Annotated in this window: 56 protein-coding genes and 2 pseudogenes (2 of these 58 running past the window's edge); 35 read left to right on the top strand and 23 right to left on the bottom strand. The window is 61.8% G+C overall.

What is annotated here, in order from left to right; genetic code table 11:
* Positions 1-701 carry the 3' portion of a TIGR03862 family flavoprotein gene (locus AC0QUY_RS17200; RefSeq protein ID WP_475387681.1) on the top strand. 529 nt of this gene lie to the left of the window's left edge, so only the last 701 of its 1230 coding nucleotides appear in the window; its start codon lies beyond the left edge, outside the window; its stop codon occupies positions 699-701.
* A gap of 90 nt (positions 702-791) precedes the next feature.
* Here the strand turns inward: AC0QUY_RS17200 and AC0QUY_RS17195 are convergent, their stop codons facing one another.
* The 3 genes from AC0QUY_RS17195 to AC0QUY_RS17185 form a co-directional block, all read right to left on the bottom strand.
* Positions 792-1874 carry a D-TA family PLP-dependent enzyme gene (locus AC0QUY_RS17195; protein WP_475387673.1) on the bottom strand — a complete coding sequence of 361 codons (1083 nt, stop codon included), beginning with the start codon at positions 1872-1874 and terminating at the stop codon, positions 792-794.
* 118 nt (positions 1875-1992) lie between these two features.
* Complete coding sequence (locus AC0QUY_RS17190) at positions 1993-3807, bottom strand: ABC-F family ATP-binding cassette domain-containing protein (RefSeq protein ID WP_475387672.1); 1815 nt, start codon at positions 3805-3807, stop codon at positions 1993-1995.
* 3 nt (positions 3808-3810) lie between these two features.
* Positions 3811-4305: a YaiI/YqxD family protein gene (locus tag AC0QUY_RS17185; protein ID WP_161854047.1), complete on the bottom strand. Its 495-nt coding sequence runs from the start codon at positions 4303-4305 to the stop codon at positions 3811-3813.
* A 148-nt stretch (positions 4306-4453) separates the two neighbouring features.
* On the opposite strand from AC0QUY_RS17185, the gene AC0QUY_RS17180 reads away from it, so the two are divergent.
* The 3 genes from AC0QUY_RS17180 (at position 4454) to AC0QUY_RS17170 (ending at position 6346) form a co-directional block, all read left to right on the top strand.
* Positions 4454-5248, top strand: coding sequence for a hypothetical protein (locus AC0QUY_RS17180; RefSeq protein WP_475387671.1), 795 nt, complete (start codon positions 4454-4456; stop codon positions 5246-5248).
* Positions 5249-5250: 2 nt separating this feature from the next.
* Positions 5251-5859, top strand: a complete 609-nt coding sequence (locus tag AC0QUY_RS17175; RefSeq protein ID WP_475387670.1) for a DsbA family protein — start codon at positions 5251-5253, stop codon at positions 5857-5859.
* Between the two features lie 106 nt (positions 5860-5965).
* Entirely contained in the window at positions 5966-6346 is a 381-nt protein-coding gene (locus AC0QUY_RS17170) for a rhodanese-like domain-containing protein (protein WP_161854050.1), read from the top strand.
* A gap of 121 nt (positions 6347-6467) precedes the next feature.
* Here AC0QUY_RS17170 and AC0QUY_RS17165 read toward each other — a convergent pair whose 3' ends face one another.
* Complete coding sequence (locus AC0QUY_RS17165; RefSeq protein WP_475387669.1) at positions 6468-8840, bottom strand: xanthine dehydrogenase family protein molybdopterin-binding subunit; 2373 nt, start codon at positions 8838-8840, stop codon at positions 6468-6470.
* A gap of 208 nt (positions 8841-9048) precedes the next feature.
* On the opposite strand from AC0QUY_RS17165, the gene AC0QUY_RS17160 reads away from it, so the two are divergent.
* Positions 9049-10092, top strand: a complete 1044-nt coding sequence (locus AC0QUY_RS17160) for a Ppx/GppA phosphatase family protein (protein ID WP_475387668.1) — start codon at positions 9049-9051, stop codon at positions 10090-10092.
* Positions 10093-10108: 16 nt separating this feature from the next.
* Here AC0QUY_RS17160 and AC0QUY_RS17155 read toward each other — a convergent pair whose 3' ends face one another.
* Positions 10109-10750 carry a phasin family protein gene (locus AC0QUY_RS17155; RefSeq protein WP_475387667.1) on the bottom strand — a complete coding sequence of 214 codons (642 nt, stop codon included), beginning with the start codon at positions 10748-10750 and terminating at the stop codon, positions 10109-10111.
* 206 nt (positions 10751-10956) lie between these two features.
* On the opposite strand from AC0QUY_RS17155, the gene AC0QUY_RS17150 reads away from it, so the two are divergent.
* The 3 genes from AC0QUY_RS17150 (at position 10957) to AC0QUY_RS17140 (ending at position 13803) form a co-directional block, all read left to right on the top strand.
* Positions 10957-11907: an alpha/beta fold hydrolase gene (locus AC0QUY_RS17150; RefSeq protein WP_475387666.1), complete on the top strand. Its 951-nt coding sequence runs from the start codon at positions 10957-10959 to the stop codon at positions 11905-11907.
* Between the two features lie 160 nt (positions 11908-12067).
* Positions 12068-12757, top strand: coding sequence for an RlmE family RNA methyltransferase (locus AC0QUY_RS17145; RefSeq protein ID WP_475387665.1), 690 nt, complete (start codon positions 12068-12070; stop codon positions 12755-12757).
* A gap of 299 nt (positions 12758-13056) precedes the next feature.
* Positions 13057-13803, top strand: a complete 747-nt coding sequence (locus tag AC0QUY_RS17140; RefSeq protein WP_475387664.1) for a Crp/Fnr family transcriptional regulator — start codon at positions 13057-13059, stop codon at positions 13801-13803.
* Between the two features lie 18 nt (positions 13804-13821).
* On the opposite strand, the gene AC0QUY_RS17135 is transcribed toward AC0QUY_RS17140, so the two are convergent.
* From AC0QUY_RS17135 to AC0QUY_RS17125, 3 genes are all read right to left on the bottom strand, one after another.
* A complete protein-coding gene (locus AC0QUY_RS17135; RefSeq protein WP_161854056.1) occupies positions 13822-14040 on the bottom strand; it encodes a hypothetical protein in 219 nt (72 codons plus the stop codon).
* 125 nt (positions 14041-14165) lie between these two features.
* The gene (locus tag AC0QUY_RS17130) at positions 14166-14636 is read right to left on the bottom strand and encodes a phasin family protein (RefSeq protein WP_475387663.1); all 471 of its coding nucleotides are present in this window, start codon (positions 14634-14636) and stop codon (positions 14166-14168) included.
* Positions 14637-14845: 209 nt separating this feature from the next.
* On the bottom strand, positions 14846-16321 hold the full coding sequence (locus AC0QUY_RS17125) for a DHA2 family efflux MFS transporter permease subunit (RefSeq protein WP_475387662.1): 1476 nt from the start codon (positions 16319-16321) through the stop codon (positions 14846-14848).
* A 137-nt stretch (positions 16322-16458) separates the two neighbouring features.
* Here AC0QUY_RS17125 and AC0QUY_RS17120 point away from each other — a divergent pair, with 137 nt between their 5' ends.
* From AC0QUY_RS17120 to AC0QUY_RS17105, 4 genes are all read left to right on the top strand, one after another.
* The gene (locus AC0QUY_RS17120; RefSeq protein ID WP_057855275.1) at positions 16459-16707 is read left to right on the top strand and encodes a hypothetical protein; all 249 of its coding nucleotides are present in this window, start codon (positions 16459-16461) and stop codon (positions 16705-16707) included.
* A gap of 220 nt (positions 16708-16927) precedes the next feature.
* Positions 16928-18418, top strand: a complete 1491-nt coding sequence (gene guaB, locus AC0QUY_RS17115; RefSeq protein WP_161854059.1) for an IMP dehydrogenase — start codon at positions 16928-16930, stop codon at positions 18416-18418.
* Between the two features lie 223 nt (positions 18419-18641).
* Positions 18642-19664 (top strand): NADP-dependent oxidoreductase, encoded by a 1023-nt coding sequence (locus AC0QUY_RS17110; RefSeq protein WP_161854060.1) that lies wholly within the window; start codon positions 18642-18644, stop codon positions 19662-19664.
* A gap of 117 nt (positions 19665-19781) precedes the next feature.
* Positions 19782-20060, top strand: coding sequence for a hypothetical protein (locus AC0QUY_RS17105; RefSeq protein WP_475387661.1), 279 nt, complete (start codon positions 19782-19784; stop codon positions 20058-20060).
* 6 nt (positions 20061-20066) lie between these two features.
* Here the strand turns inward: AC0QUY_RS17105 and AC0QUY_RS17100 are convergent, their stop codons facing one another.
* On the bottom strand, positions 20067-20906 hold the full coding sequence (locus tag AC0QUY_RS17100; RefSeq protein ID WP_475387660.1) for a metallophosphoesterase family protein: 840 nt from the start codon (positions 20904-20906) through the stop codon (positions 20067-20069).
* Positions 20907-21103: 197 nt separating this feature from the next.
* On the bottom strand, positions 21104-22072 hold the full coding sequence (locus tag AC0QUY_RS17095) for a dienelactone hydrolase family protein (protein ID WP_475387659.1): 969 nt from the start codon (positions 22070-22072) through the stop codon (positions 21104-21106).
* A 403-nt stretch (positions 22073-22475) separates the two neighbouring features.
* Here AC0QUY_RS17095 and AC0QUY_RS17090 point away from each other — a divergent pair, with 403 nt between their 5' ends.
* The 4 genes from AC0QUY_RS17090 (at position 22476) to AC0QUY_RS17075 (ending at position 24888) form a co-directional block, all read left to right on the top strand.
* Positions 22476-22904, top strand: a complete 429-nt coding sequence (locus AC0QUY_RS17090; protein WP_475387658.1) for a hypothetical protein — start codon at positions 22476-22478, stop codon at positions 22902-22904.
* A gap of 128 nt (positions 22905-23032) precedes the next feature.
* Positions 23033-23758 carry a hypothetical protein gene (locus tag AC0QUY_RS17085; RefSeq protein ID WP_475387657.1) on the top strand — a complete coding sequence of 242 codons (726 nt, stop codon included), beginning with the start codon at positions 23033-23035 and terminating at the stop codon, positions 23756-23758.
* A gap of 16 nt (positions 23759-23774) precedes the next feature.
* Entirely contained in the window at positions 23775-24065 is a 291-nt protein-coding gene (locus AC0QUY_RS17080; protein ID WP_475387656.1) for a hypothetical protein, read from the top strand.
* 22 nt (positions 24066-24087) lie between these two features.
* Complete coding sequence (locus tag AC0QUY_RS17075; protein WP_475387655.1) at positions 24088-24888, top strand: calcium-binding protein; 801 nt, start codon at positions 24088-24090, stop codon at positions 24886-24888.
* Between the two features lie 237 nt (positions 24889-25125).
* On the opposite strand, the gene AC0QUY_RS17070 is transcribed toward AC0QUY_RS17075, so the two are convergent.
* Positions 25126-25812: an acriflavin resistance protein gene (locus tag AC0QUY_RS17070; RefSeq protein WP_475387654.1), complete on the bottom strand. Its 687-nt coding sequence runs from the start codon at positions 25810-25812 to the stop codon at positions 25126-25128.
* Positions 25813-25989: 177 nt separating this feature from the next.
* Here AC0QUY_RS17070 and AC0QUY_RS17065 point away from each other — a divergent pair, with 177 nt between their 5' ends.
* A complete protein-coding gene (locus AC0QUY_RS17065; protein ID WP_161854067.1) occupies positions 25990-26412 on the top strand; it encodes an MAPEG family protein in 423 nt (140 codons plus the stop codon).
* Between the two features lie 10 nt (positions 26413-26422).
* Positions 26423-27721, top strand: coding sequence for an RsmB/NOP family class I SAM-dependent RNA methyltransferase (locus tag AC0QUY_RS17060; protein ID WP_475387653.1), 1299 nt, complete (start codon positions 26423-26425; stop codon positions 27719-27721).
* 96 nt (positions 27722-27817) lie between these two features.
* On the opposite strand, the gene AC0QUY_RS17055 is transcribed toward AC0QUY_RS17060, so the two are convergent.
* Positions 27818-28150, bottom strand: a complete 333-nt coding sequence (locus tag AC0QUY_RS17055) for a DHCW motif cupin fold protein (RefSeq protein WP_161854069.1) — start codon at positions 28148-28150, stop codon at positions 27818-27820.
* A 192-nt stretch (positions 28151-28342) separates the two neighbouring features.
* Between AC0QUY_RS17055 and guaA the strand changes: the two genes are divergently transcribed.
* Positions 28343-29938: a glutamine-hydrolyzing GMP synthase gene (guaA, locus tag AC0QUY_RS17050; RefSeq protein WP_475387652.1), complete on the top strand. Its 1596-nt coding sequence runs from the start codon at positions 28343-28345 to the stop codon at positions 29936-29938.
* A gap of 264 nt (positions 29939-30202) precedes the next feature.
* Here the strand turns inward: guaA and AC0QUY_RS17045 are convergent, their stop codons facing one another.
* Positions 30203-30802 (bottom strand): NADPH-dependent F420 reductase, encoded by a 600-nt coding sequence (locus tag AC0QUY_RS17045; RefSeq protein ID WP_475387651.1) that lies wholly within the window; start codon positions 30800-30802, stop codon positions 30203-30205.
* A gap of 215 nt (positions 30803-31017) precedes the next feature.
* Complete coding sequence (locus tag AC0QUY_RS17040; RefSeq protein ID WP_161854072.1) at positions 31018-31752, bottom strand: SDR family NAD(P)-dependent oxidoreductase; 735 nt, start codon at positions 31750-31752, stop codon at positions 31018-31020.
* A 293-nt stretch (positions 31753-32045) separates the two neighbouring features.
* On the opposite strand from AC0QUY_RS17040, the gene AC0QUY_RS17035 reads away from it, so the two are divergent.
* On the top strand, positions 32046-32942 hold the full coding sequence (locus AC0QUY_RS17035) for a LysR family transcriptional regulator (protein ID WP_475387680.1): 897 nt from the start codon (positions 32046-32048) through the stop codon (positions 32940-32942).
* Positions 32943-33437: 495 nt separating this feature from the next.
* On the opposite strand, the gene AC0QUY_RS17030 is transcribed toward AC0QUY_RS17035, so the two are convergent.
* Positions 33438-33836, bottom strand: a complete 399-nt coding sequence (locus AC0QUY_RS17030) for a RidA family protein (RefSeq protein WP_475387650.1) — start codon at positions 33834-33836, stop codon at positions 33438-33440.
* Positions 33837-33993: 157 nt separating this feature from the next.
* Between AC0QUY_RS17030 and AC0QUY_RS17025 the strand changes: the two genes are divergently transcribed.
* Positions 33994-34587, top strand: a complete 594-nt coding sequence (locus tag AC0QUY_RS17025; protein ID WP_475387679.1) for a TetR/AcrR family transcriptional regulator — start codon at positions 33994-33996, stop codon at positions 34585-34587.
* A 96-nt stretch (positions 34588-34683) separates the two neighbouring features.
* Positions 34684-34961 (top strand): annotated as a pseudogene (locus AC0QUY_RS17020) (GMP synthase (glutamine-hydrolyzing)); the annotation flags it as partial.
* A gap of 185 nt (positions 34962-35146) precedes the next feature.
* On the opposite strand, the gene AC0QUY_RS17015 reads toward AC0QUY_RS17020, so the two are convergent.
* Together AC0QUY_RS17015 and AC0QUY_RS17010 are read right to left on the bottom strand one after the other, a co-directional pair.
* Entirely contained in the window at positions 35147-35620 is a 474-nt protein-coding gene (locus tag AC0QUY_RS17015; RefSeq protein WP_475387649.1) for a hypothetical protein, read from the bottom strand.
* Between the two features lie 11 nt (positions 35621-35631).
* Entirely contained in the window at positions 35632-38001 is a 2370-nt protein-coding gene (locus AC0QUY_RS17010) for a CHAT domain-containing protein (RefSeq protein WP_475387648.1), read from the bottom strand.
* A gap of 32 nt (positions 38002-38033) precedes the next feature.
* Here AC0QUY_RS17010 and AC0QUY_RS17005 point away from each other — a divergent pair, with 32 nt between their 5' ends.
* From AC0QUY_RS17005 to AC0QUY_RS16990, 4 genes are all read left to right on the top strand, one after another.
* Positions 38034-38222, top strand: a complete 189-nt coding sequence (locus AC0QUY_RS17005; protein ID WP_475387647.1) for a hypothetical protein — start codon at positions 38034-38036, stop codon at positions 38220-38222.
* Positions 38223-39236: 1014 nt separating this feature from the next.
* On the top strand, positions 39237-40499 hold the full coding sequence (locus AC0QUY_RS17000; RefSeq protein WP_475387646.1) for a serine hydrolase domain-containing protein: 1263 nt from the start codon (positions 39237-39239) through the stop codon (positions 40497-40499).
* A gap of 114 nt (positions 40500-40613) precedes the next feature.
* Positions 40614-41276 (top strand): SRPBCC family protein, encoded by a 663-nt coding sequence (locus tag AC0QUY_RS16995; RefSeq protein WP_475387645.1) that lies wholly within the window; start codon positions 40614-40616, stop codon positions 41274-41276.
* Positions 41276-41638 carry an ArsR/SmtB family transcription factor gene (locus tag AC0QUY_RS16990; RefSeq protein WP_475387644.1) on the top strand — a complete coding sequence of 121 codons (363 nt, stop codon included), beginning with the start codon at positions 41276-41278 and terminating at the stop codon, positions 41636-41638. The genes AC0QUY_RS16995 and AC0QUY_RS16990 overlap by 1 nt, the downstream gene beginning before the upstream one ends.
* Before the next feature lie 821 nt (positions 41639-42459).
* Here the strand turns inward: AC0QUY_RS16990 and AC0QUY_RS16985 are convergent.
* Positions 42460-43350: a LysR family transcriptional regulator gene (locus tag AC0QUY_RS16985; RefSeq protein ID WP_475387643.1), complete on the bottom strand. Its 891-nt coding sequence runs from the start codon at positions 43348-43350 to the stop codon at positions 42460-42462.
* Positions 43351-43453: 103 nt separating this feature from the next.
* On the opposite strand from AC0QUY_RS16985, the gene AC0QUY_RS16980 reads away from it, so the two are divergent.
* From AC0QUY_RS16980 to AC0QUY_RS16965, 4 genes and pseudogenes are all read left to right on the top strand, one after another.
* Positions 43454-44323, top strand: coding sequence for an SDR family oxidoreductase (locus tag AC0QUY_RS16980; RefSeq protein WP_475387642.1), 870 nt, complete (start codon positions 43454-43456; stop codon positions 44321-44323).
* A 210-nt stretch (positions 44324-44533) separates the two neighbouring features.
* Positions 44534-44959, top strand: coding sequence for a YciI family protein (locus AC0QUY_RS16975; RefSeq protein ID WP_475387641.1), 426 nt, complete (start codon positions 44534-44536; stop codon positions 44957-44959).
* Positions 44960-45138: 179 nt separating this feature from the next.
* Complete coding sequence (locus AC0QUY_RS16970; protein ID WP_475387640.1) at positions 45139-45669, top strand: dihydrofolate reductase family protein; 531 nt, start codon at positions 45139-45141, stop codon at positions 45667-45669.
* A gap of 65 nt (positions 45670-45734) precedes the next feature.
* A pseudogene (locus AC0QUY_RS16965) lies at positions 45735-46374 on the top strand (glutathione S-transferase family protein).
* A gap of 87 nt (positions 46375-46461) precedes the next feature.
* On the opposite strand, the gene AC0QUY_RS16960 reads toward AC0QUY_RS16965, so the two are convergent.
* Positions 46462-46920, bottom strand: a complete 459-nt coding sequence (locus AC0QUY_RS16960; protein ID WP_475387639.1) for a DUF3237 domain-containing protein — start codon at positions 46918-46920, stop codon at positions 46462-46464.
* 941 nt (positions 46921-47861) lie between these two features.
* Here AC0QUY_RS16960 and AC0QUY_RS16955 point away from each other — a divergent pair.
* Both AC0QUY_RS16955 and AC0QUY_RS16950 read left to right on the top strand, forming a co-directional pair.
* Positions 47862-48713 carry an alpha/beta fold hydrolase gene (locus tag AC0QUY_RS16955; protein ID WP_475387638.1) on the top strand — a complete coding sequence of 284 codons (852 nt, stop codon included), beginning with the start codon at positions 47862-47864 and terminating at the stop codon, positions 48711-48713.
* A 145-nt stretch (positions 48714-48858) separates the two neighbouring features.
* Entirely contained in the window at positions 48859-49494 is a 636-nt protein-coding gene (locus AC0QUY_RS16950) for a class I SAM-dependent methyltransferase (RefSeq protein WP_475387637.1), read from the top strand.
* Positions 49495-50239: 745 nt separating this feature from the next.
* Here AC0QUY_RS16950 and AC0QUY_RS16945 read toward each other — a convergent pair.
* Positions 50240-50590 (bottom strand): hypothetical protein, encoded by a 351-nt coding sequence (locus tag AC0QUY_RS16945; RefSeq protein ID WP_475387636.1) that lies wholly within the window; start codon positions 50588-50590, stop codon positions 50240-50242.
* A 163-nt stretch (positions 50591-50753) separates the two neighbouring features.
* Here AC0QUY_RS16945 and AC0QUY_RS16940 point away from each other — a divergent pair, with 163 nt between their 5' ends.
* Together AC0QUY_RS16940 and AC0QUY_RS16935 are read left to right on the top strand one after the other, a co-directional pair.
* Positions 50754-51293 (top strand): DUF1993 family protein, encoded by a 540-nt coding sequence (locus AC0QUY_RS16940; RefSeq protein WP_475387635.1) that lies wholly within the window; start codon positions 50754-50756, stop codon positions 51291-51293.
* A 101-nt stretch (positions 51294-51394) separates the two neighbouring features.
* The gene (locus AC0QUY_RS16935) at positions 51395-51838 is read left to right on the top strand and encodes a GNAT family N-acetyltransferase (RefSeq protein ID WP_475387634.1); all 444 of its coding nucleotides are present in this window, start codon (positions 51395-51397) and stop codon (positions 51836-51838) included.
* 52 nt (positions 51839-51890) lie between these two features.
* Here AC0QUY_RS16935 and AC0QUY_RS16930 read toward each other — a convergent pair whose 3' ends face one another.
* Entirely contained in the window at positions 51891-52283 is a 393-nt protein-coding gene (locus AC0QUY_RS16930) for a VOC family protein (RefSeq protein ID WP_161854132.1), read from the bottom strand.
* 273 nt (positions 52284-52556) lie between these two features.
* On the opposite strand from AC0QUY_RS16930, the gene AC0QUY_RS16925 reads away from it, so the two are divergent.
* A complete protein-coding gene (locus AC0QUY_RS16925) occupies positions 52557-53768 on the top strand; it encodes an MFS transporter (RefSeq protein WP_475387633.1) in 1212 nt (403 codons plus the stop codon).
* An 86-nt stretch (positions 53769-53854) separates the two neighbouring features.
* Here AC0QUY_RS16925 and AC0QUY_RS16920 read toward each other — a convergent pair whose 3' ends face one another.
* Both AC0QUY_RS16920 and AC0QUY_RS16915 read right to left on the bottom strand, forming a co-directional pair.
* The gene (locus AC0QUY_RS16920; RefSeq protein WP_475387632.1) at positions 53855-54835 is read right to left on the bottom strand and encodes a thioredoxin family protein; all 981 of its coding nucleotides are present in this window, start codon (positions 54833-54835) and stop codon (positions 53855-53857) included.
* A 2-nt stretch (positions 54836-54837) separates the two neighbouring features.
* A protein-coding gene (locus tag AC0QUY_RS16915; protein ID WP_475387631.1) for a cytochrome c biogenesis CcdA family protein crosses the window boundary here: on the bottom strand, positions 54838-55197 show its 3' portion. It continues 342 nt past the right edge of the window; the window shows 360 of its 702 coding nt (coding positions 343-702); the start codon falls outside the window, past its right edge; the stop codon is at positions 54838-54840.

Genomic DNA, 55197 nt, shown 5'->3' with positions numbered 1-55197 from the left:
GCGCATGGGCGGAGATCTTCGCCGCAAGGGGCGTGAGTGTATCGCCGCTCAGGCCGGCCAATTGCGGCTTTACGGTAAGCTGGTCGGATATATTTCGAGACCGGTTCGAAGGCCAACCGCTCAAGGGCATCGAGTTGAACTTTGGTTCGCATAGCGTTCGTGGCGAAGCCATCGTGACACGCTCGGGCATCGAGGGCGGAGCGATCTATGCGCTATCCGCCGAATTGCGCGAAGCCATCCTGCGCGACGGACGGTCTACGCTGAACATCGCCTTGCGTCCCGATGTGGAGACCAGCGAACTGATCGCGAAATTGTCGGCCGCGAAGGGCAAGCAGTCTTTTTCGAACTTTCTCCGTAAGGCAGCCAACCTCTCGCCCGTCGCCATCGGCCTGTTACAGGAGGCTGCCAAACCATCCGGGATGTCGCTGGCCGCACTCTCTCCCGGCGATCTGGCCCGTTTGATCCAGGCGGTGCCCGTGCAGCTCAACGGCATCGCGCCGATCGCGCGCGCGATCTCGACCGCAGGCGGCATCGCGCTCGACGAGCTAGAGGACCATTTCATGCTCAAGCGCTTGCCGGGCGTGTTCGCCGCCGGCGAGATGCTCGATTGGGAAGCGCCGACCGGCGGTTATCTCTTGCAGGCGTCGTTTGCGACGGGTGCGGCCGCTGGGAAGGGCGCGCTGAAGTGGCTCAATTCGTAGGATGGGTAGAGCGAAGCGAAACCCATCATCGTGCAGCCCGGCAAGTCCTGATGGGTTTCGCTTCGCTCTACCCATCCTACGGACTACGGATCACCGCAACTTCCCCCGCGCCGCCACCGGCAGCACGCCGACGATCTCCTCGCCGCGCACCATCACCACCTCGTCCATCATGTTGACGACGACGCAGACATGGTTCGGCACGATGCGCACGACGTCGCCGACGACAGGCCGCGTGTTGCTGCGGGCGAGGTCGAGAAAGCCGTGCTCTTCCGCAAAGCGTGCGATTTTGGCTTCCGGGTGCTCGAGTATCAGCCCGTAACCGTCGAGCCCGCCGCCGGGGTCCGACGTCAGCGTCTTCGAGCCGGCGTCGAGAATGCCGCGGTCCGGGCCGGCGCGGCTGACGACGGTGGAATAGATATTGAGTGCGCAATCATCCCACTCGGCGACGCCGGCCGCGACCTGCATGCGGTCGTTGTAGATATAGGTGCCGGGCCGGTGCTCGGTCGCGCCCTTGAGCTTGCCGAGGTTTTTCAGGTTCGGCGAGCCGCCGGTCGAAACCATCGTCGCATCCAGCCCATGCGCGCGGACGCCGGCCAGTGCTTCGTCAAAGAACTTCTGCGCCTCGGCCCAGCCGGTTTCGGTCGGATAGAGCATGAAACCCGCAAATTGCAGCCCTTTGGACGCCGCGATCTCGCGCGCCAGCGCAATCGCTTCCGCTGGCGTCTCGACGCCGGCGCGCTTGCGGCCGGTGTCGCACTCGACCACGACCGAAAGCGGGCGGCCTGACGTAGTGGCGGCTTGCGGCAGGCCCGCGATCACGGTCGAATTGTCGGCGGCGACCGTCATGTTGGCCCTGGCCTGCAGTGCGGCGAGGCGGGCCATCTTCTCCTCGCCGATCAGATTGTAGCTGATCAGGATGTCGTCGATCCCGGCTTCGGCCATCACCTCGGCCTCGCCGATCTTCTGGCAGGTAATGCCCTTGGCGCCGGCCGCGACCTGCATCTGCGCCAGCAGGGGACTCTTGTGGGTCTTGATATGCGGGCGGTTGGCGACGCCCGCCGTATCGCAGGCCACCTGAACCCTTGCGATGTTGCGCTCGACCCGGTCCATGTCGATCACGGCGCAGGGCGTACCGTATTCACGGGCGATTTTGGCGGCGAGGGGCGTTGTCATGACGTGGAACTCCGGTTGTTCTTTCGTCATTGCGAGCGCAGCGAAGCAATCCATTGTGCGGCATAACGGATAGATGGATTGCTTCGTCGCTTCGCTCCTCGCAATGACGGTGAAATGCCTATGCCTGCTCGATCTCTTCCCGCAAGACTTCCAGCTCCAGCCACCGGTCTTCGGCCGCGGCCAGTTCTTCCTGCGCCTTTGCGATCGCCGATGAGGCCGCATCAAACTTCTTGCGATCCTTGGCGTAGAGATCGGGATCGTCAAGCAGCTTCTGCTGCTTTGCGATCTCGGCCTGCAACTTTGCGATCGTCTTCGGCAGCGTCTCCAGCGCGTGTTTTTCGTTGAAGTTCAGCCGGCGCTTCGGCGCCGCAGCGGGGGCGGCAACTTTAGCTTCCTTTTTTTCTTCAACGATCGCCGTCGCCTTCACATCCTCTCGTGTCAAATCCTCGCCGCGCTGCGCCAGCATGTCGGTGTAGCCGCCGGCATATTCGATCCAGCGGCCGTTGCCCTCGGGCACGATCACTGACGTCACAACCCGGTCCAGGAAATCGCGATCATGGCTGATCAGGATCACCGTGCCCTCGTAATCGCCGAGCATTTCCTCGAGCACATCAAGCGTCTCGAGATCGAGGTCGTTGGTCGGCTCGTCCAGCACCAGCAGGTTCGACGGCTTTGCCAGCGCGCGCGCCAGCATCAGCCGGCCGCGCTCGCCGCCGGAGAGTGCCTCCAGCGGCGTGCCGCGTTGCTCCTGCGCGAACAGAAAGTCTTTCATGTAGCCGATGACGTGCCTGGGCTTGTTGCCCACCATCACATGGTCGCCGCGGCCGCCGGTCATGGCTTCGGCGAGCGTCGCTTTCGGATCCAGGCTTTCGCGATGCTGGTCGAGCGTTGCCATCTCGATATTGGCGCCGAGCCGGATCGTACCAGAGTCGGGCGGATCGTTGCCGATCAGGAGATGAACCAGCGTGGTCTTGCCGGCACCGTTCGGGCCGACAATGCCGATGCGGTCGCCGCGCTGGACGCGGGTCGAAAAGCCCTCGACGATCGTGCGATCGCCATAGGCCTTGGCGATGTTCTTGGCCTCGATGACGAGCTTGCCGGATTTGTCGGCCTCCGCCGCCGCGAGGCTGGCATTCCCCGTCGCGCCACGGTAATTGCGCCGCTGGTCGCGCAGAGCATGCAGATTGCCGAGCCGCTTGACGTTGCGCTTGCGGCGGCCGGAGACGCCATAGCGCAGCCAGTGCTCCTCGTTGACGATCTTGCGGTCGAGCTTGTGCTGGTCGCGCTCTTCCTCCGCCAGCACCTCGTCGCGCCAGGCTTCGAACGCGGAAAAACCGCGGTCGATCTGGCGGATCTGGCCGCGGTCGAGCCAGGCGGTCGAACGCGACAGGTTGGAGAGGAAGCGGCGGTCGTGGCTGATGAGGACGAGCGCGCATTTCCGGCTCGCCAGTTCGCCTTCCAGCCATTCGATGGTCGGGAGATCGAGATGGTTGGTCGGCTCGTCCAGCAGCAGGATGTCGGGTAAGGGCGCCAGCACCCGCGCCAACGCCGCGCGGCGCGCCTCGCCGCCGGAGACATGCGCGGGGTCCTCGTCGCCGGAGAGCCCAAGCTGTTCGACCAGATAGCGCGCCTGGTAATGATCGTCGCCGGGGCCGAGGCCTGCCTCGACATAGGCCAGCGTGGTCTTGTGCTCGCCGAAATCAGGCTCCTGCGGCAGGTAGCGGATGGTGGCGCCGGGCTGCACGAAGCGGCTGCCGCCGTCGGGCTCGACGAGGCCGGCGGCGATCTTGAGCAGCGTCGATTTACCGGAGCCGTTGCGGCCGATCAGGCAGACGCGCTCGCCTGCAGAAACCGACAGTTCTACGCCCGACAGCAGCGGCGTGCCGCCAAAGGTCAGGCGAATATCTTTCAACTGGATCAGCGGCGGCGCCATGGTTCAACCTTGGTTCGGCGCAGGCTGCTGCGCGCGCTGGCGCTGGATGCGGCGGATGGTCTGGTCGAGCGCGGACAGGAATGCCGAGCGGTCGCGCGGCGCAAACGATCTTGGACCGCCGGTCACTTCGCCGGACGAGCGCAAATCGGTCATCAGGTTGCGTACCGCCAGCGTCATGCCGATCGATTCTTCCGTGAACGGCTTGCCGTTCGGCGCGATTACCTCGGCGCCTGCCTTCACACAACGGCTGGCGAGCGGGATGTCCGACGTGACGACGATATCGCCCTTGCCGGCACGTTCCGCGATCCAGTCGTCGGCGGCGTCCATGCCGGAACCGGCGGCGATGCGCTCGATCAACGGGTCCTGCGGCACGCGGATGAAATTGCCCGCGACCACGCTGACCGGCAGGCCGTGCCTGACAGCGACGCGATAGATCTCGTCCTTCACCGGGCAGGCGTCGGCATCGACATAGATGCGGGTTGGGTTCACGTCAGGCATACGGATTCGACAGCGTTCTCTTGCCCGCGGGTGGTAGCCTATTCGATGCCGGAATGCGAGGAAAACAGGGGTGGGAACACGCTTGCGTCAGCACATTCTTTGCGTACCAGAACCGGCGGAAAAACAACCAAAAACAAGAGGAAATGGCATGCCCATCGAGCCGTATCGCGTGGAGGCCTACAACACCGCCAAACAATCCGAAAACAAGATGCACGACGACACCGTGGCACAGCGTTTCGGCTTCTCCGGCGGGCTGGTCCCCGGCGTCGACGTGATGGCCTATATGATGCACCAGCCAGTCGCCAAATGGGGCCGCGCCTTCCTCGAACGCGGGCTGATCGAGGCCCGCTTCGTCAAGCCGGTCTATGACGGCGAACTCGCCGAACTGACGGCGGAGGAAGACAATGGCGTGCTTTCGATCGAGGTGCATAGCCGTGGCGAGCCTTGCGCTACCGGCACCGCGTCACTGCCGGCTTCCGTGCCCGCTGTTTCGATCGCAGACTACAAGGAAGTCGCGGCCGTCGCGGAGCGCAAGCCGGTCGATGCGACGTCCTACGAAGTCGGCAAATGGCTGGGCACCGCGCCGCGCGACTGGGCGGGCGAGGCGGCCAGCGAATATCTTGAAGACATCAGGGAAGCCGATCCCATCTACGCGAAGGAGGGCCTCGGTCATCCCGGCCTGCTGCAGCGGGTGATGAACCGGCTGCTGGTTGACAACGCCATTCTGGGCCCGTGGATTCACGTCGGCAGCCGCATGCAATTGCTCTCAGCAAAGAAGGCGGGCGATGTCATCACGGCGCGTGCGAAGGTGATCGGCAATTACGACAAGAAGGGCCACCGCTTCGTCGAGCTCGACGCGCTGGTCGTCGCGAACGGCAAAACGCCGCTGGCGCATTGCCACCACGTCGCGATCTACCAGCCGCGCGAACAGGCGGTGGCGTAATCATGCCCGTCACCATCGACTATTATTTGTCGCTCAACTCGCCCTGGACCTATATGGGCAGCGGACCATTTGCTGAGATCGCGCGCCGATATGGCGCGACCGTCAACGTCAAGCCCTGCAAGTTCGGCCCGATCTTCGAGCAGACCGGCGGCCTGCCGTTGCCAAAACGTTCGCCGCAACGGCGCGCTTACCGGCTGATGGAGCTCAAGCGCTGGCGCGAGGTGAGGGGCATTCCGCTCAATCTCGAACCCAAATATTTTCCGAGCGATGACCTCGCGGCGACGCGCCTTGTGATAGCAGCCAAACTGCAGGGCAAGGACGCGCATCTTCTGTCGTTGGAGTTTGGCCGCGCGATCTGGGAACGCGAGGAATCGCTCGTCGACGCCGCTGTCATGTCGGCGGCCGCGCAGCGCGCCGGTCTGGACGCGGCGGCATTGCGCGCCGGTGGCCCGCCGGATGGCGAGCTCGACGCGCTGTACGAACAGTACACGCAGGATGCGCTGAAGGCCGGCGTCTTCGGCGCGCCCAGTTACGTGCTGCCGTCGGGCGAGATCTTCTGGGGCCAGGACCGGCTGGAGCTCCTGGAACGCGCCTTGAAAATGCAGGCCTGATCGGCCGAGCAGCGCGCTGAAAAAAGACAGGCCGAATGGACACACGCGGCTGCAAAAATGCGCTATGATCCGGATCTAAATAGAAAACGAAAGGCGGGAGTGGACGATGCCCAGTTCAGTGAAGGACCTACTCGCGGCGGCGAACAGTTCGGTTCCAAACATCACCCCACAGGATGCAAAAAACCTGATCGAGGGTGGCAAGGTTCTTGTGGTCGATGTGCGCGACGGCACTGAACTACAAAGCACCGGCAAGGTTCAGGGAGCGAAGCATGTCTCACGCGGCATGCTCGAGTTTCGCGCGGATCCCGACAGCCCCTATTACGACAATGCGTTCGATCGGGAAAAGACCGTCATCGTGTACTGCGCCTCCGGCGGGCGATCTGCGCTTGCAGGCAAGACGCTGCAGGATCTCGGCTACAAGGATGTGCGTAACCTCGGCGGTTTCAAGGGATGGGCCGAGAGCGGCGGCGCGGTCGAGAAGGTGTGACGCGCAGAACAGCAAAGACTCGTCATGCGCGGGCTTGACCCGCGCATCCATCACTTCAGAAGAGTCATTGAAACGTGATGGATTGCCGGGTCAAGCCCGGCAATGACGGGTTGGCCTGACCTCACGCCGCCTTCGCCTTGGCATCCTGAATCGCGCGCCACACCCGCTCCGGCGTCAGCGGCATGTCGATATGGGTGATGCCGTAGTCCGACAGCGCATCCACCACCGCATTGACGATGCAGACGAGGCTGCCGGCGCAGCCGGCTTCGCCGCAGCCCTTGGTGCCGAGCGGATTGGATTTCGCCGGCGAGGGGTGGTCACCGATCTCCATCTGCGGGATGTCCTCCGCGCGCGGCAAGGCATAGTCCATGAACGAGCCGGTGATCGGCTGGCCGTTTGTGTCGTAACTGACCTGCTCCATCAGCGCCTGGCCGATGCCCTGCGCCACGCCGCCATGCAGCTGGCCGGCGACGATCATCGGATTGACCACGGTGCCGAAATCATTGACGGCGAAGTAGCGCACGATTGCCACGACGCCGGTTTCGGGATCGATCTCGACTTCCGCGACATGGCAGCCATTGGGAAAGGTGGAAGGCGTGTCATTGGTGGCATGGTCGACGTCGAGCGACAACGGCGCCCCCTCCGGCATCTTGCCCTCGCGCAGCCGCTGCGCCAGCTCCATGATGCCGATCGAGCGGTCAGTGCCGGCGATGGTGAAGCGGCCGCCGGCGAATTCGATATCACCCTCGGACGCTTCCATCAGATGCGCGGCGGCCTGCTTGCCCTTTGCGACCACGAGCGCGGAGGCTTCGACGATCGCCTGGCCGGTCGCGGTGATCGAGCGCGAGCCGCCGGTGCCGTTGCCGAAACGGACGAGATCGCTGTCGTTCTGCTCGATCGTGATCTTTTCGAAGGGCACGCCGAGCTGCGCCGACAGCACCTGCGCGAACGGCGTGGCGTGGCCCTGGCCGTAATCGAGCGTGCCGGTGGTAAGCTTCACCGAACCATCCGGCTCGAAAGTGATCTTGCCGAGTTCGCCGCTGGGAGGAGCGGTCACTTCCAGATAGGAGCCAACGGCGATGCCGCGCAGCCTGCCGTTCTTCTTGCTCTCCTTCTTGCGCTTGCCAAAGTTGGCGTGGTCGGAAATCTCCAGCGCCTTGTTGAAGACGCCGGCGAAATCGCCGCTGTCATAGGTGACGCCAGAAGCCGCCGCGAATGGCAGTTGCGCCGGCTTGATGAAGTTGCGCTTGCGCAAGGTGAGGCGATTGATGCCCATCTCGTCGGCGGCGCGGTCGATCAGCCGCTCCATGTAGTAGTTGGCTTCGGGCCGGCCGGCGCCGCGATAGGCGCCCATCAGCGTGGTGTTGGTCAGCACCGTCTTGATGTCGACGCCGAGCAGCGGCGTGCGATAGACGCTCGCCAGATTCTTGCCGGTGTTGAGCGACAACGGCCCCGGCGCGACGCCGGTGATGTAGGCGCCGAGATTGCCGTAGCCCTGCAGGCGTACCGCGAGGAATTTACCCTCGGCGTCCAACGCCAGTTCAGCGTGAATCAGCTGCGCGCGGCCGTGGCTGTCGGAAAGAAAGCTGGTCGAACGTTCGTCGGTCCATTTGACCGGACGGCCCAACGCCTTCGCCGCATGGAGGATGCAGGTGTATTCGGGATAGCTGACGTTCTTCATGCCGAAGGAGCCGCCGACATTGGCGGTGAGGATGCGCACCTTGTCGTTCGGCACGTTGAGGATTTTCGCCAGCGTTACCTTGTTGCCGGAGACACCCTGCGTCGGCACCTGCAGCGTGAAACGCTCGGCCGTCTTGTCGTAGGCGGCCAGCGCGACGCGCGGCTCCATCGAGACGACAGCCACGCGGGTGTTGACGATGTCGAGTTTGGTAACATGCGCGGCGGCGGCGAACGCCGCATCGATCTTGGCGGCATCGCCATAGTGATAGTCGAGCGCGACATTGTTCGGGATGTGATCGTAAAGCTGCGGCGCGCCGGGCTTTGCCGCTTCCGCCGCATCGGTCACCGCCGGCAGCGGCTCGATGTCGAGTTCGACGGCCTCAGCGGCATCGCGCGCCTGCGCCAGCGTTTCGGCGACCACGAAGGCGATGGGATCGCCGACGAAGCGCACCTTGTCGGTCGAAAGCGCCGGACGGTTGGTCTGCAACAGCGGCGAGCCGTCGCGGCTTTTCAGCGGCAGGCCGCAGGTGAACGGGCTGTAGCCGGCGGCTTCGAGATCCTTGCCGGTCCAGACGCCGAGCACGCCGGGCATCGCCCTGGCGGCGGCGGTATCAATCCCCTTGATGATTCCGTGGGCATGGCTGGAACGCACCATCCAGCAATAGGCCTGGCCGGGCAGGGTGAAATCGTCGGTGTATTTGCCGCGCCCACGCACCAGCGTGTCGTCTTCCTTGCGGCGCACCGGCTGCCCCACACGGTATTTTTGCAGTGCGATAGCGTTGTCCAGGGAGGAGGCCGACGTGTGGTCTTGCATCGAAAAGCACCTGAAATGCTGGATTTTCTTGGACTTTCCCGGTTCCGCGGGTTCCCGCTGAGATAACGTACCGTATCATTCCGGACAACGCCTGATTGGGCATAGTCCTATGTGATGGGTTGTTGCGTACCCCCTTGGCGCTGCTAAAGTTTCCGTGAACGGTAATTTTCTTCGGCGGCCGGGAGCGGCCCGCGGAAAGACAGTTTTGATGAATGAGGATACGCGGCTGCGCGAAGGCCTTCAGGCCGGCGCCAGCCCGTCAGGGTCGGCTGCGGCGGCAACGGCAAACGGTGTCTATGCCGCGCTTGATCTTGGCACCAACAATTGCCGGCTTTTGATCGCCAGCCCGGTCGGCGACAGCTTTCGCGTGGTGGATTCGTTTTCGCGGATCATCCGGCTCGGCGAGGGCATTTCCGCAACCGGTTCCATCAGCGAGGCGGCGATCGAGCGCGCCATCGCGGCGCTCAGCATCTGCAGCGACAAGATCCGCTACCGCAAGGCCAAGCGCCTGCGGCTGATCGCAACCGAGGCCTGCCGCGCGGCCGCCAATGCCGACAGCTTTCGCGCCCGCGTCGCTGATGAGACCGGTATCCGCCTCGAGGTGATCGATCGCGAGACCGAGGCGACGCTGGCCGTGATCGGCTGCTCGCCGCTGCTCGATCCAAGGGGGCGGGGCGCGATCCTGTTCGACATCGGCGGCGGCTCGACCGAACTGGTTCGGATCGAGCGCGATCCGGACCAGCAGTACGCGCCGCCGCGGATCAAGGCGTGGATGTCGGTCCCACTCGGCGTCGTCACGCTGGCCGAGCATTTCGGCGGACGCGACGTAACGACGGAATCCTATGCGCAGATGGTGCGCGATGTCGCGCAATATGTGGCGCCGTTCGCGGCCGAGCACGGCACGGATTTGCGCGACATGCATATGCTGGGCACCTCGGGCACCGTGACGACGCTTGCCGGCGTCCATCTCAATCTTGCACGTTACGACCGCCGCCGCATCGACGGCATCTGGATGAACAGTTCTGACGTCACGGCCGTGATCCAGCGGCTGCTCGGCATGAGCTATCAGGAGCGCGCCGACAATAATTGCATCAGCGTCGAGCGCGCCGATCTGGTGCTGGCCGGCTGCGCCATTCTCGACGCGATTCGCGATGCCTTCCCGATGCCGCGGCTACGCGTCGCCGACCGCGGCCTGCGGGAGGGCATGCTGGTCGAGATGATGCGCGAGGACGGCGCGCTCAGGGCGTGCTGATGTCCCGGAGGCAGCTCTAGGCGGCGCGCCGAATCTCTTCCATCTTTTGATTGATCTGCTTGCCGGCATCGTCCGCAAGCTTCAGCGACATGTCGGCTATCCGGCGACTGCTTTGCAGAACATTCTCCACGGTCTCACGCACCATGTCGCTTTGTACGGCGGCAACGTCCTGAGGCGTTCGACAGGCCCACAAATCATTCATGCGGTCCATGCTCTTCTCGACCTGGTGCCGAACCAGATCGAAGTATTCTCGAGACATCCCACCCATCATCTGGGCGGCAGCAGTGCTGGTGTAAAGTATGGTTTGGGTGCTGGTTTGGGTGCTGCGGGACGAGCGTTCCGTTGCCTGCTGCACTCCTTCTCCCGACAAGCCGAGTGTGCGGCTAAGTTGCTCTGTTGACCGACCCATGACTGTGGTCGCCATATCCAGACCGAAGCGCCAGGCGTTCTGCAACGTCTCGGCGTTTTGCTGCACCAGATTGGCGCTCACCCGAGCCACTTCCTGCCCAGCCTCAGCCGCAACTTGTCCGAGGCGCGCTGTTTGCTCGGCTGCGGCTTGTCCGGCGCGGCTGGCCTGCTCGGCAGTCGTCTCGCTGGCGCGGCGGGCGGCGTCCTCAATGCCTTGTGTAAACTTTTCCTCCTGGCGTGGGTTTGCCATCTTTTTCTCCGCTGATTGCAGGTTGATGACTTGCCCCAGCTCCTTCCGGGCAACGCAATCGCTGTGGACCCGTTCCAGACCTGCCGATCTTTTCCGCCGCTCTCGATGTTGCTTAGGAACGGCGGCCACATCTCCATGGTTATGCCGCAGACTGGCTCTTCGCCTGCCGCAATTCGGCTTGCTACGCACGTCACGAGGCTCAGCGAATGACCACAGCTGAAACCGTTCTCGTCATCATTGCAGGCGTTCTCCTTCTTCTGGTGATCGGGAACATCGTGTTCTCGTTCGTGGCCGAACAGAAGAACCCACCAATCGGTCGTTTCATCGACTGTGAAGGTGTGCGACTTCATTACATCGATCGTGGCGATCCCGCAGCTCCATGCGTCGTGCTGTTCCACGGCAACGGCTCGATGATCCAGGATTTCATACTGAGCGGACTGGTGGACCATCTTGCTCGCCGCAAGAGGGTTATATGCTTTGATCGGCCAGGCTTCGGCTACAGCCAGCGGCCCCGCTTGCGCATCTGGACAGCGACATCGCAGGCCGGGCTGTTCGTTAAGGCGCTCAAGGCACTCGGCGTACACAATCCCGTCGTGCTTGGCCACTCATGGGGGGCCTTGGTTGCCGTCGCCATCGGATTTGAAAAGGACTATCCGATCCGTGGTCTTGTGCTTGCTTCCGGTTATTACTTTCCGACACGGCGATGGGACTTCTGGATGATGTCGGGTCCAGCGATACCGGTGTTGGGCGATCTGGTTCGCTACACAATAGCGCCGGTCATCTCATGGGCCATTCTGCCGATATTGTTTCGCAGGCTTTTTGCGCCCCGCGCTGTTCCGGTGAACTTCAAGGACGGCTTTCCAGCCTCCCTGACTCTCAGGCCGAAACAGTTGAGGGCGGCCGCTGAGGAAAGCGCGTTCCTCATCCCGGAAGCAGCACGGCTTCAATCGCGCTATCAGGACGTGCGGTGTCCGATCCACATCTTCCACGGAACAGGTGACCAGATTATCGAACCTGAACAGGCCAGACGCCTACACGAGGTGCTGGGTGGGTCCGACTTGCATCTTGTGCGGGATGCCGGACACATGGTGACGTATGTCGACAGCGCCACCATCGTTCAGGCCGTCGAGTCCCTGGAAGTCGCCATGACCAAATAGGAGGTGGCGTACGGAAGGTGGGTTTGGCGATCTACATACTTCGCCACATGGGCTGATGGTCCCGCATGACGGGTCTCGTAACTCGCTTCAATGCGCATCCGGTTCCGTGCTAGTGATTCCAGCGCCGGGCCCCGGCCCACATCTCAAGACAAGCATCGATATGGCAAAAGACACCACCGGACGCCTCCACGTCACGGTCAAGACCGGCGGCAAGCGCAAGCTGTCGTCAAAGCTCTGGCTGGAGCGGCAACTCAACGATCCCTATGTGGCGAAAGCCAAGCGGGACGGCTATCGCTCGCGCGCGGCCTACAAGCTGATCGAGATCGACGACAAATACCGTGTGCTCAAACCGGGCCTCGCGGTGGTCGATCTCGGCGCCGCGCCCGGCGGCTGGAGCCAGATTGCGGCCCGGCGCGTCGGCGCGATCAACGGCAAGGGCAAGGTGGTTGCGATCGATTTGCTGGAGATGCCGGAAATCCCCGGTGTCGAGTTCGCGCAGCTCGACTTCCTGGCCGAGGATGCGCCGGAGAAACTGATCGCGATGATGGGCGGGCGCGCCGACGTGGTGATGTCCGACATGGCGGCCAACACCACCGGCCATCGCAAGACGGATCAATTGCGCATCATCGGCCTCGTCGAGACGGCGGCGGCCTTTGCTGCCGACGTGCTCAATCCCGGCGGAACGTTCCTGGCAAAGGTGTTTCAGAGCGGCGCCGATGCCGAACTGGTCGCGCAATTGAAGCGCGATTTTGCCAGCGTGCGCCACGTCAAGCCGGCCTCGAGCCGCCAGGATTCTTCGGAGCGCTACGTGCTGGCGATGGGATTTCGCGGACACCGCAATCAGCCCTGAGCGCAACCTTCACGGCAGAACGGCTGGACATCGTCTTACACGGTTGCCGCGTGAGGGCTGGCGGGCGCCACGCCTTCCACGAATCCTGTTGGAACTTTGCCCGGAAGGGCGTATTTCTTTAGTCAGGCGCGGTCTGTTCATCCGCATGCAGCCCTGACGCCGCCGGGAATTTCTGCAGCGAGCCGCGCCTCCGTCTGGGAAGGAGTATTCCCGTGATGGAGCAGAGGACCAGAGTTGGTAATCGACTGTTAGCTGCGTTGCCGACAGCAGACCTCGATTTGCTTGTGCGTCATTTCAGAATGGTTTCGCTTGAACGGGACACCGTATTGGTGCGGTCGGGCGATCCGATCGGACGGCTTTATTTTCCCCTTACCGGCCTGATCGCCTTCGTCATGGACATGCCGAACGGACAAACGGTCGCAACCGCCGTTGTCGGCAACGAGGGTGCCGTTGGCGTTTTGACGGCGCTCGGGCCTACCCGCTCTCCGATGACGGCGGTGGTGCGCGTGGCGGGAACGGCGCTGCAGATTTCGCCGACGCAATTTCAGGCGGCGCTTGGACGCAGCAGCGCCTTGAGGGGAGCGGTTCAAACCCACACCAGGGCGCTCATGGCGCAATTCCAGCATGTCGCAGCCTGCAATGCGCTGCACTCGGTAACGGCCCGGCTGGCGAACTGGTTGCTGCAGGTCCACGATCGGGCCGGGGGCGATACCTTGCCCCTGACGCAAGATACGCTTGCGGAATTGCTCGGCGTACGCCGCCCTACGGTGACGCATATCGTAGGCAAGCTGCGCGACGCGGGTGGAATCCGGTCCAATCGGCGGGGCTTGATCGAGATCGACAGGCCGCGGCTCGAGATGGCGACATGCGAATGCTACCAGCTCATGCGCCGTCGAATCGATCGTATCGTCCACACCGAGGAGGCACAGACGCCACCGTCCGGGGCTGATGTGGCGGCCTTGTTTGCCAACGCGGATGAGACCCGGCCGCGCACGCCGGCGCGGGGAGTGTCCGGCCAGCGGCCGCGGCATCATTGGCCGGATTGAAAGCCCGCGGCGGCGGCCCTATGCCGATAGGGCGAATGCGGGGCCGGACATGCGCCATTCCTCTTCCGGCTCGTGCACCCAGGCCTCCCGGGCAAACCATTCGTGGTTGGTCTGGCAGATCGAGCAGAAGGTGCGCGCGAAAAACACCGGACTGGATCGAAACCTGTCCCGTTCCGATTTCATCCCCGTCGGGATAGCGCGCCCCGTTCCGGGGCACTTGATCATGACCACGCCCATCCTGTTCCTCCGTTGCTGAATTTGATTTTTGTGTCGACGCAGCTTCGCCATCGGCTGGAACGCGCCCTTCTCACAGGGGTGCTTATTCCAGCCGATCCCGGCGGGCCGCAAAGTTCGATGATGATCTAGGCCGCTTTCTGCAGCGCGCTGGCAAAGCTCTTTTTGAGCGGATCGGCCGTTTCGGTCGCGATCTTGCGCGTAAGCTGCCAAAGTTCCCGGCTCTGTGCGGTCGTGGCTTCGAAGTTCTTGCAGCCCTGCGCGGCCGAGAGTTGCAGGATTTCCGAGGGCGATTTCATGCCCAGGAGATGGCTGAGAAAGTCAAAGGCGGAGCTGGTATTGGCGCTGGAGAACTCAATGAGTTTGGCGGCATAGTCCGCCGTGCCCTTTGCGTTGGCTGAATAGGCTTCCCGGAGCGCGTCATTGACCGCTCCTGAGGCCATCTTCACCTTCTCGATGTTCTCCTTTGCTCGAATTACGTTCTGCTCGGCGAGCCCGTTAAAAATGCCGGGCATTCCAAGGAACGACGTGGCAGAAAGCTTCTCGTCGGCACCAGCTTTCGGATCGGTATTCGTTTCCTTCGTATTAGCTTGATTCACGCGTCTTCGTCCTTTCACTCAAAACGGAAGAATTCCCCATCGTGGCGGGGTCCCGACACGGAGCAGTCCCGCGCGGTGTCGAACGAGATATGGCTGATGGTGGCGGAAGCTTCCGTTCGCTTTCTGACGCTCAGATCAGATTCTTCCTTACGGCGCAGGATGTTCCGAGTGCTGCGGAATGGGACAATCCGCGGAGGGCTCATCTTGAGCTAGCCCAAGCGCTGATCCCGGGCGTCTTCGGTGCCTTCGCTGGCGGCCTTGGTTGCCGCCTTTTCCGCGCCCTTGCGGCTGGAAATCTCGACCGCCTTGCGGCCGGAGATTTCGTGGCCGGCGTCATCGGGCATCTGCCAGAAGAAATAGGCCGACACCGCCGAGATGATCGCGACCACGAGGAATGCCGGCGGGAATACGTCGGCGCTCAGCTCGGTGACATGCCGGTACAGCATGGTCGATTCCACCGAGAACGCGCCGACGGCGACGCCGGCCGAAATCGCCAGCTGCTGGTTGACGCTGACGAGCGTGGTGGCGCGGCTCATCTGCGGCGGTTCGACCTCGGCATAGGCGACCGTGTTGATCGCGGTGAATTGCAGCGAGCGGAAGAAGCCGCCGACGACGAGGATGATGAAGATCAGCAATAGCGGCGTCGTCACCGTGAACAGCGCGCAGGCCGCGAGGAAGACCGCGCTGACCACGGCGTTGACCGTCATCATGTAGCGGAAGCCGAAGGCGCGGATGATGCGTGCGGCCAACGTCTTCATCCCCATCGCGCCGACGGCCGAGGCAAACGTCACGAGACCGGACTGGAACGGCGTCAACCCAAAGCCTTCCTGCATCAATAGCGGCAGCAGGAACGGCAGCGCGCCGATGCCGAGCCGGAACAGGAAGCCGCCGATGATGCTGGCGCGCATGGTGGAGAGCCGCAGCAGCGAGAAATCCAGCACCGGCGAGCCGGTTCGTTTCGCGTGCATGACGTAGAGCGTCATCGAGATCGTGCCGACCGCGACCAGGCCGACGACGACCGGCCAGGGCAACAGATTAAGGCTGGCGACCGAGAGGCCGAAGGCGATGCCGGCAAGCCCGATACCAGCCAGCACCAGCCCGTAGAGATCGAAGCGCTCGGGATTCTCGCTCTTGATCGGGTCGATGTATTTCATCGCCATGAAGATGCCGAGCAGCCCGATCGGGATGTTGATCAGAAAAATCCAGTGCCAGGAGAAATAGGTGGTGATGAAGCCGCCGAGCGGCGGGCCGATCACCGGCCCGACCAGCGCCGGCACGGTCACCCACGTCATCGCATTGACCAGCGCGCTCTTGTCGATCGAGCGCAGCAGCACCAGCCGTCCGACCGGCGTCATCATCGCCCCGCCCATGCCCTGCAGGATGCGGGCGATCACGAAATGGGTCACGTTCTGCGACAGCGCGCAGCCGATCGATCCGACCATGAACACGCCAATCGCGATCGAGAACACCATGCGCGCGCCGAAACGGTCGGCGGTCCAGCCGCTGGCCGGAATGAACACCGCGAGCGAGAGCAGATAGGACGTGATGGCAAGCTTCAGCGTCAGCGGGCTGGTGCCGATGTCAGCCGCGATCGCCGGCAGCGAGGTCGCAATGACAGTCGAGTCCATGTTTTCCATGAACAGGGCTGTGGCGACGATCAGCGGGATCAGACGTTGCTTGTCCATCGTATCAGGGGGATTCGGAAAGAGAGGCAGGCGAGGGGCCTGTATCATCCCGCCGTCACACAAGCCATTGCGGAACGGGGCAAACCACCTAAATCCTGCGTGACGCTGGTATGCACCGCCAGCCGTGGAGGTCCTGAATGATCTACGTTCTCGCTGCCTTGTTGCCGCCGCTCGGGCTGCTCCTGAACGGGCAGCCGTTTTCGGCGATCTTCAACCTGGTCCTGATCGTGTTTTGCCTGATTTTCGGGCTGATTTTTCACGTCCTGCTGCTGGTGCCCTCAGCACATGCGCTGATCGCGGTCCACATGAAGCGGGAGGACCGCAGGCACCGCGAGGTGGTGGAGGCGATCCGCCAGCACGGCCCGCCGCCCGGATACCCGCGCTGAGGTCGCTTTTGGACCCACCGCTAAACCCTTGGGATTGCGGCGTTTCCCGAAAAGCCTGTGCATAGCAGTCAAACGCTTTGATTCGGCGTTCCGGCATGCTATCGACCACCGTCAACCCCACCGATGGGCTCCGATTCGACGGCGATGCCGATAGCATCGCTGGAGGCGGCGTTCATCCATAAGACTGATCGCGGCGGTGAGCCGCCGAAAGGAGTTGGCAATGGCGCAGGGACTTCAGGGTATCCGTGAAGCCTTCACGTTCGACGATGTGCTTCTGAAACCCGGTCTCTCGGATATCCTGCCGTCTGAGGCCGATATTCGCTCCCACGTAACCCGCGCGATCCCGCTGAACATTCCGATCATCGCGTCCGCGATGGATACGGTCACCGAAGCACGCATGGCGATCGCGATGGCCCAGGCCGGCGGCGTCGGCGTCATCCACCGCAATTTCGATCCGGAGGGGCAGGCCGCGCAGGTGCGGCAGGTCAAGAAGTATGAATCCGGAATGGTGGTCAATCCGCTGACCATCGGGCCCGACGCGATGCTGTCGGACGCGCTGGCGCTGATGAAGGATCACGGCTTTTCCGGCATTCCCGTCGTCACCGGTGCCAGCAAGAATTCGCCGGGCAAGCTGATCGGCATTCTCACCAACCGCGACGTCCGCTTTGCCACCGACCCCAAGCAGAAGGTGTCGGAGCTGATGACGCATGAAAACCTCGTCACCGTGCGCGAGGGCGTCAGCCAGGACGAAGCCAAGCGGATGCTGCACCAGCACCGTATCGAAAAGCTGCTGGTCGTCGACGACCAGTATCGCTGCGTCGGCCTGATCACCGTGAAAGACATGGAAAAGGCGGTCGCGCATCCGCTCGCCAGCAAGGACGCGCATGGCCGTCTGCGCGTCGCCGCCGCAACCACCGTCGGCGAGGGCGGCTTTGAGCGCACCGAACGGCTGATCGACGCCGGTGTCGACTTGATTGTGGTCGATACCGCACACGGTCATTCCTCGCGCGTGCTGGAGGCGGTCAACCGCATCAAGCGGCTTTCCAACGCCGTGCAGGTTATCGCCGGCAACATTGCCACCAAGGAAGGCGCGCAGGCGCTGATCGATGCGGGCGCGGACTCGATCAAGGTCGGTATCGGCCCGGGCTCGATCTGCACCACGCGCATCGTCGCCGGCGTCGGTGTGCCGCAGCTCACCGCCATCATGGACGCGGTGGAAGCGGCGAAGAAAGCCGAGGTCCCCGTGATCGCGGACGGCGGCATCAAATATTCCGGCGATCTGGCGAAAGCGCTCGCCGCCGGCGCCGACATCGCCATGGTAGGTTCGCTGCTCGCCGGCACCGACGAAACGCCGGGCGAAGTGTTTTTGTGGCAGGGCCGTTCCTACAAGGCCTATCGCGGCATGGGCTCGGTCGGCGCGATGGCGCGCGGCTCGGCCGATCGCTACTTCCAGCAGGACATCAAGGACACGCTGAAGCTGGTGCCCGAGGGCATCGAGGGCCAGGTGCCGTATAAAGGCCCGGTCGGCAACGTCATGCACCAGCTCGCCGGCGGCCTGCGCGCCGCGATGGGCTATGTCGGCGCCCGCAACCTCGCCGAATTCCATGAGAAGGCGCAGTTCGTCCGCATCACCGGCGCAGGCCTGCGCGAAAGCCACGTCCACGACGTGACGATTACGCGAGAAAGCCCGAACTATCCGGGCGGGGTGTAATTCTCGCTACACGCCGTCATTCCGGGATGGTCCGAAGGACCAGACCCGGAATCTCGAGATTCCGGGTTCGCTTCGCGCCCCGGAATGACGGTGCGTTTGAGGCAACGCCACTCTCCACCGTCATTGCGAGCGCAGCGAAGCAATCCATTTCACAGCTTGCGGAGGCGTGGATTGCTTCGCTACGCTCGCAATGACGAACCAACAAGAACCGGAGGAACCAACCATGTCCCAAGGCAAACGCATCGTTCTGGCATCCCGCCCCGTCGGCGAGCCCAAACCCTCCGACTTCCGTCTCGAAGATTGCCCGGTTCCGACACCCGGCGCCGGCGAAGTTCTCCTCCGCACGATCTGGCTGTCGCTCGATCCCTACATGCGCGGGCGCATGAGCGACGGGCCGTCCTACGCGCAGCCGGTGCCGATCAACGGCGTGATGGAAGGCGGCACTGTCAGCGAGGTGATCGCATCCAACAATCCCGCCTTCGCCAAGGGCGACATCGTGCTGTCGCGCGCCGGCTGGCAGACGCATGCGATCTCCGATGGCAAGGGTCTTGCGAAGATCGATCCCAAGATCGCACCGATCTCGACCGCGGTCGGCGTGCTCGGCATGCCCGGCATGACCGCCTATACGGGCCTGCTTGACATCGGCAAGCCACAGGCGGGCGAGACCGTCGTGGTCGCGGCCGCTTCGGGCGCAGTCGGCTCGGCGGTTGGGCAGATCGCGCGCATCAAGGGCGCCCGCGCGGTCGGGATTGCCGGCGGCAAGGACAAGTGCGCTTACGTCAAGAACGAGCTCGGCTTCGACGATTGCCTCGATCATCGCGATCCAGATCTTGCCGCGAAACTGAAAGACGCCTGCCCGAAGGGCATCGACGTCTATTTCGAGAATGTCGGCGGCGCGGTGTTCGAGGCGGTGTTCCCGCTGCTCAATGCCTTTGCGCGCATTCCCGTGTGCGGCCTGATCGCGCATTACAACGATACGCAGGCGGTGGCGCCGAAATGGGCGCCGGCGATGATGCGCAACGTATTGACCAAGCGGCTGACCATCCGCGGCTTCATCGTCAGCGATTTCGCCGCCCGTCACGCCGACTTCCTGCGCGACATGTCGGGGTGGGTGCGCGAGGGCAAGGTCAAGCACAAGGAGTTCGTCACCGAAGGCCTCGACAGCGCGCCGGCCGCATTCATGGGCCTTCTGAAGGGCGCCAATTTCGGCAAGCAACTCGTGCGCGTTGGCCCCGACAAGGCGTGAAGTGAACTGCGGTGGCCGTGGGGAACACGTAAAATGAACCTCACGGTCACTTGAGGCAAATGTCGGAACGTCGTTACCTGAGCATCGTTTGGCTTTGACATCCAATGGAGATGCCAAATGATGAACTGCAAGAAACTATCGCTCGGCCTGTTTGCCGCCACGATGCTGGCCACTCCGGTGATGGCTCAAGAGGTCTATCAGGAACCGGGCATGATCGGGTTTAACTACCCGTACTCCAGCTATTCCACTGGAGGAGACGGTGTAAGAGCCGCGCCCGGACCAGGCTACTATTACGGCAACCGGTTTCAGCCGGCCCCGCGCGTAGGCGCGTTTGCGACGGCGCCTTGGGACGATAGTTCCTACACTTCCTATGGCCTCGTGGAGCGCCAGTGGTGATGCGCTCTAGGATTTCCTGCCAATCAGTGAATCCAGATCAACATCGGTCTGTCCCGGCGCTCTGACGTGGCGGACCTCAAGGGCGTCGGGCTGGAAACGATACTCCACCAGCCCGACTTCCTTCGTGCCGATGATGGGCTGAAGCCGGTCGGAAATGATGAAGCCGGCGGATGGCGACCAGACATGGCGCGTATGTCGATAGGTGAAATCGCGACGCTGATGAACATGGCCTGAGGCGACCAGCCTCAAATCGACTCCAGCGAACATCTCGATCAGGCTTCTGCGCCGGGGTTGCGGCACATAACGGATCGCCGTTTCCTCCGTCTCGGCATCATCAGGCGCATTCAGAAACAGCGGCTTGTGCAGAAACAGCGCGACCGGTCTGCCGTTCACGCGCCCGAGTTCTGAAGCGAGCCAACCGAACTGCTCGGCCTCGCTCTCGATCCCGGTGTTCATGATCAGCGAGTTCAATCCGATAAAGCTCCAGCCAGCCGCATCGAACCGCCAGCGGTCCTCGCCGATCGCGGATAGATATTTCTGCCGCTCCTGTTCGGTTGCCGGTTGCGTCGGCGCGGTACCGACCGCCGTCGGGTTGTCGCCAATATCGTGATTGCCGGGCAAATGACGGCAGGGGACCGGCAGCCCGTCATGCAGTTCCTTTGCGAATTTCAGATCGTCCGGGCTGGTTGGTCCGTCGAAGGCGAGGTCGCCGGTGTTGATCACGAGATCGGGCCGCGTCGTGTCGATATGCTCGCTGACGCGATGAAAATTGTCGGTCAGGCTGGCGAAGCGGGCGGCGCGGGAAAGGTGGGTGTCGGAAATTTGCGTCAGGCGAAATTCGGTCATGCATTAGTCCTTTTGGCCCGATCATAGCTGAGCCCGAAGTCGGAACGATGACGCCACAACCTCAATCGTCGTACCCCGCGAAGGCGGGGTACCCAGTACGCCGCGGCTTCTCGATTTAATCGCTGGCGTCGCTGGAATACAGGATCAGCCGCATTCGCGGGATGACGGCGATTTGCGTGTTGCGTGGCGTAACTCACTTACCCCAGCGTCCGTCGCCAGAACGCCAGCATATCAGCCTTGAACAGTTCGGCATCGCCATCGCGGCTGCCGATGCGGGCGCCCTTGCGGCCATATCCGGCCTTCAGCGCGTAAACCATCAGGTCGCGGTCGGTCAGCTTGCTGTCCGCGACGCCGTGCAGCGGATGGATGAAGGCGCCGTCATTGGCGATGTAGATCGTCGGCGCGGCGGGGGAGACGGACGCGTCCGGAACGTTCTCGATATCAGTGCCGCGGTCAAAACTGTGCTGGGCTCCGCCGATCAGCCGCATCGTCGCCTTGCCGCCGGAGAGGCGGATCGCCTGGCAGTGGCCCTGCACCTGCATCGGCGAGCACCATTCATCGGCATCGCCCATGATGACGCGGATCTCGGTCTCGTCGACGGATGGATCGAGGAATTGGTGCCCGCTCCAGGGATAAGCGGCGAGCACGCTGCGAAAACCCGCGCCGGCGCCGACCACCGCATCGGCAAAGCGGCGCGTCGCCGCCGTCAGCACGGCCGAGCCGCCGCGGCTGTGGCCCTGCGCGCCGATTCGCGATGTATCGATTTCGGGATGGCTTGCGAGCACTTTCCAGGCTGCGAGCACGTCATAGGCGCTGGCGGCGAATGAGAACTGGGTCTGGTTGGCGACGGTGGACGTCACGTCGCGCGCGCCAAACCCGTCGAGCACAAATGCCGCAAAGCCGTCATTCGACACCGTTTCGGCATGCGCCAGATGCGAGGAAGCCACGCCGAGGCTGCCCGGGACCACGATCACCAGCGGCCATTTTCCGTCCGCCTTCCGGCGATTCGTGGCCGGCAGGAATAGTTTGCCGTCAATCGAAAGCTTCGGCAGGTCGGAGGCGTTGCTGATGACATGGAAGTAATTCAGCGGATTGGCGGTGGGAATTTCGAAATTCTGGCCTTTGGCGCCGTTGGCGAAGACAATATCCTGATCGCGAAATCGCAAAGTTGGATTCCTCCCGCGGCCGCTCTTTTTCGGCGGCTGTCGGGGACATTGTAGACCAAGTTCTCGATATGTATCGGCTCTCGCTGGATTTATTTTTGGCTGACGAGCATGTCTGAACTAAACCGCAAAATGAGACATTTTGCGTCGCTTCTGCAGTTAGTCGCATAAAGGATGTAGGATGTGGCTTAACACCAACGAGACTCATAGAACTTGTCGTAAAACTGATCGGTCGAAGAAATCTATTTACAACGTTGAGAAGTGCTAGCTACAAATAGCAGTCGCTCGTTGAGTCTGCACATGGCAGTCTCGTGCGACCCTTGGAGTTCTTGTGGTCGGGAATTCAGGCCTCTCGCTTAGTCCATGATCGGGCGAAAGCGTATATGTGCAGCCGGCGAGAGAACGCTTGCTCGTAGCCAGTTGGCGGTGCGAAGCGCAGCACTGGACTTCTTTCATCGATGCTTTGAAGCTTCCAAATCACTGTTCAGCTAAATTGTCTTCCGGTAAACGTTCCCGGATAAGGATGTTCGGGATTCGTGGCGACTCCAATCCAAGTCAAGCGGTTCGCTTGATCTGGTTTCATTTGTTTTTCCTGTCGCCTATCGCTGCGATCGCCTATGTAGCCAGTCATGAGCTCAAGGACGCGGGCCAAGATGCGGTGATCCGCGTCTTGTTCATACTTGCTGTTTCGCTGATTGTGAGCCTCTTTTGCGCAATTTCGCAGCCGATCCAGATCATCGACGAATCTTTAATGACGAATGTGGGGCGCGCCAACCTGTGTCTTGCCGTCGTTGATGCGACCATCGTAGAGGACGCTAATGACTTGGCAGGTTGAGATCGGAAGCGGGCATCATGTGGTCAACGTTGACAATTCGAACTACGCTTCCAGGGCGGGATGGACTGCAGGACAGCTCCAGGACGAGAGCAGCGTGATAGGCCAACGGAATTAGGAGGAGGTCGAGCATGATAAGATTTGTCGACCGCTTGCCCTATGCTCTTGTTGTAGCGATTTGTGCAGCGGTCGCACCTCTGTTGGTTATGTTGCCCTTTGCTGCCGCGGACGTCCGGCCGTTGGTTGTCGTGCCCGGCATGGGGCTAGTCCTTGGATTTTTCGCAGCGATCATCATCCTATGGAGCAAGAATCTTCGCTGGTCGGCGACCACGGGCGAAATGATGTCAGCGATACGCGCGGAAGGTGGGGCCGACAGCGGAGCAATCTCGTTATCGTTGCGAGAGAACCATGAAGTCGAGAATGGAAGTTATTGGACGCGCGCAGTTAGCTTCAGTGATTTCTATTTCCTAAACCGACCGCAAATCGTTCGAATGTGGATAGTCGATTGCCTCATCGGAATTTTAGGTTGGAGCGCGGCGCTTCTTCTTTTCAACGAGCCAAATTTTGCGCTGACTGTGACATTAGCCGGTTTGCTGGCAGTGCATGTCGCTCGGATAGCTTGGCTTATGCGCCAACGCAATTTGATGCTGACACTCTACCAATCTACAGTAACAATTGTAGTTGGAGGAGCAGCGGGGGCAATAATTGTATTTCTCGCCTATTTTAGCGTCTTGGGTTACTCGAGCAATTGGTGGCCAGCATACCGCAACGTCAACCTCACGTTTGCGCTGCTTCCCTGTTTCCTCGTGTTTGTTGACGTCGCAATCGCTTCGATTTTGCGTAAGTTCCTGAGATAAGAAAAGGAAGGCCGTCATGTCAGTGCTTGAGCTTTTGGATGCAATTACAGGCGCTCATAACAATTGGGTGGACGGCATTAAGAATGACGATCCAGCATTCATCGGTCAAATAAAGGCAGACCTACATCTCTTCAGCGTTGGTATGTTCGAAGGCACAATTTTCGGGAAATTCGGCGCCTATGTTGCGGAGGGAGGAATTGTAGGTGCGTTGGCGGCACGGATCGCTCCCTCCTTGGCAGTCTTTGGTGCGTACGGACTGGGGGCAGACGTTGCCTCCAGTATGATTGGGGTAGGCATTTGCGGATGACCAGTGGAATCGCGAGCAGATTTTGGTCAACAATCAATTCTCCGGCGGGGCCGGTGTCGAACAGGTTAGTTTCGCCAATGGGACGACGTGGGATCGATCTCAGATCGCCTCCGCCGCGTGGTACCGCGGCTCGGCGAACGGCGAGGGCATCAATGGAAGTTCGGGCGACGACACCATCGATGGCAAAGGCGGCAACGACACGCTGACCGGCTTTGGCGGCAGCGACACCTACATCTACGCTACCGGCTACGGCAACGATGTAATTTCCGAGAGCGGTTCGGACGCGGGAACGGATGTCGTCAAGCTGGTTGGGCTCAATGCCTCGGACGTCGAGTTCATGCGTTGGGAGAACAATCTTTACATCACGAACATTGCGACCGGCGAAAGGATTCAGGTCAACAATCAATTCTCCGGCGGGGCCGGTATCGAACAGGTGAATTTCGCCAATGGGACGACATGGGATCGGACTCAAATCGCCAATGCGGCATGGTTCCGCGGTTCGTCTGGTAATGATTCCATCTCGGGGACGTCCGGCAACGACACGATCCTTGGCGGTGCGGGTAACGATGTCATGTCTGGAGGAGCGGGCAGCGATACCTTCGTTTTCCGAGCCAATTTCGGGCGAGATACCGTCAATGATTTCGTGGCCGGCAGCGACGTTCTCGAATTCCGCGACGGCGTCGTCGCCGATGCGGCAGCCGTGCTCGCGGCGGCCACGGCGTCGGGGAACGATACGCTGATCACCATCAGCACGGACAATACGATACTGCTGAAGGGCGTCTCGCTGGCGACCCTTAACACGACGGACTTCCACATTGTGTAAAGCGCGCGTAGCCCGACGGGGCGCCTAGTTCGCCCCGTCAAAGCAAATATTCGCTGCGGTCTTGCCGTCCTTGTCCTTTAGCGCAATCCGGCAACGCAACCGCTCTAGCGCCTTGGCCCGCCGCATCGTCCTGCGGGCCGAAATTGCCGTCCCACCAATCCCGCGTCATCTGCATGTTAGCGGGCACACCGGTGCCGGGCGCCAAGGATCAGTCGCGCGATGGGTGGTGCGCGTGCCTCAAAGCACGCGATAGCGGATCGCGAAGGCGTCGTGGATTTCGGTCGTCACAGCGCCGCCGTTGGCGGGCACGATGCCGTCGGCCAGATGCCACGGCCCGAACTGCGGCTGATACGAGGGGCTTGCCGGCAGCCGCAGCCGGAATGTGCTTTGGACCTGGCCGGGCAGGTTCAGCACCATCATGCGCTCGGTGGTGCGGTAGTCGAGCGTCACCGTGCCGCGCAAGACGCTCCGGCCGTCAGCCGTCGAGGCCAGCGCCTCCTGAACTTTGGCCAGTTTCTGGTTCCGGTCGGTCAGCAATTCGATCTGGATGTCGGCGGCGGTGGTCAGCGCCGCCTTCGGCAGGCGGATTTCAAATTCCACCGCGGGCTTTGCCGGATTGAGGCCGAGATAGGCCTGCGCCGCGTGCCTGATATCCGAGACCACGAAGGCGACCAGGACCAGCACCGCGGAAGCCGCAAGCCCGTGCTTGACCAGATCCTGGCGGCTGCGCTGCCCGCTGCGGAAATAAACCGACAGCACGATCGCGACCGCCAGCGCCGCGGCGATGCCGGCCAGCGCCGACATCACGATGCCGAGCCCGCCATCGGGGCTGAACCCGACGGCGCGGAGCAGGGAGCTCACGGAATCGCCGGGTAGCTCGACGGCGCGGCCGGCGCCGGTCAGGATCGGGGAGGTGATGTTCATCGCCAGCTCATGGGGAGGGCTTGAAAGGCGGGTTTGGGACCAGAACCTTCGGAATTCTCGATAGTTGGTCGCAGAGGCTCTGCTTGCGGTTCAAGCGAGCCCGATAAGTGGATTTGTCAGGCGAGGGACGTCTCGTTATTGCTTTAGGGCCTCAAGCAGGCTTCGGGGGAGATTCTCATGTCGGTTCAAATGGTTTTGCTGCCGGTCTTTGTCCTGATCGGGCTCACTTTCTTCCTGATGCTCTGGATGGTGACCGCCCGGACAAAGGCGGTGAAGGCGAGGGAAACCAGCCTGAAGGACATCGCGGCGGGGCAGCCGAAATATCCACCGCGCGTGGCCCAGATCGGCAATTGCTTCTCAAATCAGTTCGAAGTACCCCTCCTGTTCTACATCCTGATCGCGCTGGCGCTGCCGCTGCGCCGGGCCGATCTCTTCATTGTGCTGATGTCCTGGGTGTTCGTGGTGACGCGATTTGCCCATGCCGGCATTTTCATCACTTCCAACAACATCCAGCAGCGCAGCCTGGCGTGGTTCGCCGGCGCGCTGGTGTTGCTGGCGATGTGGATCTACTTCGCGCTGAAGCTCTTGCTTCTGATCTAGAAAGTTTTGAATGACCCCCGCTGCCCGGCTCTCCGCCGCCATCGAACTGATCGACACCATCGACACTGACCGCGTTCCCGCGGCCAAGGCGCTGAAGGAGTGGGGCACCGCGCACCGGTATGCCGGCTCGGGCGATCGCGCGGCGATCTCGGGCCTGATCTGGGACGTGCTGCGGCGACGGGCGTCGAGCGCCTGGCTGATGGATGCCGACACGTCGCGGGCGCGCGTGCTCGGCGTGCTCAGGCTCGAGCGCGGCATGAACACCGATGCGATATCGGCGCTGTGCGACGGCGGACGTTTTGCGCCGGAACCGCTGAGCGAGGCCGAACGATCCGCACTCACTTCGCGCAGCCTCGACGGCGCGCCGCCGCACGTCGCCGGCGATTATCCGGAATGGCTGGATCCGCATCTGGCCACCGTGTTCGGCGACGACCGCGTGGCCGAAGCCACCGCGATGGCGAGCCGCGCGCCGCTCGATCTGCGCGTCAACACGCTGAAGGCCAAGCGCGAAAAAGTGCTCGCCTCGCTCAGTCATCTCGGAGCCACGCCGACGCCGTGGTCGCCGCTCGGCCTGCGCATCGAGCTCGGCGCCGATGCGCGCAATCCCGGCATCCACGCGGAAGAAGATTTCATCAAGGGCGCGATTGAAGTCCAGGACGAGGGCTCGCAGCTAGCCGCGCTGTTCTCGGCCGCAAAACCCGGCGAGCAGGTGATCGATCTCTGCGCCGGCGCCGGCGGCAAGACGCTGGCGCTGGCGGCGATGATGCAAGGCAAGGGCCGCCTGATCGCGACCGACCGCGACAAGCGCCAGCTCGCGCCGATCTACGAGCGGCTGTCGCGCGCCGGCGTCCACAACGCTGAAATCCGCGCGCCGAAGGGCGACGCTGATCCATTGGCCGACATCAAGGCGTCAGCCGATCTGATCCTGATCGACGCGCCCTGCACCGGCACCGGCACCTGGCGCCGCAACCCCGACGCCAAATGGCGCATGCGCCCCGGCGCGCTCGAAGTCCGCTTGAAGGAGCAGGCCGAAGTGCTTGATCGCGCGAGCGCGATGGTGAAGCCCGGCGGCCGCATCGCCTATGTCACCTGCTCGGTACTGCCGGCGGAAAATGGCGAGCAGATCCGCGGCTTCGTGTCGCGACATCCGGAGTTTTCGGTTCAGCCATTGAACGAGACGGCAAGCGTGCTGTGGGACAGAGCGGAGGATTTTGAGAAGGCCGCGCTACAGTCTCCCGAAGGATGGCTGATGACGCCGCGCCGCACGGGCACGGACGGCTTTTTCGTCTCGGTGCTGAAGAAGCGATGATCGCGTAGGGTGGGCAGAGCGAAGCGTGCCCACCATCTATCCGCGACCGTTGTCTTGAATGGTGGGCACGCTTCGCTCTGCCCACCCTACAAAACCTCAATCCACAATGAACAGCTTCGCGCCCGTCTTCGTCGACGAGCGGTGCGCGGCGTCGCCGAAATCCGAGACCTGGTAGCTCATGCCCGCGCGAAGCTTGAACGTCCGCCCGTCGCGCAATTCGGTATCGAGTTCGCCCTCCAGCACGTAGAGCACGTGGCCGCGGTCGCACCAGTGATCGGCGAGATAGCCTGGCGAATACTCGACCATCCGCACGCGGAGATCGCCGATGTCGAGTGTGCGCCAGCGTGCTTCACCTGAAACGCCCGCGTGTGTCGTCGCGGCGATCTGGCTCCAGTCGGTGACGGTGAACGGCAGGGTGGGGATTTTCATGCGCGATGATCCTGCGGGTCGCTTTCGTTTCTCGCAATGACGGCTGTGGCTGACCAATGCGCCAGATGATTGGTTGGCGCAAATTAGGTCAATAATACTTACCTAATATCACCTTGTCCATGCCCGAGAAAGAATGTGGGTCAGCCCTTTGCCGCGGTTGCGAGGCCGCGCCCCGTCGCGTAATTCCTGTCCATGACAGCAGCACAGAAAGCCCGCGAGTCGACGCCCTCGGTGGCCTCGGCGCATGACAAGATTCTGATTGTCGACTTCGGCAGTCAGGTGACGCAACTGATCGCGCGCCGGGTGCGCGAGGAGGGCGTCTATTCCGAGATCGTGCCGTTCCAGAAGGCCGAGTTAGCCTTCGACGAGATGAAGCCGAAGGCGGTGATCCTCTCCGGCGGCCCGGAATCGGTGCACGAAAAGGGCTCGCCGCGCGCGCCGCAGAAAATCTTCGATTCCGGCGTGCCCGTGCTCGGCATCTGCTACGGCCAGATGACCATGGCCGCCCAGCTTGGCGGCGAGGTCGAGGGCGGCCATCACCGCGAATTCGGCCGCGCCGACGTCGAGGTCAAGGCTTCAAGCCACCTGTTCGATCAAACCTGGGCCAAGGGCGAGAAGCATCCGGTGTGGATGAGCCATGGCGACCGCATCACCAAGATGCCGCCCGGCTTCACGGTGGCCGGCGTCTCGCCGAACGCGCCGTTCGCGGTGATCCAGGACGAGAAACGCAAATATTACGGCCTGATGTTCCACCCCGAAGTGGTGCACACGCCCGACGGCGCCAAGCTGATCCGCAACTTCGTGCGCAAGGTCGCAGGGCTGACCGGCGACTGGACCATGCGCGCCTTCCGCGAGGAAGCAATCGAAAAGATCCGCGCCCAGGTCGGCAAGGGCAGGGTGATCTGCGGCCTCTCCGGCGGCGTCGATTCCGCCGTTGCCGCGGTGCTGATCCATGAGGCGATCGGCGACCAGCTCACCTGCGTGTTCGTCGATCATGGCATGCTGCGGCTCGATGAAGCCAAGACCGTCGTCGACCTGTTCCGGCATCACTACAACATCCCGCTGGTGCATGTTGACGCGTCGAAGCAATTCCTCGGTGAACTCGCCGGCGTCACCGATCCCGAAGTGAAGCGCAAGACCATCGGCCGCCTGTTCATCGACGTGTTCGATGCCGAAGCGAAGAAGTTCGGCGGCGCCGATTTCCTCGCGCAGGGCACACTCTATCCTGATGTGATCGAGAGCGTCTCCTTCACCGGCGGCCCGTCGGTGACCATCAAGTCGCACCACAATGTCGGCGGTCTCCCGGAACGCATGAACATGAAGCTGGTCGAGCCCTTGCGCGAGCTTTTCAAGGACGAGGTCCGCGTGCTCGGCCGCGAGCTCGGCCTGCCCGAAATCTTCGTCGGCCGCCACCCGTTCCCGGGCCCCGGCCTCGCCATCCGCTGCCCCGGCGACATCACAAAAGAAAAGCTCGACATCCTCCGCAACGCCGACGCGGTCTACATTGATCAGATCCGCAAGGCGGGATTGTACGACCAGATCTGGCAGGCGTTCGCCGTGCTGCTGCCGGTGAAGACCGTCGGCGTGATGGGCGACGGCAGAACGTACGAATACGTCGTGGGCCTGCGCGCCGTCACCTCCACCGACGGCATGACCGCGGACTTCTATTCCTTCGACATGAAATTCCTCGGCGAGACCGCAACGCGCATCATCAACGAGGTGAAGGGTGTGAACCGCGTGGTGTATGACGTGACGAGCAAGCCGCCGGGGACGATTGAGTGGGAGTGAGGGGGAGTACCGTGGAGTAGTATCGGATAGCAGAGGACACTCGAGCGAATCCTAGGCCATCGATAGCAGTCGATAGATTCTAAGCGACCCGCAGATCTGCCGCTCTGTCGGGCGTCTCCCCGCTCTTCGAACGGTGCCCATACGCCGTCAGGCCCACCCCAACCTTCGCGACTTTGTGGCCTTCAAATATTCGGTCGCGCGCTGCTCGAAGAAGTTAGCGCGCGCGACCAGTTTCTCGGCGTCGATCACACGGTCGTAGATCGATTACTGCTCCTTCTTGAACAAATCCTGGAAGATGAGCTGGCCCCAAGTGCGGCCGCGTGCGTGCACCAGCGCGCCGCCCTCGTTGAGCTTTCCCAACTTGACGGGTGCGAACCCGAGTTGTTTGGCCAAGGCCGCCACGGGAGCGGTCGCATCCTCGTCGTCGCTCGACAGAAAGACCACCCGGTGGCCGCCCTCGACGATCGGATCGGCAGCCAGGGTGGCCGCAATCAGGTGATTGAAACCTTTCACGAGCCTGGCGCCGGTGAACGCCTTCGCGACGAAGGCGGAGGACGGGAGACCGTCCAGCTCTTCAAGGGGAACTAACGCGTTCATCGCATCGATGACCGTCTTGCCTTTCCAGCTCGGCAGGGCCTTCGCAACCTCGCGATGCTCCCCGAACGGGACCGCCAAGATGATTGTGTCGGCCTCGAGTGCATCCCGCAGCGACTTGGCAACGACCGTGGGTCCAATCGCCCGAGCCTGCGGCGCCAACGCCTCGGGCGGCCGGCGGCTCGCGACGGCCACCTTGATGTTCTTACGGGCGAAGGCTCGGGCGAGAGCCTGGCCTACCGCACCGAATCCTACAATCGCATAGCTCATAATACTTCTCCGATCCGTGTTGATATTGATTCCTCGGCCTTCAACGGCGCTGGGTTATCCGTTTCGCTGCATGGCGACCTTCGCGAGATATTCGGACCGCCACCGCAGCGATGCGCGTCATCGGTTCGAATTCCTGAATTGACGCGTAGACGTCCTGCCGTGAACGACTTCCGCGCGGCCGGACGGTCAGCCACTTCCGGCGATCGGGCGCGATTTCAGATGGCCGAGAAGCCGCCGTCGACAGACAACTCCACCCCATTCACGAAGCTTGAATCGTCTGAAGCAAGAAACAGCGCGACCGCCGCAATTTCCTCAGGACGACCCATCTTTCCCCGCGGGATCAGAGATTCGAACATCCGCTTCGCCTCCTCTGTGAGAACTTGGTCCTGCATCGGTGTGGCGATCGGCCCCGGGCTCAGCACGTTCACCCGGATATTCCTGCCCTTCAGTTCGTTGAGCCAAGTGCGTGCGAATGAGCGCAACGCCGCCTTGCTCGCCGAATACACGCCGTAACCAGGAAAACCTTTCACCGAAGCAACTGACCCGGTCATGAAGATCGATCCGCCATCGTTGAACAGCGGCAAGGCTTTCTGAACCGTAAACAGCGTGCCGCGCGTATTCAGGCCGAAGGCAGCATCGAAATGCTGCTCGGTAATTTCGCCCAGTGGGACGGCTTCGCCCATGCCGGCGCTCGCGTACAGGACGTCGATCCTGCCCTTTTCCCGCTTGACCGTGTCGAACAGACGGTCGAGGTCGTCGAGATTGGCCGCGTCGCCGCGCGCGCCGGTCACGTTCCGGCCAATCAGCTTGACCGCCTCGTCGAGCGCCTCCTGCCTTCGGCCCGTGATGAAAACATAGGCGCCTTCTTCAGCGAACCGCCTGGCGCTCGCCAGCGCCATACCGCTCGATCCACCCGTGATGACTGCAACCTTACCCTCAAGCTTTCCCATGACTTTTCCTTTCAGACTCCGTCTTTGGTCGTTCGGGGAGGTCCCCGAGAGCCTCGAGATAGATCTGCCGGCGTCAGGCGTTCAGTGCGGAAGCGCGCACATGGGTGGTGCGAAATCGATCCGGCTGAGCGGCTGACGCCAGCCGCGACGATCGGTGTCCGCCGTTCGGAATTGCGCCGTGCTTGTCGGCGTAGTCAGTGATCACCTGCCCGTGCTACCCAGCATTGGAGAGGATGTTCGATGGTGTTGGACTGGAGCTTTCGAAGGCAAACCCGGCGGTGCCGGATTGCACCATGATCGACTGGGATGACGTTCGCTACTTTCTTGCCGTCGCGCGTGGAGGCTCGGTGCGGGCTGCCGCCGAGCGCCTCGGTGTGAACCACTCGACCGTGCTGCGACGCATCGCCCAGCTCGAGGAACGCCTCGGGGTGCACATGTTCGAAAAGCTGCCTTCGGGCTACCGCCTGACGGCTGCGGGCGAGGAGGTCCTCGAGTTCGCGGACCAGATGGAAGCGTCGTCGCACCTGCTGGAGACGCGCGTCTTCGGGCGCGATCAGAGCGTGCGCGGGCTTCTGCGGGTGACGCTGGCGCCGCCCCTCGCGACACACCTGCTCATGCCGGACTTCGCCGATTTCGCGCGTCTGCATCCGGACATCGAGATGGAAATCTTGTCGTCCGGCGAGCTCGCCAATCTGACCAACCGAGAGGCCGACGTGGCGATCCGCGTCGTCTACGACCGCAAAACCCTGCCGCTCAATCTTCACGGCCTGAAGGGACCGGAGCTGTTCGGCGGCGTCTACATGTCCCGCGATCGACTAGCCGCGTGGCGTGCGGGCGCGCCTGATCCCATCCGGTGGATCGTCATAAGCATTCATGGAATTCCGGATTGGGCCAGCGAGGGTGAGGTTCGCACCATGGGGGGTCCGTTCGGGACCACGGACGCCGAGGCGCAACTCGTTGCGGTGCAGCAAGGGCTTGGGATCACGACACTGCCGTGCTTCGTCGGAGATGCCGACCCCCTGCTGGTGAGGGTGCCGGGCACCGACCTGCACATGTACGGAACGCTCTGGCTTCTCACCCAGGGGGAGACACGCAAGACGAAGCGCGTGCGGCTCTTCACTGAGTTCGTATCCCGCAGGCTCGCCGCGTACGCTCCGCTTCTCGCGGGGCTGTCCATATCGCGCGACTGACGCGCGGCAAGTGGCCGGCGACGCTTGCCATAATCCGGTCGGAAGCCGAGCTGCGATCGCTTGAAGCGGCGTCGTTCAATCCGCGAATGTTGCGCCGTATCGCAACCCGGCGCGAGGGCCACACTACTGACGGCGACGGACTTCACCATCGCTGACGGTCTTTTTTGCAAGCTGGAGACCTCGCTTTTGCGGAGAACTCCGAGGAAAATCGACCAATCGATATCGATAGTCTTTGAAACCGAGCAAATCGCGGATCGCCGAAATTCTCCTTTGAATGCAAGAGCGAGAATTTATGACGGATCCAGGATACGGTTCTTCGTCGTCAGCGGAAGATTTGCCTCGATGGACCAATGCCTTATGATGCTTCAGAACAATCGAGTGGGAGTAGGGGGGTATCGGAGGCAATAGCGTAGGTTCGGTGGCGATTTTTCGCTGCCACGTAGCCCGGCAGTAGTTGTGCCAGCCTATTTCGGATACGGCCGCTTGGCAGTGACGCTATGCCTTTTCGGGAATGCGAGCGATCACCTTGATTTCGAAATCAAAACCAGCAAGCCAGTTTACGCCGATCGCCGTCCAGTTGGGGTAGGGCGGAGCGTGGAAGATCTGGTTCTTGACGGCCATAATGGTCTCGAACTGGTTTTGGGGATCTGTGTGAAATGTGGTCACATCGACGATATCGTCGAAGGAGCAGCCGCCTGCTTCCAGCGTTGCCCGCAGGTTGTCAAAGGCCAATACGACCTGGCGTCGGAAATCAGGTTCGGGGGTCCCATCGGAACGGCTGCCGACCTGCCCGGAGACAAAGAGAAGCTCGCCGGAGCGTATCGCGGCTGAATAGCCATGTGCCTCGTAGAGCGCATGCCTGCCGGTCGGAAAAATCGCTTCGCGCTGGGCCATCTTGTAATTCCTTTTGTTTGGTTGCGCGAGCCGTGGACCGAAACATCGAGCATCCACACGCGCTGCGTCGTTTGACATACGTGGCGTATGTGAGATAGAGACATACGCGGCGTATGTCAACTCATATACGTCGCGTATGTGGATGCGGGCAACGATGATGGCGAAGCGGCGCGCCGAGATGATGGAAGAGAACCGTGCGAAGCTGATCGCGGCCGCACGAAAGGCCTTCGCCGAAAAGGGATATTCTGCCGCCTCTATGGATGAGTTGACCGCCGAAGTGGGGCTGACGCGAGGGGCGCTTTACCACAACTTCGGGGACAAGCGCGGGCTGCTGGCTGCTGCAGTTCACCAGATCGACGCGGAGATGGCTGCACGGGCGCGCGAGATGGGCGCCCAAGCGGGGGACGATTGGGACGGTCTGCTGGCTGAGGGGGCGGCCTATATCGAGATGGCGCTCGATCCTGAAGTCCGGCGTATTGTATTGCTCGACGGGCCGGCGGTCCTCGGAGATCCATCACACTGGCCGAGTCAAAACAGTTGCTTGCAGGCGACAAAGGAGACCGTGGAGCGGCTGATCGCACAAGGAATTCTGAAGTCAGTGGACACAGAGGCCGCAGCGCGGCTTTTGAATGGAGCCGCTCTCAATGCTGCCCTCTGGGTTGCAGCGAGCGACGATCCGGAAGATGTTTTGCCAAAAGCCGTCGAGGCCTTTCGTTGCTTGGCCACAGGATTGCTTGCAAAGCCGGCATGACTTCAGCCCGTAGGGTGGATTGGCCGGAGGCGTAAATCCGCCACACTCTCCCGTCGAGCCGCGCCGTTGCTGGCGGGTTACGCTTTCGCTAGTTGTATCGACCAGATCCGCAAGGCCGGTCTCTACGATCGGATCTGGCAGGCTTTTGCTGTGCTGTTGCCGGTGAAGACCGTCGGCGTGATGGGCGACGGCCGCACCTACGCGTCGGCCTGCGCGCCGTCACTTCCACCGACGGCATGACCGCCGACTTCTATTCCTTCGACATGAAATTCCTCGGCGAGACCGCGACGCGGATTATCAACGAGGTGAAGGGCGTGAACCGGGTGGTGTATGACGTGACGAGCAAGCCGCCGGGGACGATTGAGTGGGAGTAGGGGGCGTAGAAAAGCGTAGGTGCGGGATAGACACGGATAGAATTGTAATCGTCCGTCTATAGTTCTTGAAGGTCCTTGGAGCCGATCTTCGCGGCAGTTGCGCGGCGCCAAGCAGACCCGGCATGGCAAGCGGATGCGCAATCAAAAGACGGTTCATTCAACCAGCGCAGCCAGGTGGACGGGATCTACTTCTGTCCCGTGCCTGTCTTGAAGAACTCCGCGAACTGCTTGATGAGCTCCGGGCTGGCGATCTTCTTCTCGATCGTCCAGGTTACATGGCCGCGCGGATCATGCTTGATCTCCACCGCGGTGGTGGCCGTGAATAGGGTGAGGTTGATCAGCATTCCCGCGGTCAGAAGTGAACGGATGCTCAGCGTTTCCGCCTCGCTAACCGCCGTCACGGCTTCGAGCAGTATCGGCTCGAAATTCCTGTCCTGCGCGTAAGCCAAGAGCAGTTGTTGAACGACGTCGTCCTGCTGGTCGACAAAGCGCTTCTCGATACCCGCAACGATCCGATCGCGCGTCTCGTCGCTTGCATTGTTGAGGACCGCCTCAACCGAGACATGGGCGAAGATGATATCATATAGCTCCTCGGCGACCCTGGCGCGCTGCAACGGCGTTAGGTCTTTGATGATGTCCTCGATCGGTCTTGCGCCCATGTTGTTCCTCTCTATCGGAAGTCCCCGGTGAGGCTGAATGCGGCCCATTTGTTCAGTGCCATGTTGGACCGGCTATCGGCTAGAAGCTCCAGAATGGCTGCGCGGTGAGCCTCGGCCCGTGAGTGTCCGTGCTCGATCCGATGCTCGTAGTACGATATGAAAAAGCGCGCGGCAGCGCTGACATTGACATCCCAGTGCGTTGAAATCAGGCTGATCGCGCCAGCCTGGATGAAGGCCCAGTCGAGACCGAGCGCGTCGCCGGCGACGCCCTTCAGAGCAAGACCGCTAATGCAGGCCATGACGGAGACGTCGCTGCCCGAGAAATCGAGGCCCGCCGCGAAGATCGCGCTAGGGCTGAGTTTCCCGCCGCCGCTGTCCGTGGGTAAGCCCTCGTCGTCGGAAAGCAGAAGATAAGAATCGTTGAATGGGCTCGTCAGACCCGGCGGGAACATCCCGTGCGTGGAGAAATGCACGATACGGTCATTCAGAGCGCTTTGCGTGATACGCGTCAGCGTCGCCTCGACGCCAGTCAGTTCGTCCCCCTCTCGGTCGTGGCTCTTCAACCAGCGCAACGGCGCCTGGAGGCTCTCCACGAACGCGGGCTCCGCATGTTCGTCACGCAAGCCGACCACAACGCCAAAATAACGGTCAGGAGCGCGGCTGGGGGCGCGCGCCAGCAAATGGTCGAGATGGAACGCCGAATGGACGCGCGAGAGCGAGAACCAGTCGATCAACAACGCTTCATTGAAGCGAAGATAATGGAGTGGCACATTGTGAAGCGCATCGTCCGTTGAGTAGCAGATATGGTCGTCCTTGTTCAGCACGGCCTCTTCGACGAGATGGTCGAGCCATGCTACCAGCGGCGCGAGCACAACTTGAATGCTCTCGATGCACCGTGTGATGTTATCCCGCCGGGGATTGCCCCAACGCCGGGGATCCACATTCTCGGCCCACTGCTGGAGATCCCGACGCGGGATCGGGATCGGATCGAGCATGCGAATGTCGCCCTGCTTGGTCACCAAGACGGCATAGATTCTCACATCATCGACGAAATAGGTAAGATAATGGAATGCCTCTTTATTGGTAAGATTTGGCAATGATCTCACCCGGTCGTATACCGCCGCGTCGTCGACGGCCGCTCCCATCAAGCGGGTCAGTCGATCTGCGATCGCGCGTCCCTTCGACGCCTCGATCGCCTCGAGTAGATCGGCAGGCCTGTTTGCCTTGTGCAGATACTCGCACATGGCACCGAAGAGATGCGGGTGGCTGGCGAAGACGCCGCCGCGCTCTTGTGGGTCTTTAATGCCTCGCCTGATTGCCTCGAGGTTCTTGCGCAAATGAATCAGCGCATCTGCCGCGTCGGAGTAGCGATCGAGCCGGCTGTAGCAAAGATAAATTCCCCACAACGCCTCATTTTCAAGTGTGGTAATGCCGTTCTTCTGCGCCCAATCACGGCAGGATCGCAGGCTTTCGAGAGACTGGAGGACTTTGTCCCTTGGAGGGGGGCCCAGGAAGATGATCGATGCTTGCTGAATCCGGTGGCGGACGACGATATCCGACTCATTACCGAATTGAGGATGGCGCGATATCGCCCAATCGATTGCCTTCAAGATATCTACCGCATTTTCGGAAGCGATGGTCGTGGTTGCACTCGAGCCGCTCCCTCTGATTTCGGTGATTCTGACCTTCAAATCTTCAATGATGCGCTTCAGGCGATCCGCCTCGATATGGTCCGCGGAACGGGCGCGCTGTATTTCCGCCAGCGCGGCTTCGGCTTCATCGACACGCTTTAAGTTAAGCAGTGCCTCAACGCGCCTTATCTTCATCTCACGGATGTTGCCGTCATCGGCGAGCCTCGCATAAGTCTCGATATACCGATCGGCCGCATCCAGCAGCTCTGGCGAACGTCCACGCCGCAATAGCGCCTTGCAATGGCTGTCCGCCAGTCCAGACAAAGTCTCCGGCACCAGACCGTGATGGTCGGGCGCGGCCCGCCAGAGCTCCATAGCTCTCACATGCGCGGCCGCCGCGAGCGCGGCACCCCATTCCGGATTTGCGCCCTCACAGTAGGAGTAGATGGCGGGCTGCAGAGCGACAATGACCATGCCCGGATTGTCGGATCGGATCAGGAGTTTGACCTGATCGTTGAAAGGACTGGGCGGCAACCGGCTTGCAAATGTCGCGCGATCCTCCGCGGTGCCGTTGCGAAGGAGATCGAGAACTTCTTCCTCAGTCGGGATCGTCACCATCGGTAAAATCCGTCGTGAATCGGCCCGCCACCTAGGCATGTCGGTCAGAATGATCGGGGTGAACGCAACTGGCGATTTCCCCGTTGCAACAGTAGCGCTGGAGTTGTAGCGTGATTTTGCACTCTGCGCCATCAACTATCTTTGACATCGCATAGGAGCTTTCCATGCCGGTAAACTGGGGATCGATCGCCGGACAGCTCGGCGGCCTTGGAATGACGAACCTTGCTAAAGAAGCTATCAAGCACGGCGCCGATGAAGAGCAACGCCGCAAAGAAGAGCTTCGTAAGACGGCGGAGCAGGATCAGAAGCGGGCGGAGCTTGAGCGGGGAAGGCGCCAAGCGGATTCGAAATAGGGATGTCGATCTGAGCAAGGACGGCTAATCCTCGCGATCGTGGAAGAGCAGCACGGCGGCTCGCTCAGCGTGCCAGCTCGCGATGATGGGGACGCTTCGCTAAGCCGCCCAGGCGCAAGGAATGTCTGCCGGCGCCGCTCCACCGAGCATTGAAGGAATAGTAGCGGTACTGCCACTCGGGCTGCAATATCGCGTCGAGCATCGCGATCGACTGGAGCAGACGCATCAGCGTCCGCACGTCCGGAAGGTCCTGACTTCTTCGTCCTTTTCAATGCGGAGGGAGCGTTCATCAAGGGGTTTGTGCACGATGCAGCGATTGTGAGCCGGAGGGTGCCCGTCGAACTCTTCTATCGAGGTCTTCCTCTCGAATTCGAGGAATGCGCTAAGGAGCCGGCGTTTTCACCGGAAAGGGTGACGTTCTGTCTGTGGCGCCTCAACAGTCAACGGAGTTGGTCCCACAGCGACGTTCCGTTGCCTAGCGCAGACGCGGACGGGTCGGCGAGTTTACTCACGATGCTTGATGGGTCTCCTGAGACCTACCGTGCATGGGGAATGGACTATTATGAACGCGATATCTCGGTAGAGTCCGTCGCGGCTGTATACCGGCATGAGCCCCTAACTGAAGCTTTGATACAAGCCTTGAATCCGGAGCAGCGATTGGCGTTTTTGAGAGATGACCTTGAGGAGATCGCTTATCCCGTGGTCCTTTAGCGCGCTGTTGTCGTTGCATGGCCGCTGAAAATACGTTCCTCAATCCTCTGTCGCTCCTGGCTTGCAAGGCTGGTTCGCTACTTCGATACTGCCTTACATTCGGTTGAAGTGTGTTGGATCGGGGACTGGCCCGACGCGTGGCTCGCGTCTATGTCAGCGAGCGCGCCGGCTCAGACCTAGTTGGAAGCCGTGTTGGGATTTCGCGGGCGCATAGCTGCTCCGCCTACGCCAGCCGGAGCGCTGGATGTGCACCGCGCGCTCCCATGCTAACACTCGGCATCGCCCCTCTCGGAGCTCGCCCTGATGTCTGTCGCGACCGCCGCCGCCAACCCGCCGACGCCTTCCTCCGCTGAAACTGATCCCAAAACGCTCGGCTGGATGCAGGGCTTTCCCCCGCCGCCGGACAAGACCATTACCTTTCAGAACGGTTCGTTCCGCAGCTTCCCCGAATTGCGCTGGGCCTGGAGCAATATCCGCCAACTGGTGCCAACCGTGAATGTCTGGCGTGGGGCAGGGCCGACTTCCGTGCTGCCGCGCGCAGAGCACGATATCGGCGCATCCGCGTCCGTCACCATGGACGGGCGTCCCATGACGTTCTCGCGCATGCTCGGGGAGACCTATGCCGACGGCATCGCCGTGCTGCACCGGGGCAAGCTGATCTACGAGCGCTACTTTGGCGCGCTGAAGCCGCACAAGCCGCATATCGCGATGTCGGTCACCAAGTCGTTCACCGGCACGTTGGCCGGCATTCTGGTTGCGGAGGGCAAGATCGATCCGCAGGCGCCGGTCACGGACTATGTGCCGGAGCTGAAGGCCAGCGCATTCGCTGACGCGCGCGTGCATGAGGCGATGGATATGACCACCGGCCTCGAATACACCGAGGTCTACACCGACAGGAATTCCGGCGTGTTCGGGCTGCGACGGGCGAACGGCATGGCGCCGATCGAGCCGGGCTATGAAGGCGCGACCAACATTTTCGATTTCCTGTGTGCGCAGAAGAAGCAGGGTGAGCACGGCAAGGCCTTCGCCTACAAGACCGTCAATTCCGACGTGCTGGCCTGGATCTGCCGGCGGGCGAGCGGAATGACGCTGTCCGATCTCTTATCGGAGCGCATCTGGATTCCGATGGGGGCGGAAGAGGACGCGCATTATCACGTCGACCGCATCGGCACCGAAAGCGGCGGCGGCGGGCTTTCGACCACGCTGCGCGATCTGGCCCGCTTCGGCGAAACGATCCGCAATCACGGCCGCTTCAACGGCCGCCAGATCGTGCCGTCTCAAGTCGTCGAGGACATCACGCGCGGCGGCGATCCCGCAAAATTCAAACCGGCCGGCTATACCACATTGCCCGGCGCGTCGTACCGGAACCAGTGGTGGGTGACACACAATGCGCACGGCGCCTATATGGCGCGCGGCGTTCACGGGCAGGGCATCTATATCGATCCGAAAGCCGAGATGGTGATCGCCCGCTATGCCTCGCATCCGGCCGCGGGTAATGCCACCAATGACCCCGTGACGCTGCCGGCCTACATGGCGCTGGCAAAGGACCTGATGGCGGGCGGCTGACGCAGTTGGCGAGGCGCATCGACAACCGAAACGGTCTGCCGCAACTATAATATAAGTCTTGACTTATATAAGCTCGTACCGATATTCCTTGCCTCAAACGACAAGGAGGACAGGATGCAGATCGACGTCGCGAGGGTGTTGGGGCTTGTCACGCGCTCGGTGCGCAATTTTGAGAAGGACGGCAAAGCAGCGAGCGCAGTGACGCTGACACGGCTTTACGACACTAATGTCGATGACCTCTGGGACGCGCTGACCAGCAAGGAACGCATCCCGCGCTGGTTCTTGCCGATCGAGGGAGATCTCCAGTTGGGCGGAAAGTACCAGCTGAAGGGCAATGCAGGCGGGACCATCACGGCATGCACGCCGCCCAGGCATTTTGCGGCGACATGGGAATTCGGAGGCGCGACGAGCTGGATTGACGTCCAGCTGGCGGCAGAGCGCAGCCAGGCACGGTTGACCCTGGAGCACACCGCGATCATCGAGGATCATTGGAACCAATTCGGTCCAGGCGCCGTGGGTATCGGTTGGGACCTCTCCCTTGCGGGACTTGAGCGCTATCTTGCGACCGGAGCGTCGGTCGATCATGAGACAGCCGAGGCATGGATGGGCTCACCTGAAGGCAAGGGGTTCATGACCGAGAGCGGCGAGTTTTGGCGCGCGGCGCATGTCGCGAGCGGGGTCGATCCGGCGTCGGCGAAGGAGCGGTCGGACCGTACCATCGCTTTCTATCGCGGCGAGATGCCGCCTGATATCGCGCACCCGGGCACAGGAAGCTGATGCACGTCTTCGAAGTCCTCGCCGATCCGGTGCGCCGTCGCATCCTCGAACTGCTCGGCCCCAGAGAAATGGCGTCCGGTGAAGTTGTGGACGCAATCGGAGCCGAGTTTGGGATCACGCAGGCGGCCGTGTCGCAGCACCTCAAGGTGCTGCGCGAGAGCGGCTTTGCAAGGGTTCGCGCGGAGGCGCAAAGGCGACTCTATTCGGTGGACTCTGCGGGGCTTCAGAGCGTGGATGCATGGATCGGTCAGTTCAGGAATTTCTGGGAGCCAAAGCTGGACGCGCTGGCGACGGAGATCGCGCGAGGTAAACGCGAGCGGCGTAACGCACCGATCAGCAAACGGACCGGGAAGAGGGCTTAGAATCTGCTTACTCCTTGCCCGGCCAGGCGCGACCCCGGGACAGTGTTCCTGCATATCGCTGGCGCTCATGCGGGCTACGGTTGTTCTTGTAGGGCGGGCAAAGGAGCGATAGCGACGTGCCCACCATCTTGAGCCTCGCTCGAAATGGTGGGCACGCTTCGCTTTGCCCACCCTACAGCATCGTGGCAAATCACTTCTGATTTTCCGAAATCGTGTCAAGTCCGGGAATCAAAAATATTCTGCTTTCGTTCTCACCCAAATCAGTCGCATAACTTCGCCCGTCTCACGGCGGATGAGGGGCGCTTCGCGATCGTCACGAACGTGCGGTGAGATGCGGTGGACGCTGAAGGCGCGCTCGACGTACGCGCAAGGCAGCGTACGGCGAAGTCGTGTGGTTCGGGCGCCGCGGTGCTGGCGTTAAGCGTGCGATAAGAAGCGCAGGCGACGGAGGCAAAAGAGCCGTTCTCCGGGAAGAGCACGAAGTAAGCCGTAAAGCCACTGCGCAGGGAAGGCCGGAATGCTCCCGCTGCCCTGTATGCTCGTGTGCACTTTTGTTTGCGCAAATCGCACGCGAGACCGCGGGTGCAGCAAGCACCCGGTCTTCCCTGCGCCCTCTAAATAAGAGGAGGGCAAAACAAGATGCCAACCTCGGACGCAACGCGCCGCGAGAACGCGGGCCCACACCCTGATGCTCTCTAGAAAGTAGATCAGCCAGAGGCGGAATAGCCATCCGCCGGATCGTATCCGCGGCGCCGGGCGATACAGGCTGCCAATTGTAGAGTAAGGCCTGAACTCGGCTAAATAAGTCAGTTTCCCGGGCGTCACTTGCCGATATAGGCGGCCAGCTCATCAGGCGTTCCCAAAGGAAAGGCCTGTTTTAGATAGTCGAGGAACGCCGCCACCCGAGCGCTCAGTAGCCGCTTGGATGGGTAGAGCGTCCACAAGGTAATCTCGGGTCCATCGATATCCCCCCAGTGCACCAGCTTGCCGTCGGCTAAATCGTGGCTCACGAGCGACATGGGGAGACGGCCCGCGCCAACTCCCGCTCGCACCGCATCCCGAACCATCATCAACGATGACAGCGCGAGGACTGGCTCGACCGCGATTGTCGACCGGCCAGTGGGCGTCTTTAGGTCCCAGGCAAGTCGATCACCTGCCGAGCGCACGACGGCAGGTGCAGCAAGATCTCCGGCCGGCCGGGCGAGGTCGGGGCTTGCCACGACCAGCAGCCGATCGCGCAGGAAGACTCGTCCAACCAGGCTATCATCCGGATCCGGATTGACCCGGATCACCAGATCAAATCCCTCCTCGATCATGTCGACCGCACGGTCTTCCGTCGTGACCTCGAGCCTCACCTCCGGATACTTCAGGGCGAACCCCGCGGCGATCTTTCCCATGGCTGTTTGAGAGAAAAGCAGCGGGGCACTGATCCGCAACCTGCCTCGCGGCCTTTCACCGCCCGAGGCGATCGCCGCCGCCGTCTCTTCGAGTTCGGTGAGCAAAAGACCCGCTCGCTCGAACAGCGCACGTCCTTCCTCGGTGAGCTTCAGTGTGCGTCCCCCGCGTTCGAACAGACGCAGGTTGAGGGCGGCCTCCAGTTCCGAGACCCGGCGGGACAACGTTGCCTTTGGGCGTCCCGCAGCTCGCGCGGCGCGCCCAAACCCTCCATGCCGGGCGACAAGATTGAAATCAGCGAGAGCAAGCAGGTCCATATGTTCCACCAATGAGACAGTATGTCCAAATATAATGTCTATCGGTCCAAAGGTGGATCACTAATTTGCAGGGTGTCTTTGACCCCCAACCGGAGTGATCCCCATGACCATCCTCGTTACCGGCGCCACTGGCCGTGTCGGCCGCCAAGTCGTCCAGCAACTCGTCAAGCGCGGCGCCGACCTGCGCGTCCTCGTCCGCGATCCCTCGAAGGCCAACATTCCGGCCAGTGTGGAGGTTGTGCAGGGCGACCTGCTCGATATCGACTCGCTGCGCACCGCGTTCACCGGCGTGAACACGCTGTTTCTGCTCAATGCGGTGGCGGGAGACGAATTCACCCAGGCGCTCATCGCCCTGAACATTGCCCGCGAGTCGGGCGTCGAGCGGGTGGTCTATCTGTCGGTGATCCACAGCGATCACTTCGTGAACGTGCCGCACTTCGCGGTGAAATCCGGCGCCGAGCGAATGATCGAACGGATGGGCTTCAGCGCCACGATCCTGCGTCCGGCCTACTTCATTGACAATGAACTCATGATCAAGGACGTCATCTTCAACTATGGCGTCTATCCGATGCCGATCGGCAGCAAGGGTGTTGCCATGGTTGACGCCCGCGACATTGCCGAGGTCGCAGCGATCGAGCTGATCCGTCGCGAGCAGGCTCCGGGCAAGCTGCCGATCGAAACCATCAATCTGGTCGGCCCTGATACGCTGACGGGTTCGGACGCGGCCGCGATCTGGTCAGACGTCTTGGGTCGCCCGGTTGCCTATGGCGGCGATGATCCCACCGGGTTCGAGCAGAATCTGGCGAAATTCATGCCGAAGTGGATGGCGTATGAAATGCGCCTGATGGCCGAGCGCTATGTCAGCGACGGCATGATCCCGGAGACCGGCGACGTCGAGCGTCTGACCAAGATCCTGGGCCGCCCGCTGCACTCCTATCGCAACTTCGCGACCGAGATCGCCTCCGCGGCCTGAGGACCGAGCAACCAAACTCCGACCACAAGCAAGCGCAGCCCGGGTGAGCGCAGCGATACCCGGGACCGCCCCCGCTGATCCGAAAAGCGGTCGTTCCTGCCGCGCATCTCGAACATCGGAAAAATCTGCAGAACGATGTCGGTTTCCGACAAGCTCGTTCGTCCTCCCGATGAGCGCCAAAAGGGGCCGGCTCAAACAAGGTGACAGACGATGAGGGTTATGGTGTTCGCGAAAGCCACTGAGGACAGCGAAAAGGGCGTGCCCCCCACGGCCGAGACGTTCGAGGCGATGGACCGGTTCACCGAGGAACTGGTCAAGGCCGGCGTCCTGGTGGCCGGTGCCGGCCTCATGCCCAGCGCCCAGGCTAAGCGCATCGCCTTCGATGGTCCCGGCCGCACGGTCATCGACGGGCCGTTCGCCGAGATCCGCGAGATGGTCGCCGGCTTCTCGATCTGGGAGGTCAAGGACATGGACGAGGCCGTGGCCTGGGCGAAGCGCTGCCCCAATCCCATGTCGGGCCCGAGCGAGATCGAGATCCGGCCGTTCCTCGAGGCGGCGGATCTGGCCGAGTTTCTGACGCCCGAAGAGCTCTCGACGCCCCATGACGGGACGCGCGGGAAACTCGGCGTCGCCTAGGTTGTGACCTCACAAATGGAAGCACCAGGATGCGCGAGCCGAATGGCGGAGAATGGTAGAAAGCCCACCTCCGGTCATTGGTCACACCGACAAAGCGGCGCGCAGATTGTGTCCAGCCTCACGTCCGCGCAACGTCGGCTAAAACTATTCTGAAGAAGGCTGCGGTGGAGAATTGTAGCATGGCGAAGATCGTCTTCGGAATGAACCAGTCCCTGGACGGCTACGTCGACCATCAGGAATTTGCGCCAGGGCCCGTGCTCTTTCGTCACTGGATCGAGCAAGTGCGCGGCCTGACGGGCAGTGTGTACGGCCGCCGCATGTACGAGGTCATGCGCTATTGGGACGACAGCCATCCTGAGTGGACCCCGGAGGAACGCGACTTCGCGGCGGCGTGGCGGCGCCAACCGAAGTGGGTCATATCACGATCGTTGAAGTCAGTCGGCCCCAACGCCACTCTCGTCGGGGATGACTTCGAGGCGGTGATACGTGAGCTAAAGGCTCAGCTCGTTGGCGAGATTGACGTTTCCGGACCAGACCTGGCAAGAAGCCTAACCGACCTTGGTCTTATTGATGAGTATCAACTCTACCTTCACCCCGTCGTGCTTGGTCGCGGCAAGCCATTCTTCGCCGGCCCCCGGCCGCCGCTTCGCCTTGTGGCCAGCGATCAAATGGGCGAGGGCGTGATCAGGTTGACGTACGCTCCTGCTTAAATCCCACGGCTCAACAGGGTGGATTAGCCGGAGGCGCAATCCACCGCCCAAGGAGGAGCCTCGTGATGACCATCACCATTACCGCCTTTGAACGGTCACCCGATGGCGGCAGGGGACTGGCGCGGGATACGCGCGTTCGCTGGGCGCTCGAGGAAGTGGGCCAATCCTACGAGGTTCGCCTTGTTTCGTTTCGCGCGATACCTGGCGCTTCATCCCTTTGGCCAGATTCCGACTTATGAGGAAGGCGATCTCGCCTTGTTCGAGACAGGGGCGATCGTCTTCCATATCGCCCAGCGCCATGCAGGCCTTCTGCCTGACGATGACAATGCCCGGGCGCGTGCGATCACCTGGATGTTTGCCGCTGTCAACACGGTGGAGCCACCGATCCTTGAACTTGCAACCGCCAAGATCCTGGAGAGTGACAGGCCCTGGCATGACGCGCGCTTGCCGTTGGTCGAGGGTCGCGTTCGCGACCGGCTGAAACAACTTTCCGCCCGTTTGGGCGATGCCGACTGGCTCGATGGTGCGTTCAGCGCGGGCGATCTGATGATGGTGTCGGTGCTGCTCAGGCTGAAATCATCGGGCATTCTGGATGAATACCCAAACCTGGCAGCCTATCTCGCCCGCGGTGAAGCGCGGCCTGCCTACAAACGGGCTTTCGCCGCTCAACTGGCCGTCAACACCGGCAAGCCGCCGACCGGCTGATGATGTCCGTCCTGGGCGCGAAGTCGTCGCCGCGGAATCTTCCCTCATCGAAGCGCTCGACAAATCTCGCAAACAAAGGTGCAGGAATCAGGTGACGCGGTAAATGCAGTATTCGATCTGGTCTTTTCCGGTGAGGCGGCCCTCGGCCACAAACAGATGCTGGTTGAGCCAGGCGTATTTCGGTGCGCCGGTATCGAAGCGCATTGCCATCCGCATGTAGTGATCTTCAAAGCGCGTGGTGCCGGCCGTCTCGGCGGCCTTGGTGAAGGCGTCATTCATCTGCACGAGGCCGGTGTAGTGCAGCAGGATAACGGCGTCGTCATCTGTGATGAATTGGACGCGGACATCGGGCCGGCCAAAGCCATCCGAGCCCGGCCGGTACCAGTCGCCGCCCGGCATCGCGATACGCGCCTTGATGCGCGTGCCTTCCAGTGTGCCTTCGCTCATCTCCCAGTAGCTGTGCGCGCCGACGGGTGAGCCGTGCGTCGTCGGCATCGGACCGCGCACGCGCAGACGATATGTCATCTCGAATTCAAGACCAGCCATTGGATCGGCCTTCGTAGTCGGAAATATCGGTCAACGGCCGGGCCGGCGCGCTGGTTCCAGACGTGCCCGTGATGATGACGCGCTTCATGCGCTTCCTTGCGCCCAATCGGCAGGTGCTCCGCTGTCGATATCCGCTTTCCAGCCCTTTCTGCTCCTCGCCGCGGAGGGGCGGCGCGATAGCCGAACTGGATCACGGCTACATATATGCTCCCAATTGTGAAATGGCACACAGACAGGAGCCGTCCAGTCTGGTTGTGTAAGATGAATGGCCGCCGTTGGTGGGGGAATCCCTGCTACGGGGCCGTTCGTTTTCGTTTCAGGAGCATCGTTATGCGCGGCTTTAATCGCACGGCACCTGTGATGTGTGCCTCTCTCATTCTCAAGTCCACCTTGAGCGGGTGAACCAAAGAGGTTTCGCGTGCGCTGATTACCGCGTACAGAGATTTACTGGGCCCCGCCGGCGACGGACGGGGCTTTTCTATTTCTTTTCTATGCCCACTGCTGCCCGGCGGTGCCCCTGTGAAGAAGGACGCAGGGGTCATGTGGTACTTTTGGCCCGATTTAGCATTTGATGTTGTCAAAGGGCTGGTAGCCGGAAGCGCTTCTATAGCGCTTCAAGCGGTTGCTCCCATGACGCTTCGCGTCTTGAAGCGGTTTCGAGCGCGTTGGTCTGCTCGAAAAGCCGCAAGAAAGGCAGCCCGTAAGGCGGAAAAGCGTATTCCGCGGTCGCCCAGCTCGTCGGAATGAGCTGTGCAAGCAGGGCGGGTCAGGCTTTCGCTGACCCGCCCTGCGCTGAAATAGACAAGCAGTCTTAGCTTCCATTTGAGGGCGGGACATTGTCCCGCGCTGATGCTGCGCGCGACATTCAAGCGCATCCGTTGTGAACCTTGTGACGAACGGCGCGTTGAACGCAAAATGACATGCCGTCTTCGGGAGGCTCGATGCGACACGAATGGATGGATCTCGACGGAAGTCGCATCTTTTTCCGGGAAGCAGGCTCATCTGATGCGCCTGCCGTGCTCTTGCCCCACGGCTATCCTTGCTCATCGTATGAATTCCGGAACCTGATGCCGCTTCTTGAAGATCGGTGGCGCCTGATCGCGCCTGACTTCCCTGGATGCGGCTACAGCGACACGCCCGAATCTTTCGCATACGATTTTGACGGTTATGCGGATTTCCTTGAGCGGTTTGCTGACCGCCTCGGCCTCAAGCAATTCGCGCTCTACCTGCACGATTTCGGATCTCAGATTGGTCTTCGGCTCGCCATCAAGGCGCCGGAGAGGATGGCGGCGCTGATCATCCAGAACGGCGACATCTACGAGGACCAGTTAGGTCCTAAATACGCGCCACTAAATGAGTATTTCGCTCATCCGACACCGGAAAATCGCTACAAGCTTGCAGCGGCGGTAAGTCGGGAGGGCTATCGCGACGAATTCCTGAACGATGTCGAACCCGAACAGGCCAGGACCATTCCTCCCGACTTGTGGGAGCTGCACTGGGCTTTGACGACTCCGCGCCGGAAGGAGATTGCGGTGGATGTGATTGCGGGCTTGAAGGACAATCTCGCCTGGTTTCCACGCTATCAGCGTTATCTGCGGGATCATCAACCGCCGACCCTGATCATATGGGGTCCGAAAGATGGCTTCATGCCCGAAGGAGCCGCGCGCGCCTATTTGCGCGACCTGCCGAACGCCGAACTGCATTTCCTTGATGGCGGTCACTGGCTGTTGGAGACGAATCTCAACGAAGTGGCCAACTTGATGAGAGACTTTCTTTCCCGGATTCAAGCTTAATCCACCGCATTCGCTCATCGTGACGGACTCGTGAATGGCGGGTTACGTTTTCGCTGACCCGCCCTACGGACCAATAGACGTGCGCCGCCGTCAGCATTTCCATTTCCTGCGCATATGCTAGAAGCCGCTCGCAGGAGGACACGCCATGTTTCGTCTCGTAAACGACGCGCAGTTCTGGGATCGCGCTGCGCGCAAATATGCCAGCGACCCGATTGCCGATATGGCGGGCTATGAGCGCACGCTCGAGCGAACGCGACATTACCTCAAGGGGGCCGAGACGGCGTTCGAGTTCGGATGCGGAACGGGAACGACGGCGCTGAAGCTTGCGTCATCGGTCGGGCGCATCGTGGCGACCGACTTGTCCGGCGAAATGATCGCGATCGCGCGCGACAAGGCAAAGGTCGAAGGCTGCAGCAATGCCACGTTCGAGGTGGCGCGGCCCGAGGCGGCGCCGTGGCCGGACGGGAGCTTCGATGTCGCTTTCGGCTTCAACGTTCTGCATCTGGTGGCGGAGCGCGAAGCAGCGTTGAAAGGTATCCATCGCCTGCTGCGGCCTGGCGGGCACTTCATTTCCAAGACGCCGTGCCTGAAGGAAATGAATTCGCTGCTGCGCGTCGCGCTGCCCTTGATGCAGCTCGTCGGCAAGGCGCCCTATGTGGCGTTTCTGTCGGCGGAGGATCTGGAACGCGAGATTTCGGCGGCGGGATTTGAAATCATCGAACGCGCCCGCCATGCCTCCCGCGGCAAGGATGCGCGGCCGTTCGTCGTGGCAAGGAAGTAGCGTCGATCGCCGCTTCGTATCCCCGGATATTGCTTTCGCTCATGCGGGCTACAAATCCGCTGCGCCTTCCGAATTGATTTGCTTCGCGCAACGCAATTGGAACGCGCGGCTGCGACGAACTGGCATGACGGGCAAATCACTTCTGATTTTCCGAAATCGTGTCAAGCCCGGAAATCAAAAATATTCCGCTTTCACTCTCACCCAAATCAGTCGCATAACTCCGTCCGTCTCACGGCAAGATGAGGGGCGCTTCGCGATCGTCACGAACGTGCGGTGAGATGCGATGGACGCTGATGTCACGACGACGTACGTGACGTGAGGCGTACGGCGAAGTCGTGTGGTTCGGACGCCGCGGTGCTGGCGTTAAGCGTGCGATAAGAAGCGCAGGCGACGGAGGCAAAAGAGCCGTTCTCCGGGAAGAGCACGAAGTAAGCCGTAAAGCCATTGCGCAGGGAAGGCCGGGATGCTCCCGCTGTACCTGTATGCTCGTGTGCGTTTCCTTTTATGCGCAACGGCACACGAGACCTCGGGTGCAGCAAGCACCCGGTCTTCCCTGCGCCCTCTTGATTGGAGAGGGCGCCGAAGAAGATACAAACCTCGGGCAAAACATGTCGCGAGATCGCGAAACTATATCCACGCCATTGCGAGCGAAGCGAAGCAATCCATTGTCACCTCATGCGTGGAAGGATGGATTGCTTCGCTGCACTCGCAATGATGCGGTGAGGTCCGTGCAGACGCGCAAAAACTAATACCGTGGCGCATTCCACTGCGGACAGCGATGCACGTAGTCCCAGGGAATGTCATAGACGCAGGTGTAGCGGAGGTCGTCTGACTGTTTGATTGGCGGCGGGGCCTCTACGACCACCGGTCGGTCGACGTCGCTCGGCAGACCGTAGAACACGCCGACGCCGCCAGGCCAGAAACCGCCTCGGTGATGGTGATGATGATGCCCCGAGTGGGGGAATGCCGGGAAAGCCGGACGCGTTGGCGCCGCGCCCGCACCGCGTGCCGCGCCCGGATCGGCCAAGGCTTCGCCCGCGGCAAGGATAAGCGCGACTGCGCCGAGAGATGCGATAAACGTCGTTCGATATGTCATGGCACTCACCCATGAGAGGTTACTGGGCAGCATTCCCAAAACGCTAAGCTGGGCCTTTCGTGCCCGCAAAGACATAATTAATTATTGGTTAAGACGTAATCTTAACGGTGCGGCGTGAAAAAGCCGCCCGGGAACGATCGGGTGAAGGAGCAGGCTGCCAAGCATGTCCGATTCAGTGTTGAGGCGAGCGACTGGAGTTTTTACGACGCGATTGCAGGTGCTTGCCGGCTTGCTTGACGCCGCCGAGACGCAATGGCGCGAGAAGGCCGAGAGCCCCGAGGCATTGCTGGCGGCCCGGCTCGCCGATGACATGTTTCCATTCCCGTATCAGATCGTCTTCACCTGCAACCAGCCCAATCAGTTCGCTGCCTGGTGCAGCGATGCGACAGCGCCGGAGATCGATCCGGCGACGCTGGATTTTCCCGGCTTGAAACGGCATGTGCAGGACACGGTCGCCTACGTCGCGGAGCGGACCGCAGGGATCAATGACCGCGTGCTCGACCGCGACAAGCGGATCGATCTGCCGGGCGGCAGGTTCATTTCATTCACCGGCCACCTCTATGTCGACGAGTGGCTGCTGCCCAATTTCTACTTCCATCTCGTCACCGCCTACGACATCCTGAGGCATCAAGGCGTGCGGATCGGCAAGGCCAACTACATGGCACATCTTGCCGGTCGGGTGCGCACCGCGAAGGCGGGGTAGGGTGAGAGCGGGGCCGCAAGATCCGCGGGCGCAAAAAGCGTGAACACATGGCGTATGATCCAGCGACGACTCCACGGCCGGCCGATCCTTCCGAGTGCAGCGTGCTCGCGAAGCTTTGGTATGACGGCTGGCAGGATGCCCACGCCGCGATCCTGCCGGCAGAGCTGGCGCGGGCGCGCACGCGTGAGAGCTTCGCCGAACGGATGACCGCCGCGCTCGCCGATGTGCGGGTCATCGGGCCGCGAGGCGCGCCGTCAGGCTTCGCGATGCTGAAGGGCGACGAGCTCTATCAGTTCTACGTCGCGTCGGAAGCGCGTGGCGCCGGGATAGCCGCCACTCTCATGGCAGACGCGGAAGCGCAACTATCGGAGCGCGGCGTCGGGACGGCGTGGCTCGCCTGCGCCATCGGCAACGTGCGCGCCGCCCGATTCTATGAGAAGTGCGGATGGTATCTCGCCAGAACGATGGTCAACCGCCTCGACACCGTCGATGGTCCCTTCGATCTGGAGATTTGGCGCTATGAGAAACGTCTGGCGCGCCGGTGAGGGCGCGTTTGGAGGTCGGACTCGTCGGCCTGCGCACACACAGCCCGAACTCTCAAGGATTCCATCCCCCGCTGCCGTATTCGCGGGTGATGATTTCAAGAAGATGCCCGTTCTGCTCCTTGAAGTAGAAACCACGTCCGCCGTCGTGGTGGTTAATCTTTCCGGCCTGGGTCTGTCCGGGGTCGGCCCAGTAGGGAAGCTGCCGTTCCCGCACCCGGCCGAAGATCGCGTCGAACTCGGCCTCGCTGGTCAGAAACGCATAGTGCTGCGGAGCAATGTCGCCGTCGACATCCATGTAGTCGAGGTTGGCGCCGTTTTCGGTGGTGACCATGTAAAACGGCCCCCATCGCCGCGGAGCCGGCAGACCGAGCATCTCGGCCAGGAATGTTGCCGATGCCTTACGGTCGTGGGTCGACAGGATCGTATGATTGAAGTGGATGGCCATTGCGCTCTCCCGGGCTGGAACAGCTTCGTCGCTCCGTTAACTGGACCGCAGGTTGTATCGTTCCACGAGCAACGACTGGGCGCAGATTCTCGCAATGATTCGCGCAAATTACCCCCTGTGAAGCCATGGGCTCCCTCAAGCGGGAAAAATAACGGCCCCTTGCTGCGCTGCCTCCTGCTCGCAAAAAAGTGAGGTGGCTCGCGCCTCGGCCTGTAGCTTTCGGCCCATCCCATTCGTCTTGGACCCAGAGAACGTCAAACTGGAGGTCAAGGAATGGAAAACGCACGCTATCGCTGGGTCATCGTCGCGGCCGGCGGCTTGCTCGGCTGTGTCGCGATCGGTGGCATGTTCTCGCTGCCGGTGTTTTTGCAGCCGATCGCGCGCGATACCGGCTGGTCGGTGACCGGCATATCCAGCGCCATGACCATCGGTTTCCTCGCGATGGCCTTCACCAGCATGATCTGGGGTACCTTGTCCGACCGGCTCGGGCCGCTGCCGGTGGTGCTGACCGGCTCGGTCGTGCTGGCGGCGAGCCTCGGGCTCGCCAGCGTCGCGACATCGCTGGTCGTATTTCAGTTCGTGTTCGGGCTGATGGTCGGCGGCGCCGCGGCTGCGATCTTCGCGCCGATGATGGCGACCGTCACCGGCTGGTTCGATACCCATCGCAGCCTGGCGGTGTCGCTGGTCTCCGCCGGCATGGGCATGGCGCCCATGACCATGTCGCCGCTCGCCGCATGGCTGGTCTCGAACCATGACTGGCGGACCTCGATGCAGATCGTGGCCCTTGTTGTCGCCGCGATCATGATCCCGGTCTCGCTTCTGGTGCGCCGCGCGCCAGCGCTCGAAAGCAAGGCCGCCGCGCCGACCAGCGCTTCGGCAGAGCCGGAGATGTCGCTCGCGCAAGCGCTGCGCTCGCCGCAATTCATCATCCTGCTGCTGACGAATTTCTTCTGCTGCGCGACGCACTCGGGCCCGATCATCCACACCGTGAGCTATGCCATCAGTTGCGGCATCCCGATGATCGCCGCCGTCACCATCTACAGCATCGAGGGTCTGGCGGGGATGGGCGGCCGCATCGCCTTCGGCCTGCTCGGCGACCGCTTCGGCGCCAAGCGCGTGCTTGTCTTCGGTCTGCTGGCGCAGGCGTTCGGCGCGCTCGGTTATGTTTTCGTGAGCGAGCTCGCCGCGTTCTACGCCGTCGCGGCATTGTTCGGCTTCCTCTATGCCGGCACCATGCCGCTCTACGCCGTTCTGGTGCGCGAAAACTTTCCGCTGCGTATGATGGGCACGGTGATCGGCGGCACGGCGATGGCCGGCAGCCTGGGCATGGCGACGGGGCCGCTCGCCGGCGGTCTGATCTACGACACCTTTGCGAGCTACGCCTGGCTCTATATCGGCTCGTGGATCATGGGCCTCGGCGCGTTCCTGATCATGATGACGTTCCGGCCGGTGCCGGTGGCACGGGCTGTGCCGGCGCCGGCGTGAGTCTCGCTGTCATCGCCTGCGACAAACGCGAAGCGTTTGCGCAAGGGAGCGAAGCGATGAAGCAATCCATGTCTCCGAGAGCGCACTCAGCCGAACGTAAAGCTGTAGGCGCTGAGACCGGCCTTGGGCGCTTTCAGCCGTAACACGTGCTCGCCACCGGGGCCGCTGTAGATGGAATAAAGCCGGCTTCCATCGACCGTGACCGGCGGCTGCGGCGTTCCGTCGACGGTCACGGACAATGTTTGCGGCGACAGGCTGCCAGCGACCAGATTGACCTCGGGTGCATTGAAGCGCAGCAGGATTTCGTCGCCGTCGGCCGACGAGGTGGCGCGATCGTCCGTCACGTTCCAGAGGCCGGAGAGGGCGAACCGGTTCGGCGGCACATTGTCCGGCAGCGCATAGGTCCGTTCGCCGCCCGCAGCGCCTTGCGTCTCGACGATGGCGCCAGCGTTCTTCTCCGAACCGAGATACATCTCGGGCGTTGCGACGGCGCTCAAGTCGGGATCGCGCATTGGTGCGACGGGTGCGCGATCGCCGACAAGGCGCGCGATCGCATTTTCCATCTGCTGGTAGCCGCCTTCACCAAACTGCGTCGCGACGATCGTGCCGGACCTGTCGATCAGATACGCGGCCGGCCAGTACTGATTTCCGAAGGCACGCCAGGTGCGGTACTGATTGTCCTGTGCCACCGGATAATGGATGCCCAGACGCTTGATGGCAGTCTCGACATTCGCACGTTCCTTCTCGAAGGCGAATTCGGGCGTGTGCACGCCGACCACGACAAGGCCTTTGTCCTTGTATTGCTCATGCCATTTGGTGACGTAAGGCAACGTGCGCAGGCAGTTGATGCAGGAGTAGGTCCAGAACTGAACCAGCACGACCTTGCCGCGGAGGCCTTCCGTCGTCAGCGGCGGCGAATTCAGCCAGGAGGAAATCCCGGAGAACTCCGGCGCAGGCCGGGAGTCCTGCCGCGTCGTTTCCTGGCTGAGCGGTGCTGATGGACCAAACTGCGCGATGGCAAGAACGGCGACGATCACAAGAACGATCAGGCTAAGAATCTTGCGCATAGTCATAATCCCAGTTGAAGGTTCGGATAAAGCTCCGAAAACCAGACAGCGACGATGCTGTCGTATTGCGTGTAGAAGGCCAACGCGACGAGGAGCACCGCCGCACCAAATGTTCGCTGCAAGGCGCGGGTGTAGGGCGCAAGCTTCCGCACTTGCGTGGTCGCGTATTGTCCGCCATAGGCGATCAGCAGGATCGGTATGCCGGCGCCGACTGCGTATGTGACGAGCAGCAGCGCGGCGCGTGCTAGGTTTTCCGACGTTGCGATCAGTGTGAGAATCGAGCCGAGCACCGGTCCGGCGCACGGTGTCCAGAGCACGCCGAGCGCCAGTCCAACAACCAGGCCGCTGGCATTGCCTGATCC

The organism is Bradyrhizobium sp. WYCCWR15520 (assembly GCF_056174665.1).
Note: the sequence above shows the minus strand (reverse complement) of the source record. Positions and strands in the feature narration are given on the sequence as shown.

Coding starts and splice junctions, on each gene's coding strand:
- AC0QUY_RS17195 (WP_475387673.1), bottom strand. CDS start 1,874: ATGACAACGCCCCTCGCCGCCAAAATCGCCCGTGAATACGGTACGCCC.
- AC0QUY_RS17190 (WP_475387672.1), bottom strand. CDS start 3,807: ATGGCGCCGCCGCTGATCCAGTTGAAAGATATTCGCCTGACCTTTGGC.
- AC0QUY_RS17185 (WP_161854047.1), bottom strand. CDS start 4,305: ATGCCTGACGTGAACCCAACCCGCATCTATGTCGATGCCGACGCCTGC.
- AC0QUY_RS17180 (WP_475387671.1), top strand. CDS start 4,454: ATGCCCATCGAGCCGTATCGCGTGGAGGCCTACAACACCGCCAAACAA.
- AC0QUY_RS17175 (WP_475387670.1), top strand. CDS start 5,251: ATGCCCGTCACCATCGACTATTATTTGTCGCTCAACTCGCCCTGGACC.
- AC0QUY_RS17170 (WP_161854050.1), top strand. CDS start 5,966: ATGCCCAGTTCAGTGAAGGACCTACTCGCGGCGGCGAACAGTTCGGTT.
- AC0QUY_RS17165 (WP_475387669.1), bottom strand. CDS start 8,840: ATGCAAGACCACACGTCGGCCTCCTCCCTGGACAACGCTATCGCACTG.
- AC0QUY_RS17160 (WP_475387668.1), top strand. CDS start 9,049: ATGAATGAGGATACGCGGCTGCGCGAAGGCCTTCAGGCCGGCGCCAGC.
- AC0QUY_RS17155 (WP_475387667.1), bottom strand. CDS start 10,750: ATGGCAAACCCACGCCAGGAGGAAAAGTTTACACAAGGCATTGAGGAC.
- AC0QUY_RS17150 (WP_475387666.1), top strand. CDS start 10,957: ATGACCACAGCTGAAACCGTTCTCGTCATCATTGCAGGCGTTCTCCTT.
- AC0QUY_RS17145 (WP_475387665.1), top strand. CDS start 12,068: ATGGCAAAAGACACCACCGGACGCCTCCACGTCACGGTCAAGACCGGC.
- AC0QUY_RS17140 (WP_475387664.1), top strand. CDS start 13,057: ATGGTTTCGCTTGAACGGGACACCGTATTGGTGCGGTCGGGCGATCCG.
- AC0QUY_RS17135 (WP_161854056.1), bottom strand. CDS start 14,040: ATGGGCGTGGTCATGATCAAGTGCCCCGGAACGGGGCGCGCTATCCCG.
- AC0QUY_RS17125 (WP_475387662.1), bottom strand. CDS start 16,321: ATGGACAAGCAACGTCTGATCCCGCTGATCGTCGCCACAGCCCTGTTC.
- AC0QUY_RS17120 (WP_057855275.1), top strand. CDS start 16,459: ATGATCTACGTTCTCGCTGCCTTGTTGCCGCCGCTCGGGCTGCTCCTG.
- guaB (WP_161854059.1), top strand. CDS start 16,928: ATGGCGCAGGGACTTCAGGGTATCCGTGAAGCCTTCACGTTCGACGAT.
- AC0QUY_RS17110 (WP_161854060.1), top strand. CDS start 18,642: ATGTCCCAAGGCAAACGCATCGTTCTGGCATCCCGCCCCGTCGGCGAG.
- AC0QUY_RS17105 (WP_475387661.1), top strand. CDS start 19,782: ATGATGAACTGCAAGAAACTATCGCTCGGCCTGTTTGCCGCCACGATG.
- AC0QUY_RS17100 (WP_475387660.1), bottom strand. CDS start 20,906: ATGACCGAATTTCGCCTGACGCAAATTTCCGACACCCACCTTTCCCGC.
- AC0QUY_RS17085 (WP_475387657.1), top strand. CDS start 23,033: ATGATAAGATTTGTCGACCGCTTGCCCTATGCTCTTGTTGTAGCGATT.
- AC0QUY_RS17080 (WP_475387656.1), top strand. CDS start 23,775: ATGTCAGTGCTTGAGCTTTTGGATGCAATTACAGGCGCTCATAACAAT.
- AC0QUY_RS17070 (WP_475387654.1), bottom strand. CDS start 25,812: ATGAACATCACCTCCCCGATCCTGACCGGCGCCGGCCGCGCCGTCGAG.
- AC0QUY_RS17065 (WP_161854067.1), top strand. CDS start 25,990: ATGTCGGTTCAAATGGTTTTGCTGCCGGTCTTTGTCCTGATCGGGCTC.
- AC0QUY_RS17060 (WP_475387653.1), top strand. CDS start 26,423: ATGACCCCCGCTGCCCGGCTCTCCGCCGCCATCGAACTGATCGACACC.
- AC0QUY_RS17055 (WP_161854069.1), bottom strand. CDS start 28,150: ATGAAAATCCCCACCCTGCCGTTCACCGTCACCGACTGGAGCCAGATC.
- guaA (WP_475387652.1), top strand. CDS start 28,343: ATGACAGCAGCACAGAAAGCCCGCGAGTCGACGCCCTCGGTGGCCTCG.
- AC0QUY_RS17045 (WP_475387651.1), bottom strand. CDS start 30,802: ATGAGCTATGCGATTGTAGGATTCGGTGCGGTAGGCCAGGCTCTCGCC.
- AC0QUY_RS17040 (WP_161854072.1), bottom strand. CDS start 31,752: ATGGGAAAGCTTGAGGGTAAGGTTGCAGTCATCACGGGTGGATCGAGC.
- AC0QUY_RS17035 (WP_475387680.1), top strand. CDS start 32,046: ATGATCGACTGGGATGACGTTCGCTACTTTCTTGCCGTCGCGCGTGGA.
- AC0QUY_RS17030 (WP_475387650.1), bottom strand. CDS start 33,836: ATGGCCCAGCGCGAAGCGATTTTTCCGACCGGCAGGCATGCGCTCTAC.
- AC0QUY_RS17025 (WP_475387679.1), top strand. CDS start 33,994: ATGGCGAAGCGGCGCGCCGAGATGATGGAAGAGAACCGTGCGAAGCTG.
- AC0QUY_RS17015 (WP_475387649.1), bottom strand. CDS start 35,620: ATGGGCGCAAGACCGATCGAGGACATCATCAAAGACCTAACGCCGTTG.
- AC0QUY_RS17010 (WP_475387648.1), bottom strand. CDS start 38,001: ATGGCGCAGAGTGCAAAATCACGCTACAACTCCAGCGCTACTGTTGCA.
- AC0QUY_RS17005 (WP_475387647.1), top strand. CDS start 38,034: ATGCCGGTAAACTGGGGATCGATCGCCGGACAGCTCGGCGGCCTTGGA.
- AC0QUY_RS17000 (WP_475387646.1), top strand. CDS start 39,237: ATGTCTGTCGCGACCGCCGCCGCCAACCCGCCGACGCCTTCCTCCGCT.
- AC0QUY_RS16995 (WP_475387645.1), top strand. CDS start 40,614: ATGCAGATCGACGTCGCGAGGGTGTTGGGGCTTGTCACGCGCTCGGTG.
- AC0QUY_RS16990 (WP_475387644.1), top strand. CDS start 41,276: ATGCACGTCTTCGAAGTCCTCGCCGATCCGGTGCGCCGTCGCATCCTC.
- AC0QUY_RS16985 (WP_475387643.1), bottom strand. CDS start 43,350: ATGGACCTGCTTGCTCTCGCTGATTTCAATCTTGTCGCCCGGCATGGA.
- AC0QUY_RS16980 (WP_475387642.1), top strand. CDS start 43,454: ATGACCATCCTCGTTACCGGCGCCACTGGCCGTGTCGGCCGCCAAGTC.
- AC0QUY_RS16975 (WP_475387641.1), top strand. CDS start 44,534: ATGAGGGTTATGGTGTTCGCGAAAGCCACTGAGGACAGCGAAAAGGGC.
- AC0QUY_RS16970 (WP_475387640.1), top strand. CDS start 45,139: ATGGCGAAGATCGTCTTCGGAATGAACCAGTCCCTGGACGGCTACGTC.
- AC0QUY_RS16960 (WP_475387639.1), bottom strand. CDS start 46,920: ATGGCTGGTCTTGAATTCGAGATGACATATCGTCTGCGCGTGCGCGGT.
- AC0QUY_RS16955 (WP_475387638.1), top strand. CDS start 47,862: ATGCGACACGAATGGATGGATCTCGACGGAAGTCGCATCTTTTTCCGG.
- AC0QUY_RS16950 (WP_475387637.1), top strand. CDS start 48,859: ATGTTTCGTCTCGTAAACGACGCGCAGTTCTGGGATCGCGCTGCGCGC.
- AC0QUY_RS16945 (WP_475387636.1), bottom strand. CDS start 50,590: ATGACATATCGAACGACGTTTATCGCATCTCTCGGCGCAGTCGCGCTT.
- AC0QUY_RS16940 (WP_475387635.1), top strand. CDS start 50,754: ATGTCCGATTCAGTGTTGAGGCGAGCGACTGGAGTTTTTACGACGCGA.
- AC0QUY_RS16930 (WP_161854132.1), bottom strand. CDS start 52,283: ATGGCCATCCACTTCAATCATACGATCCTGTCGACCCACGACCGTAAG.
- AC0QUY_RS16925 (WP_475387633.1), top strand. CDS start 52,557: ATGGAAAACGCACGCTATCGCTGGGTCATCGTCGCGGCCGGCGGCTTG.
- AC0QUY_RS16920 (WP_475387632.1), bottom strand. CDS start 54,835: ATGCGCAAGATTCTTAGCCTGATCGTTCTTGTGATCGTCGCCGTTCTT.